We start from the raw sequence: 54,511 nt of genomic DNA, 5'->3' as shown, positions 1-54,511 counted from the left end.
CCGGACGACCTGAAGTCCGAGGACTTCCAGGACATCGTCGCCTGGCTCGGCGAGATGGTCCGCCAGGTCGACTCCAGCCTGCTGGACGAGTGGGAGCAGCTGGCCAATCCCGAGAACGAGACGGCCGAGGAGGCCCAGGACCGCGCCGACCAGGTCAGGCCCGTCACCGCCAACCCCCGCGCCTTCCGCGTCCTGGTGCGCAACGCGATGTTCCGCAGGGTGGAGCTGGCCGCGCTGGACAAGGTCGGGGAGCTGGGCGAACTGGACGGCGACGCCGGCTGGGACGCCGACGCCTGGGCGTCCGCCCTGGACGCGTACTGGGAGGAGTACGACGAGCTGGGCACCGGCCCGGACGCCCGCGGGCCCAGGCTTCTGCAGATCGAGGAGCGTCCCGAGGACGGTCTGTGGAAGGTCCGGCAGACCTTCCACGATCCGGCCGGCGACCGGGACTGGGGTATCTCCGCCGAGGTCGACCTCACGGCCTCCGACGAGGAGGGCCGCGCGGTGATCAAGGTCATCGATGTCGGACGGCTGTGACGGCCGCGCCGGAACACACGAAGGAGCACGGACGATGACCGAGTCCACCCGGCCGGCACCCCCGGCCACCCCGGGCAGTCCGGGCAGTCCGGGCAGTCCGGGCAGTCCGGGCAGTCCGGCCGAGCGTCTGGTGGATCTGCTCGACCTGGAACGGATCGAGGAGAACATCTTCCGCGGGCACAGCCCCCACGAACCGCTGCAGCGCGTCTTCGGCGGCCAGGTCGCCGGACAGGCTCTGGTCGCGGCGGGGCGCACCACCGACGGTGGGCGCCCGGTGCACTCGCTGCACGCGTACTTCCTGCGCCCGGGAGTGCCCGGGGTGCCGATCGTGTACCAGGTCGAGCGGGTGCGCGACGGACGGTCCTTCACCACCCGGCGGGTGGTGGCCGTACAACAGGGTCGGACGATCTTCAATCTGACCGCCTCCTTCCACCGGGACGAACCGGGTTTCGAACATCAGCTGCCGATGCCCCGGGTGCCGGATCCCGAGTCACTGCCGAGGCTGGCCGACGAGATCCGGGAGCACCTCGGGGCGCTGCCCGAGCCGCTGGAGCACATGGCGCACCGCCAGCCGTTCGACATCCGCTATGTGGACCGGCTGCGGTGGACGTCCCGGGAACTGGCGGGTGTGGAGCCGCGCACTGCGGTGTGGATGCGGGCGGTGGGGCCGCTAGGCGACGATCCGCTCGTGCACACCTGCGCGATCACCTATGCCAGCGACATGACGCTGCTCGACGCGGTGCGCCTGCCGATCGAGCCGCTGTGGGGACCGAGGGGCTTCGACATGGCCTCCCTGGACCACGCGATGTGGTTCCACCGCCCGTTCCGCGCCGACGAGTGGTTCCTCTACCAGCAGGAGTCACCCGTCGCGACCGGTGCCCGCGGGCTCGCCCGCGGGCAGCTCTACGACCGCCGGGGCCGGCTGATCGTCTCCGTGATGCAGGAGGGCCTGTTCCGGAAGACGGACGGCTGAGGCCGCTCCGTCCGGCGGCCTGGGCAGAGCCGCGGGGCACACCGACCGTGCCGCGTCCAGGGCCAGTTCCAGCACCAGCCGGTGCCAGAGCGTCTCCTCCTCGTCGCGGGTGGTGAGCAGGCCCCGGACGACCTCGCGGGCGGCGGGCGAGTCCGGCCGGGTGGGCGCCAGATCGGGGCGCAGCCGTGCCAGCCGGAGCCGCTCGGCCGGATCCGGCACGGCCTCCGCCAACACCTCCGGGGGGAGGACCGCGGCGTGGGCGGCGGCGGCCTCCCACGGGCCGTCCGCCGTCCGCAGCACCTGGGCGACACGGCGACTGCGCCAGTGCCTCGGACGCCAGTCCGCTCCTTCGGCCAGCAGGAGCCGCAGCCCTTCCGGCAGGGAGCCGCCGAGCAGCTCCGGCTGCTGCGCGGCTACGTCCCGCAGCTCGTCGGCCCGGTAGAACCAGACCACCCGCCGGTAGCGGTTGAGCGAGAAGCGCACCGGGCCGAAGCACCCCGCGCGGGCCAGCCGGGTGAAGCGTGCCGGGCAGACGCCCAGCAGCCCGGCGCCCTCCCGGGCGCCGACCAGCCGCAGCCGGGCCCGCAGGGTGGCCGGAAATCCCTCCTCGGCCCGCAACCGGGCCAGCTCCGCCACCGGCACCCGGCGGCCGGGCCGCTCCCGCCCCGGCACCGCGGCGGGCACCGTCGCCACCTCCCCGAGCCGGACGGCCAGCTCCAGCTCACGCGGCCGCAGCTCCAGCCCGCGACGCGCCTCCACCAGGGACACGGAGTCCCCCGTGGGCGCGGCGCCCACCGCCGCTCTCACCGACTCCACCGTGTCCGCCCCTGCCGGTCCCATCGACATGGCCGATCCTCTCCGCGGTAATCCGATCACTGTGTGCGACGACCGTAGCCCGCAGTCGACCCGCCGCGCGGAGCCTGTGGAAAACCCGGAGAAACGCCAGGTCGTGCTGTGTCCGGGCGGTGGCCGGCGAGGCCGGCCGGGCACACTCGGCCGGAGACCGGGCAGCGCCCGGAGGCCTCCCGGGGGCGCCCTGCGGCCCGTCGGAAGTCTCCGGAAGGGGGCCTGCGGACGACCGTTCAGCCGCCGTTGCGCATGGCCACGCCCAGATGCTCACCGACCCGGTTCACCAGCAGGGTCATCTCGTACGCGACCAGGCCCATGTCGGCGTCCGCGGCGGCGAGCACGCACAGACAGCTGCCCTCCCCCGCCGCCGTCACGAAAAGCATCCCCTCATCGAACTCGATCATCGTCTGGCACGCCCGGCCCATCCGGAAGCGCTCTCCCGTCCCCCGGGCCAGGCTGTGCAGGCCCGAGGACACGGCGGCGAGATGTTCCGCCTCGCTTCTCTCCAGTCCCTGGCTGGCCCCCGTGACCAGCCCGTCGTTCGAGAGCACCATCGCGTGCCGCACCGCCGACACCCGCTGTGTCAGATCGTCCAGCAGCCAGTCCAGCTCACTGTTCAGCGCCATCCCCGGTTCCCCCTGTCTCATGGTCAATGCCGTGCCAGCCTTACCCACGACGGTCGCCCGGGCAACCACCGATCCGGCCGCGGGAGACAGATCCGGAAAGCCGTGCGACGGCCCCCGGGACGGAAGCGGGCGGAGCGGAGAGGGAGAAGGGCCGTGTCCCGGTGTGTTCCCGGTCTCTCGACGGCGCGCCCACCACCTGGTTAGGGTTCGCGGACAATTGGTCGAAAGGAGGGCGGCGTGGCGGAGAAGGAGAGCGGAAGCGGGAACGGCGTGGACGGCGGGTACGACGACGCGCTGTACGTGCTGACCGCCGTACTGCTCACACCCGCGCAGTTCCCGAGCGTCCTCGGCGACGACTATCCCGAGGCGTGCGCCGCGCTCGGGCTGGAGCCGTACGCCGAGGGCTACGGGCTCGTCCTCGGCCAGGACGGGCAGGGCGCGCGCTGGACGGTGGCCACCGAGGACGTCTCCCTCGTGGCGTGCGCGATCGCCGCCTGGGACTGCGGCATGGAGTACGACCTCTCCCCGGGCGAGCGTACGGTCGCCGCCGTGCTCCCCGGGTGGCCGCTGGCCGTGGCGGTGGCCGCACCGGGTGTCCCCGCCCCCCACGACCCCGGGCCGGAACCGGAGCTGGACGGCGGTCGCGCGCCGCTGTCGCCGCCGGACACCACGGACTGGGGGCCGGCACAGCGGCGGCTGGGCGCGGACGAGGTCGCCCTGCAGTGGGCCCACTGGCGTGCTCGGGTCGACGCGGACGTGACGTTCGTCGAGCCCGGCGAGCAGCCGGACGGCCGGGTGCGTCATGTCCTGGCGGAGGCCCGCGCCTATCTGGACTCGCCGCCGCCCCCCGGCCGCGTCCGCTCGGCCTTCGCCACCGAGCAGGCCCGGACGGTGCGCGCGGACGGGCCCGGCTGGAGCCTGGTGGCACGGACCGACGACATCGCGTTCGTCCTGCTGGACGAGGAACCGGGCGAGATCCTTCCGGTCGGCCGCGGTCCGGAGCTGCCCGGCCTGCTCAAGGCGCTGGACGAGCTGGCCGTCCGCCCGGACGCGGCCGTCTGAGGCGGCCGGGCCGACACGGGCCCGGGCGGGCCGGAAGCCGCACGGCACGGCGCGCCCTCCGCCCGTCCGCCCGGGAGCGCCCGGCACTGCTCAGCGGCCGAGCTCCTTGCGGCTGATCCGGCGCACCCGGCGCCGCTGTGAAGGATCGAGTGTCAGGTAGGCGATCGCCGGAACACCGACCACCACCGCCATCGCGATCAGGAAGCTGCCGGTCAGCCACCACAGAAGCAGACCTGCGGCCACGCCGCCGACCGCGGCCTTTCCCCGGTTGGTCATCTTCCACGCCTCCCTCGTACGGCGGTACGGCCGCCGTGCACTACGGGAACGCTCCGGCGGGCCACCGGGTTCCCTCCGGCCGTAAGCGGCGGGAACTCCGGGCGGGCCCGAGAGGCTGGAGGAGCGGCGCCCGCCACGCCCCGGGGAAGCGGCGGGCGCCCGGGAGACGGCCGTCGCGTCCCGGCCCGGCGCCCCAGGAGGGCGGGGCGGGCGGTACCCGGGCCGCCGGTTCCGTCCCGGGCGCGGCGACACCGGAGGCGCACCCGGGAGGAGAGGGCCGGTGGCGGCCCGTGGGCCGCCACCGGCCGCCGTCCCGGCCGGGCCGTGTCAGGCCGTGTCAGGCGAGCCGCTCCAGCACGGGATAGTAGCCCCCGGACTGGCCTGCCGCCTTCGGGTGGTACGAGTTGGTGATGTTGAGCCAGTCGACGCTGTGCAGCCAGGAGTCACCGGAGCAGATCTCGTGCCCGGTGAACGGTCCGCGCACATCGCCGAAAATGAAGCCGTGATCCGCGGCGCGCTTGGCGATGACATCGCTGAGGTGGTCGGCGGCGGCATTGATGGCGGCGCGCGACCTCTCGCTCAGTCCCACCAGGCAGCTGCCGTCGAGTTCGTAGAAGCGCGGGTAGTTGAGTACGGCGACCTCGGCGTTGGGCGCCTTGGCACGAATGGCGTCGTAGACCGCGTCGAGGCGCCCGGGCAGGGTGTTGGCGATGTACTCGCGGGCCTGGGCGACTCGTGACACGCAGGTGCTCTCGCCACCCAGTACGCAGGCGATCATGGTGTCGGCGAATCCGGCGTCGTTGCCTCCGACGGTGACGCTGACCAGGGAGGTGCCCGAGTTCAGCGGGCCGAGCTGGTTGTTGACGACATCGGTGGTCTTCGCACCGGAGCAGGCGGTGAAGTGGAAGGAGGCGGGCGAGTTGGCGTTCTTCCACAGCACCGGATAGGCGTTGAGGCTGCGCTTGCAGGAGCCGCTGGCACTGTCGTAGCTCCCGGCACCGACCCCCGAGGAGTACGAGTCACCGAGTGCGACGTAGGAGGTGGCGGCTGCCTCCTGGGCGGCGGCGACGCCCGCGCCGCCGAGACCGAGTCCGGCGAGGGCGGCCGCCACCGTGGCAAGGCGGGACAACTTCATGAAACCTCCTGGAGCGGGGAGGACGGGTGGGGGGATCTGCGCCTACTAGGTAGTAGCAGCGCGGAACACTTTGCGGAAGTGTTCATGCCAAAAATGACGCGCCTTCTGGCACGCGTCCCGGCGAGCGCCGTCCCGAGCGACGCCGCTTTTCCTGACGAATGATCACATGGCAGGCCATCCGGGTACAGCGGTCCCACCCGGATGGCCGCCGCCTCTGCTTCGCCCCTCACATTCCCGGCCGACGCCCCGTCAGGTCTGCACCACCGGCTCGTAGCCGTCGGCCTCCAGACCGAACGTCCAGGCGACCCCCTCCCGGGCCGTCCGGACCGACGGCGGCACCCGCAGCCAGTACGTACGGTGGCTGCCGTCCGGCTCCGGAGTGGAGTTGACGACCTCCACGGTCAGCACGGGTTCGTCGTTCTCCAGGTCGATCCGCCACAGCACCCCGGTGGAGTCCCGGTGGACCGGCCGCGCCCCGGACTCGGCGAGATAGCGGTCGTATCCGTAGTGCTCCAGCATCACCCGGCGCAGCTCGGCGTTCTCCTCCGCGCGTATCCGCTCGGGGGTGAGGGTGCCCAGGGAGGTGAGGAAGTCGGCCGGAACGGGCATGCCCTTCCAGGCGTGCAGGGCGAAGCCGTCGGGAAAGACCAGTGCCGGACCGTCACCCCTGTCCAGCCGCCCGGCCTCGTCGCGGTGAAGCTCCAGGGGGCGCTCGGTGACGACGACCACCCGCTCGTAGGGCCACCACCAGCCGGCCGCGCGGGCAACCGCCGCGAGTCCGCCGAGCGGTCCGGCCTCCGCTCCGCCACCGGCGCCGAGGGCGGCCAGCCAGGGTGCGTCGTGCTGGCCGAGCACCGCGTCCAACAGGACCAGCCGTACCGCGGGCTCCTCCGCCGGCGAGCCGGCCGACTCCTCGACGACCCCGGTGCGTATGCGCTCCACGAGGGCCCGCGTGGTCCCCCACAGTGGAGCACCGGTGCGCGCCCAGTGCTCCGCCCAGCCCGCCGGGCCCAGCCGCGCGTGCAGCCGCTCCCGCTCCGCCGCCCACGGCAGGGTGCGCACCTCCCGCCGTACGCTGCGGCCCGCTCCCTCCAACTCCCGTACGGCGGCCACGGCCGCCCGCGGCGAGCCGGCCCACACGATCCGCTCCGGCTCGGCGAGCCCGGCCGCGCGGTACGCCAGCCGCACCCCCTTCTCCGCGGCGGCCCGGTCGGCCCGTCCCGTCTCCGCGGCCGTCCGGCGCCAGCGCTCGGCCCCCGCCGCCACCGGGTCCGCCACCGGGTCCGCCACCATGTGCACAGTCACTGCCTCCGTCACTGCCCTTCCGTCCCTTCCGCGCTCAGTCCGCGACGACCCGGACGGCGCCCGGGACGTACTCCCGCTGCCGCACCACCCGATACCAGCCCCTGGGCAGCGGTATCGCGGCATGCTCCTCGTGCACCACCCGTCCTCCGTCCGGGAGATGGAGCAGTGTCGCCGTGGACGGCCCCGGCTCCCGCACGAGCTTCCCCGGTCCCACCACGGCGTGCGCGTGCCCGGTGACCTCGCCCAGAGCCAGCACCAACCGCCCCCGCGCGTCCCGGGGCAGACCGGGCTGCCCGGCCGCCCGCTCCGACACCGCCTCCTCGGCCACCGGCATGATCAACACATCTCCCTGCCGATACACGGCACTCTCCCTCCGTCTCCCGCGCCGGTCCGTCCGGCGGCGGTGATCGAAGACGCTAGGGCGGGGGTCTGACAGGCGGCGGTCCGACGGCTCGTCAGCAGGGGCCCGGCCGCCCCCGCACAAGCCGTGTCAGTGGGAGTTGATAGAACGTTCCGCACCATCCCCCGAGATCAGGAGAGAGCGCCATGGTCGGTCATCTGAGTGAGTTGCACGGGCTGCCCGTCCACGACTTCGCGCCGGACGCCCCTGCCGGTGACCTGCCCCCAGCCGGCTCCGTGGCCTGGCGCCTGTCCTTCAACCCCTACGTCGACGACGGCCCGAAGGGCGGCTTCGAGGGTCTCTGGCGGATGTTCACGGAGACCGTGGACACCGCGGCGGTCCGCGCTCTGGTCATAGGCCAGTGGGGCGAGGTGTCCGAGTACGGCCCCGACTTCGTCGTCGAAATGCTCACCTCGGACACCGAGCGCTTTCCGTCCCTGGAGGCCGTCTTCATCGGGGACGTGACGTTCGAGGAGGCGGAGATCTCCTGGATCGAGCAGTCCGACGTCACCCCGGTGCTGGAGGCCTACCCGCGACTGCGCGAGTTCGGGGTGCGCGGCGGCACCGGCCTGGTGTTCCGCCCCGTCCGCCACGAGCACCTGCGCACCCTGAGGTTCGAGTCCGGCGGCCTGCCCGGCGGCGTGGTGCGCGGGGTCGCCGCCAGTGACCTGCCCGCCCTGGAGGAACTGGAGCTGTGGCTGGGCGTCACCGACTACGGCGGCGACGCCACGGTGGCGGACCTGGCGCCGATCCTGACCGGCGAGCGCCTGCCCGCACTGCGCAGCCTGGGCCTGACGGACAGCGAGCTCCAGGACGAGATCGCCGCCGCGGTCGCGAGCGCCCCGGTGGTGGCCCGGCTGCACACCCTGGACCTGTCCATGGGCACCCTCACCGACACCGGCGCCGAAGCCCTGCTCAGCGGCCAGCCGCTGACCCACCTGACGAAGCTCGACCTGAGCCACCACTTCCTCAGCGACGCCATGATGGCGCGGATCCGCGAGGAACTGGAAGGCGCCGGAGTGGACGTGGACCTCTCCGACCAGGAGAAGCCCGAGGAGCACAACGGCGAGACCTGGCGCTATGTCGCGGTCTCCGAATAGCCCCCGCCCCCGGAACGGCACGGTGTCCCCCGTGTCCCCGCCTCCGCGGTTCGCCCTCGTCGGCAACCCCGGCAACCGCCGCACGACCCTGTTCACGGCGGCCGTCGCCGACGCCGGGCTGCCCGCGCCCCGGGTGCTGCCCTGGACGGAACTCCTCACCCGTGGTGCGTCGTTCGCCCCGGACGAGACCGTGCGGATCGACTCCCCCGGTGAGGACCCGGCCGTCGAACACCTGCTGCGCGGCGTGGCCGATCCCACCCGGGTGGAGGGCACCGGCCGCTGGTACGCACGGTTCACCGCGGCCGTACGGCAGGTTGCCGGTGCCGCCCGGTCCGCCGGCGCCGCCCTGCTGGACGACCCGGAGGAGCTGGCGGTCCTCTTCGACAAGCGGCTGTGCCACGGGGTGCTGCGCGAGGCCGGTGTGCCGGTGCCGCCCTCCCCCACCTCCGGTCCCGGCGCCGCGCCGGTGACGGGCTGGGCGGACGTGCGCGCGGTGCTGCACGAGCCGGGCATGCACCGGATCTTCGTCAAGCCCGCCCACGCCTCCTCCGCCTCCGGGGTACTGGCCGTGGAGCGGGGCGGCCGCGACCGGTGGCGCGCGGTGACCTCCGTGGAGCGGACCGCGGACGGCCGGCTGTTCAACTCCCTGCGGGTGCGGCGCCACACCGACGAGCGGGAGATCGCGGCCGTGGTGGACGCCCTGGCGCCGGACGGTCTGCACATCGAGCGCTGGCTGCCCAAGGCCTCCCAGGACGGCCGGGCGGCCGACCTGCGAGTGGTCGTGGTGGCCGGGGAGGCCACCCACGCCCTGGTGCGCACCAGCCGCTCCCCCATGACGAACCTCCATCTCGGCGGCGTCCGCGGCGATCTGGAGCGGGTCCGCGCCGCGGTACGGGCGGCGGGGGCGTCCTGGACGGAGGCGCTGGAGATCTGCGAGCGGGCCGCGGCCCACTTCCCGGGCACCCTGTGCGTGGGGGTGGACCTGCTCCCGGCGACCGGCTGGCGGCGGTTCGCCGTCGGCGAGGTGAACGCCTTCGGTGACCTGCTGCCGCGGCTGACGGGCCTGCCCGGCAGCAGCGCCGAGGGGCGGGACACCTACGCCGCCCAGGTGGCGGCCGTCGCGCGCGGTGCGGTGCCGGGCGGGCCGGTGCGGCGGAGGGAGCATCGGCATGCCGCGGTCTGACGCCGCCCGGACGGGTCCCGTCCCGCCGGACATGAACCGGATCGTGGGCAGCCACGACCTGCTGCTGGTCACCCTGGACACCCTGCGGTACGACGTGGCCCGGGAACTGGCCGACGAGGGCGCCCTGCCCAACCTGGCGCGGCACCTGCCGGGCGGGTGGTGGGAGATGCGGCACTCTCCCGGCAGCTTCACCTACGCCGCCCACCAGGCGTTCTTCGCCGGATTCCTGCCCACCCCCGCCTCCCCGGGGCCGCATCCGCGGCTGTTCGCGGCGCGCTTCGAGGGCAGTGAGAGCACCGCGGAGGGCACCTGGGTCTTCGACGCGCCGGATCTGGTGACCGGACTGGCCGGCGCCGGGTACCACACCGTGTGCATAGGTGGCGTGGGTTTCTTCAACAAGCGCGGCGCCCTGGGATCGGTACTGCCCGGCCTGTTCACCGAGAGCCACTGGGAGCCGGAGTTCGGGGTGACCTCCCCCGTCTCCTTCGAGGCGCAGGTCGCCCGGGCCGAGGAGGTGGTGGCCGCGCTGCCCGCCGGGCGACGCCTGTTCCTGTTCGTCAACGTCTCGGCGCTGCACCAGCCCAACTGGTTCCATCTGCCGGGTGCCACGGCCGGGTCCGGCGACTCGCGCGCCACCCACGCCGCGGCGCTCCGCTACGTCGACCGGCACATCGGGCGGCTGTTCGCCGCCGCGAGCAGCCGCCGGCCGTGCTTCGCCGTCGTCTGCTCCGACCACGGCACGGCCTACGGCGAGGACGGCCACACCGGTCACCGGATCGGCCACGAGACCGTCTGGACGGTGCCGTACGCCCACTTCATCCTCGACCACTGCGAGAAAACATGAGCACAGCACCGGCGGCCGTGCCCGCCACCACCGGCCCGGACCCGTACCGGAGCCCCTATCAGAGCTATGTGTACGCCTATCCGCACAAGACGGCCTACCGGCCGCTGCCGGAGCGGCCGGCGCTGCGCGAGCTGTGGGCCGAGGAGAGGACCGACGCGCTCTCGCTCTATCTGCACATCCCCTTCTGCGAGGTGCGCTGCGGCTTCTGCAACCTGTTCACCCGCATCGGCGCGCCCGGCGGGCTGACCGGCGCGTATCTGGACGCGCTGGAGCGCCAGTCCGGGCCGGTGCGCGAGGCGCTGGGCGAGGACGCCCGGTTCGCCACCGCGGCCTTCGGCGGTGGCACCCCCACCTTCCTGACCGCCGCCGAGCTGGAGCGGTTGTGCGACATCGCCGAGGAGCGCATGGGCGCGGACCTGCGCGCGGTGCCGCTGTCGGTGGAGGCCTCTCCCGCGACCGCCACCGCCGACCGGCTGGCGGTCCTCGCCGGGCGCGGCACCACCCGGCTGAGTCTGGGCGTGCAGAGCTTCGTCGACGACGAGGCGCGCGCCGCGGTGCGTCCCCAGCGGCGCTCGGACGTCGAGGCCGCCCTCGCCCGTATCCGCGAGGCGGGTTTCCCGGTGCTCAACATCGACCTGATCTACGGCATCGCGGGGCAGACCGCCACCACCTGGCGGCAGTCGCTGGACGCCGCTCTCGCCTGGGAGCCGGAGGAGCTGTACCTCTACCCGCTGTACGTCCGGCCGCTGACGGGTCTGGGCCGCGGCGGCACCCCGCCGGAGTCCGGTCCGGCCCCCGATCCGGAGTGGGACACGCAGCGGCTGACCCTCTACCGCCTGGGCCGCGACCATCTGCTCGCCCACGGCTACGAGCAGGTGTCGATGCGGATGTTCCGCCGCGCCGGGGGGCCCGCCACCGCCTGCGACCACGCCTGCCAGACCGACGGCATGGTGGGCCTGGGCTGCGGCGCCCGCTCCTACACCGCGCGCCTGCACTACTCCTTCGACTACGCCGTGGACATGCGCCGGATACGCGGGATCATCGACGACTACGTCTCCCGGCCCGCACGGGACTTCGCCCACGCGGAGCACGGCCGGTGGATGGACACCGACGGCCCCGACGGCGCCGACGAGGCCCGGCGCAGGCACCTGCTGCAGTCCCTGCTCCAGGCCGAGGGGCTGGAGACGGCCGCCTACACGGCCCGGTTCGGCGCCCCGCCCGGTGAGCACTTCCCCGCCGAGCTGGCCGCGTTCGCCGGGCGGGGCTGGCTGGACACCGGCGCCGCGCCGGAGCGGCTGCGGCTGTCCGCGGAGGGCCTGGCCCACTCCGACGCGGTCGGCCCCGCGCTGTTCTCCCCGGCGGTGCGCGCCGCCATGGCCGGGTACGACCTCAGATGACGGGGGCGGGAGTGGAGCTGACCCTGCTGTACCGCGGGCCGCTGGCCTCGTGCGACTACGACTGCCCGTACTGCCCGTTCGCCAAGCGGCGCGACCCCCCGGAGCGGCTGCGCGCCGACCGGGCGGCGCTGGAGCGCTTCACCGGCTGGGTCGCCGAGCGGCGCGACGACCGGCTGTCGGTGCTGTTCACACCGTGGGGCGAGGGCCTGGTGCGGTCCTGGTACCGGCGCGCGCTGGTCGAGCTGAGCCGGCTGCCGCAGGTGCGCCGGGTGGCCATCCAGACGAACCTGAGCTGCCGCACCGACTGGCTGGCCGGGGCCGACCTGTCCACCCTGGCGCTGTGGTGCACCCACCACCCCGGCCAGACCTCCTACGACCGCTTCCTGGGCAGGTGCCGGGAGCTGGCGGAGCGGGGCGTGCGGTACAGCGTCGGGATCGTCGGCCTGCCCGAGCACCTCGACCGCGCCCGGCGGCTCCGCGCCGACCTGCCCGAGCACGTGTACCTGTGGGTGAACGCCGCCGAGGGGCGCGCCTACCCGGACGAGGAGGCCGACCGCTGGACGGCGGTCGACCCCCTCTTCCCGTACAGCCGGTATCCGCACCGCAGTGCCGGGCTGCCCTGCCGCACCGGCGAGTCGGTGGTCTCCGTGGACGGCGAGGGAACGGTACGGCGCTGCCACTTCGTCCCCGAGCCGCTGGGCAACCTCTACGACGGCTCCTGGCGGGCGGCGCTGCGGCCCAGGACCTGTCCGCTGGCGGTCTGCGACTGCCACATCGGCTATGTGCACCTGGAGTCGCTGCCGCTGTACGACGTCTTCGCGGGCGGTGTGCTGGAGCGGATACCCGCGGCACCGGTACCGGTCCACATCCCGCTGCCGGGCCGGGGCCCGTCCCCGTCCGGAGCCTGACACCGGCCCGGGCCCGGAGCCTGGCGCCGACCCGGGCCCTGGCGCCGGTCCAGGGTTCGGCGTCGGCTCAGGGCTTGACGCCGACCCCGCCGTAGAGCGCGACCCGGCCCGGCTCGGCATCGCGCGGCGGGTCGTCCGGCCGCCACCGCGACAACTGCACCAGCCCGGGGTCGACCAGGTCGAAGCCGTCGAAGAACGGCAGTATCCCGTCCCGGCCGCGCAGGCTCAGCTGGGCGGTGGCGTTCTTGTAGACGTCGGCGCGCCCGTCCACCTCCCACTCGTCGTGGAAGTCGAGGGTGGCATGGGTGAGGACGAGGCAACTGCCGGACGGCAGGGCACCGCTCAGGGCCGCCACCACGCCCGCCGGGTCCTCCGCGTCGCCGACGAAGTGCAGGACCGCGATCAGCAGCAGGGCCACCGGCTGGTCGAAGTCGATCAGTTCGCGGACCGCCGGTGCCTCGAGGATCTCCTCGGGCCTGCGGATGTCGGCCAGAACGAACTCGGCGTTGCCCGAGTTGAGGAGCTTGGCGTCCGCGTGGGCGGCCACGATGGGGTCGTTGTCCACGTACACCACCCGGACGTCCGGGGACACGGACCGGGCCAGCTCATGGGTGTTGGGAGAGGTGGGGATGCCGGTGCCGACGTCGATGATCTGGCGGATGCCGTGCTCCCGCACCACCGTCCGCACCGCCCGTCCGAGGAAGTCACGGTTGGCGCGGGCGCTTATCCGTACGTCCGGGGTCATCGACATCAGCCGCTCGGCGGCCTCGCGGTCGACCTCGTAGTTGTCGCTTCCCCCCAGGTAGTAGTCGTACATGCGGGCGGGGTGCGGTCTGCTGGTGTCGATCTGCTCGGGCGTGAAGCCCCGGTGGAACTGATGGGACTGGTCGGTCATACCGTCCTCCGTCGTGGTTTTCCGGCCCTCTGCACGCGGGCTACGCCGTCTCCCGGGTGAGCAGGAAGTCGGCCTTCCCCGCCTTGGCGCCCTGGATGAACTTCACGATCGCCTGATGGGCGTAGACGAGGGCGGGCCCGTCGGGGTCGGTGGACTGGCGCAGCGCGATCCTGCCGTCCGCCAGTCTCATGACCTCCACACAGCTTCCCCCGTTGCCGCCGCTCCACGGCTTGTGCCAGCCCTCGCTCCCCAGGAGCCCGGCCGGCATGCCGTTGTAGATACGTTTCATCAGCCCTTTCTCTCACAGCTCCTTGCGGAGGCCGTCGAGAACGGCCTCGGTCCGCCGTACCGGCGCGGCTTGCGCGCACATCCGGTCCAGTGCCTCCTGAAAGGCCGACACGTCGTCGCGCTGGTCGAAGTACACGGCACCCACCAGGCTCTCGCTGTAGGCGACATCGGGCAGTTCCGGCAGGGGGAAGCGGAAGATGTGGAAGGGCCCGTACATGGCGGAGTGCGGGCCGGCGGAGAAGGGCATGACCTGCAGCCGCACGTTCGGCATCGAGCACGCCTCGATCAGCCGGGAGACCTGTGCCTGCATGATCTCCCGGCTGCCGATGGGCCTGCGCAGCACGGTCTCGTCCATCACCACCCACAGCAGCGGCGGCTCCGCACGGGTCAGCAGCCGCTGGCGCTCCAGCCGCAGGCCGACACCGCGCTCCACCTCCTCCTCGGCGGCGTGCGGCATGCCCGCCCGCAGCACCGCCCGTACGTAGTCCTCGGTCTGGAGCAGGCCGGGCACGTAGTGCGGCTCGTAGGCGCGGATGACCTGGGACTCGCTCTCCAGGGCGACGAAGGCGCTGAACCACTCGGGCAGCACGTCACGGTAGCGGTGCCACCAGCCGGGCCGGTTCGCCTCCCGGGTGAGGGCGAGGAAGCTGTCGATCTCCGACTGCTCGGTGATCCCGTAGGTGCGCAGCAGCTTCTCGACATAGGGAACCTTCAGGCCGACCTCGGCCCGTTCCATCCGGCGGACGGTGGCATGGGTGACATCGAGCGCCGCAGCGGCCTTCTCGTAGGTGAGCCCCGCCCTGAGACGCAGTTCCCGCAGCCGCTTGCCGAGGACCACCCGCAGCACCGTCGGGGCGCCTCCCGCCCGGGAGTCCACCACTGCCGTCCCCTTCCCGACCGCCCGATCCTCCGAACCACCGCTGTGCCGCCGCAGTCTGTCACGCCGTCGGCTTGCTCCGACAGGGTGGGATGCGCGTTTCTGCAAACAACAGATTGATCCTTGCCAGATGTTGCCGACGCACCCCACACTATGGGCGTGGCTTCCTTTCCCGATGTTCGCCCGTTAGAGGACCGCCGCGGCCCCGTCACCGGGAACCTCGACGGGAGCCTGCGGGACGCGTTCCACCTCCCCGCCATCGGCGCCTCCGTGGCCGAGGCCCGCAGAAGGGTGCGCGCCCGGCTCACCGAGTGGGGCATCGGGGCCATGGTCCGCGACAACGCGCAACTGGTCGTCTCCGAGCTCTTCACCAACGCCGTCCGGCACACCGACAGCGACAAGGTCGACTGCGAGCTGCGGTTCACGGGTCGTCGGCTGCGGCTGGAGGTCACCGACCGGGGCGCCGGGCCCGCCCGGCCCCGGGCCCGGTGCGCGGCCGGCACCGTCGACGCCGAGGGGGAGAGCGGTCGCGGGCTGCTGCTGGTCGGCGCGCTGGTCGAGGAGTGGGGTGTACGGCCGGGCATCGGCAGGGGGCACATGGTCTGGGCGGAGCTGCGCTGCGCGCGGCCCGTCGTGTAGACGCGGGACGGACCGGCCCTGGGCGGGGGAGGCCGGGGGTCCCGCCGCGCGCCCACGGGGGGTGGGCGCGCACCGGGGGCGGTGTTTCCGGCGCCACGGCGCCGGAAACACCGCCCCCCTTGTACTTCTCCCCGTCCTCCGGACCGGGCCACGGAGCCGGGCCACAGATACGCGGTGAGCGCTTCCCCCTGTTCGCGGTCCCGCCCGTGGCGCCCCGGATCCTGTGAGCCGCGGGTGAGCGCGGACGCCCCCCGGCTCGGCCCCGGCGGTTCGCTGTGCGCGGGGCCCACCACGGACAAGCAGGTCCCGCGCGACCTGTTCGACGCCGCGGCCGCCCGGCCCGGACCGCGTCCCCGGCACTCTCCCGGAAATTCCCGGAACTCACCGCCCGCATCGCTCGTTTGCCGCACCAGGAGGTACCCCATGGGCACTGAACCGGTACGCCAGGGGGACGGCGAGGAAGCCCGGGATCCCTGGGACGAGCTCGTCCTCGATGAGGAGTTCATACGCGACGCCCGGGTGAACGAACCCGCGGCGCGCACCCGGATGCTGCGGGCCCGCTGGCAGGGCGAGCCCCCCGAGCCGCAGCCGTGGCGGGCGGACGGGCCCCCGGCCGGCGGGCTCGGGCCCGAGCCCGGAAGGCGCCGCAGGGGGCGGTGGTGGCGGCGCCGCAAGGGGTGAGCCCGCGGAACAGCCCCCGGACACGGCCGTGCGCGCCGTCCCGCACGCGCCGCGCGGGGGCACGGGCGTGTTGCCCGTACCCCCGCGCGCACCGGCCGGGCCGGCGGCACCGGCCGCCGGCCGTACCGGCCGCGTCAGCCGCGGACGCCCAGCAGGTGGTCCATCGCCAGCTGGTCCAGCTTCTCGAAGGCCATGCCGCGCTTCGCCGCCGCGTCCGCGTCGAACGACTCGAACGCGCCGGTGTCGGCCAGCAGGTCGGCGGGGGTCTCCCCCTCGTTCAGGGTGGGCCTGGCCAGCTCGTCCAGCCGCGAGGCGCGCAGCGCCTCCTGGACCTCCGGGTCGGCGCGGAAGGCGAGCGCCTTCTCCTTGAGGATCAGGTAGTTGCGCATGCAGCCGGCGGCCGAGGCCCACACGCCGTCGAAGTCCTCGGTGCGCGGCGGCTTGAAGTCGAAGTGCCGCGAGCCGTCGTAGCCGGCCGACTCCAGCAGGTCCACCAGCCAGAACGCCTGGCGCAGGTCGCCGGCGCCGAAGCGGAAGTCCTGGTCGTACTTGATCCCGGACTGGCCGTTGAGGTCGATGTGGAACAGCTTGCCGTGCCACAGCGCCTGGGCGATGCCGTGCGGGAAGTTCAGCCCGGCCATCTGCTCGTGGCCGACCTCGGGGTTGAGGCCCACCCGGTCGGCGTGCTCCAGCTCGTTGATGAACGCCAGGGCGTGTCCGACAGTCGGCAGCAGGATGTCGCCGCGCGGCTCGTTGGGCTTGGGCTCGATGGCGAAGCGCAGGTCGTAGCCCTGCGAGACGACGTAGTCGCCGAGGAAGTCGAAGGCCTCCTTGAGGCGGTCCAGCGCGACCCGCACGTCCTTGGCGGCACCCGACTCGGCGCCCTCGCGGCCGCCCCAGGCGACGTAGGTGGTGGCGCCCAGCTCCACGGCCAGGTCGATGTTGCGCATGGTCTTGCGCAGCGCGTAGCGGCGCACGTCCCGGTCGTTGGCGGTGAAGGCGCCGTCCTTGAAGACCGGGTGGGTGAAGAGGTTGGTGGTCGCCATCGGCACCTTCATGCCGGTGGCGTCCAGCGCCTGGCGGAAGCGCTTGACGATGCCCTCGCGCTCGGTGTCGGAGGAGCCGAAGGGGATCAGGTCGTCGTCGTGGAAGGTGACGCCGTAGGCGCCCAGCTCGGAGAGCTTCTGGACGGACTCGACCGGGTCGAGGGCGGGGCGGGTGGCGTCGCCGAAGGGGTCGCGCCCCTGCCAGCCGACGGTCCACAGACCGAAGGTGAACTTGTGCTCCGGTGCCGGCTCGTAACTCATGGCATGCCTCTCGGGTATTTCGTCAGGGCCGTTTACAAATTAGTATGCGCCCAGAAGCCGCAGAGAGGAAGAGGCGACATGGCCGCACCCGAAGGTCCGCTCGTTGTCGGTGTGGACAGCTCGACGCAGTCCACGAAAGCGCTGGTCGTCGACGCGGCCACCGGTGAGGTGATCGCGCGCGGCCAGGCACCGCACACCGTGACGCCCGACCACGAGAGCGATCCCGAGCAGTGGTGGGAGGCGCTGTGCGCCGCGCTGGAGCAGTGCGGCCCGGTCGTCCACCAGGCCGCCGCGGTCTCCGTCGGCGGGCAGCAGCACGGCCTGGTGACCCTGGACGGGCAGGGCCGTCCGGTCCGCCCCGCCCTGCTGTGGAACGACGTGCGCTCCGCCCCGCAGCGCGACCGCCTGGTGGCGGAGCTGGGCGGCCCCGAGGTGTGGGCCGAGCGCTTCGGCAGCGTCCCGGCGGCGTCCTTCACCGTCACCAAGTGGGCCTGGCTGCGCGAGATGGAGCCGGAGAACGCCGCGGCCGTCCGCGCGGTACGGCTGCCGCACGACTACCTGACCGGGCGGCTGACCGGCCAGGGCACCACCGACCGCGGCGACGCCTCGGGCACCGGCTGGTGGTCGACGGCCACCGAGTCCTACGACCAGGGGATTCTGGAGCATGTCGGCCTCTCCTCCGACGCCCTGCCCAGGGTACTGGGCCACGGCGAGGCGGCCGGCACCGTACGGCCGCTGGACGGCCTGCCGCTGCCGCAGGGCGCGCTGGTCGCCGCCGGCACCGGCGACAACATGGCCGCCGCGCTGGGGCTGGGTCTGCGCCCGGGCCAGCCGGTGCTGAGCCTGGGCACCTCCGGCACGGTCTACGCCGTGACCACCCGCCGCCCCGCCGACCCCACCGGCACCGTCGCCGGCTTCGCCGACGCCCGTACCGACTGGCTGCCGCTGGCCTGCACCCTGAACTGCACTCTGGCCGTGGACCGCCTCGCGGCCCTGTTCGGCCTGGACCGCGAGGCGGTCGAGCCGGGCGGCGGCGTCACCGTGCTGCCCTTCCTGGACGGCGAGCGCACCCCCAACCTGCCCTACGCCTCCGGCACCCTGACCGGGCTGCGGCACGACACCACCCCCGGCCAGATCCTCCAGGCCACCTACGACGGCGCGGTCTACGCGCTGCTGGCCGCCCTGGACCTGGTGCTGGACGCCGACGCCGCCCCCGACACCCCGATCCTGCTGATCGGCGGCGGCGCCAGGGGCACGGCCTGGCGCGAGACCGTCCGGCGGCTGTCCGGCCGCCCGGTGCAGGTGCCGCGGGCCCAGGAGCTGGTCGCGCTCGGCGCCGCGGCGCAGGCCGCCGCCCTGCTGCTGGGCGAGGACGCGGCCGCGGTGGCCCGGCGCTGGTCCACCGCCGACGGTCCGGCCCACGAGGCGGTGGAGCGCGACGAGGAGGCGCTGGCCCGGCTCGCCGCCGTTCTGGAGGGCGCGGGCCCGCTGCTGCACCGGCACTGACGGCGCCCGTCGCCAACCCGACCCGGCACGGCACGGCACGACCCGGCACGGCACGGCACCGGAGAACTCAAGAAGGAGCAAAGGACCGATGGCAGCCCCCGCGCCCACCACCCAGCAGGAGATGCGGCAGCGGAACCTGGCACGCGTGCTGCACGCGGTGGCCGACGGGGGCCGGCTGTCGCGGGCCGGGGTGGCGGCGCGGATAGGGCTCACCCGCGCCGCCGTCTCCACCCTGGTGGACGAGCTCCTCGGGGCCGGGCTGCTCACGGAACTGGGACCGGGCCGGTCCGGCGCGGTGGGCCGGCCCGGCACCGTGCTGGCCCTCAGCGACCGCGGTCCCTGCGGCGTCGGCGCCGAGATCGGCGTCGACCACCTCGCCGTGTGCGCCGTCGACCTGCGCGGCAGGGTCCGCGTCAAAACGGCGGTGGACGCGGCGAACCGCGACAGCGATCCGGTCCCGGTGCTGCGGCAGCTCGCCGGCCTGGTGCGGGAGACGGCGGAGGAGGTCCGCGGGCTGGGGCTGCGGCCGGCCGGGCTCACCGTGGCCGTGCCGGGCCTGGTCGCCCGCGGCACCACCACCGTCGTACGCGCCCCCAACCTGGGCTGGACGGATCTCGACCTCGCTCCCCTGCTCGGCCCGGCGGTGCCGGGGGCCGGCGCGGTGTGCGCCGTCGACAACGAGGCCAACCTCGGCGCCCTGGCCGAGCTGTGGCTGGGCGGCCACACCCCGGCGCCCGGCGACTTCGTGCATGTCTCGGCGGAGATCGGCATCGGCGCCGCGGTCGTGGTGGACGGCGAGCTGCTGCGCGGTACGCGCGGGTTCGCCGGCGAGCTGGGCCACGTTCCGGTACGCCCGGAGGGCCGCCCGTGCGCCTGCGGCGGGATCGGCTGTCTGGAGCAGTACGCGGGCGAGGAGGCGGTCCTGCGGGCCGCCGGTTTCGACCCGGCGGCCATCGCCGCCCGCCACCCGGGCCCCGGTGCCCGCATCGATCTGCTGCTGGCCCGCGCGGGGGACGGCGACCGGGCGGTGCGCCGGGCACTGCGCGAGGCCGGGACGGCCCTGGGCACCGCGCTGACCGGCGCGGTCAACCTGCTGGACCCCAGCACCGTGGTCCTCGGCGGCGCCCTCGCCCGGCTGGCGCCCTGGCTGCTGCCCGCCCTGGAGAGGGAGCTGGGCCGGCGGCTGGCCGGCCCGCCGCCGGTGACGGTCTCCCGGCTCGGCCCGGAGGGCCCGCTGCGGGGCGCGGCCCACTCGGTGGTGCGGGCGGTCCTGGACGATCCGCTGGCCCACCGCGTCTGACGGGCCGGGGCGCCGGGCCCCGGCGGATCGCGCGGGGCCGGTGTGGGAAAGTCCCCCCATGGCTGAACTGGCGGCGTTCGAGGAGCAGCGCGGACGGCTGTGGGGCATCGCGTACCGGCTGACCGGTTCGGTGATGGACGCCGACGACGCCGTCCAGGAGGCGTGGCTGCGCTGGCAGGCGCTGCCGGACGGGGCGGCGGAGGACCCCCGGGCGTATCTCACGACCGTCGTCAGCCGCATCTGCTACGACCGGCTCGGCTCCGCGCGGGCCCGCCGGGAGACGTATCCGGGGCCCTGGCTCCCCGAGCCGGTCGTCACCGACCCCGGCCCCGAGGAGCGGGCCGCCCTGGACGAGTCGGTGGGGCTCGCCCTGCTCGCGGTCCTGGAGCGGCTCACTCCCGCCGAACGCACGGCGTTCGTCCTGCACGACGTCTTCGCCGTCCCGTTCCCGCAGATCGCCGAGGTGGTGGGGAGAAGTCCGCAGGCGGTACGGCAACTGGCCTCCCGGGCGCGCGGACGGGTCCGGGACCGGGCCCCGCACCGGTCCGCGGACCGCGCCGAGCACCGCCGGGTCGTCGACGCCTTCCTGACGGCCGCGGCCGGCGGTGACCTCGCGGCCCTGGCACGTATTCTCGACCCGGACGTGGTGTGGCACTCCGACGGCGGCGGCCGGGTGACCGCGGCCCGCGTCCCGGTGGTCGGCGCGGAGCGGGTCCTGCTCCTCCTGACAGGGATCGCCAGGCAGTACGACCCGAAGACCGCGAGCCTGCTGCCGCGGGACGTCAACGGCGCACCGGGGCTGGTCTTCGCCGACCGGTCCCGGGGGCTGGTCGGCGTCTTCGCCCTCACCGTGCACGAGGGCCGGATCACCCGTGTCGACCTCGTCGTCAACCCCGACAAGCTGCGGCATGTCGCGCCCCGCTTCCTGCCTTGAACCGGTGTGAGGCACCTCACTGTCACACTCGCCGGGGCCGTGCCGTCCCCCTTGCATGACAGCTACCGACATCAGCAGAAGGAACGGCAGCCGGTACGGCGGGCAGCGGATCGTGGTGCTCGGCGCGGGGTACGCCGGCCTCTCGGCGGCCCTGCGGCTGGCACCGCACCACCGGGTGGTCCTCGTGGCGCCGGGGGGTGACTTCACCGAGCGGGTGCGGCTCCACGAGCTCGCCGCCGGAGGACGCGAGTCCGTCGGCCACCCCCTGTCCCGGCTCCTGGCCGGCACCGGGGTCCGGCATGTCCCCGCCCGTGCCACGGCACTCGACACGGCCACCCGCGAGGTCACCACGGACGGCGGGGACGTCCTCGGCTACGACCGGCTCGTCTACGCGCTCGGCAGCCGCACCCGGACGCCCGGCGGCGCGTCCGGCGACGAGCGGTTCCACACCCCCGAGACGGCCGCCGCGCTCCGCGAGCGGCTGCGCGGCGGACCCGGCGCGCTCACCGTGGTGGGCGGTGGTCTCACCGGCATCGAGACGGCCGCCGAGATCGCGCAGCGCCATCCGGACTGGCGGGTGCGCCTGGTCACCGCCGGGGAGCTGGGCGGCGGGCTCTCCGGCCCCGGGCGCGCCCATGTCCGCGCGGTCCTGACGGCGCTGGGGGTGTCCGTGGCGGAGGGACGGCACCTGTCGTCCGCCGCCGAGGTGGACGCCGACGCCGTCGTCTGGGCGGCCTCGATGGTGCCGAACACACAGCTCGCGGCGGACGCCGGGCTCGCCGTCGAGGAGGACACCGGGCGGCTGAGCGTCGACGCGGCCCTCCGCTCGGTGACGCACCCGGAGATCCTGGTCGCCGGGGACGCCGCCGCCGGGCTGCGCATGTCCTGCGCCACCGCGATGCCCACCGGTGTACGGGCGGCGGAGACCGTCCTCGCGGAGGCCCGCGGCGCACAGCCGCGGCCGCTGCGCTTCCGCTACCTGCTGCAGTGCGTGAGCCTGGGGCGCGAGGACGGGCTGATCCAGTTCGTCCGCCGCGACGACTCCCCCCGCGAGAGGATCGTCACCGGCCGCCGGGCCGCCTGGATCAAGGAGCAGGTGGTGCGCTCCACCGTCGGCCAACTGCGCTTCGCCGCCCGCCGTCCGGGCCTGGCCCGGCGCGTTCTCACGTTCGGCTGAGCCGGGACACCGCACGGCGCGTACCGCCCGGGGAGGGATCGTTCCGGACGGTACGCGCCACCGCGCGGCGGCGGAGATCACCCCGGGCTGCGCGCCACCCGGTGCGTGGGCCACCCTGGAGACCAGCGGCCGGCAGGACGGACCCGAGACGGACCACGGACGGACCCAGGAAAGAGGAGCCACCAGGTGCCCACACTCTTCCCCCAGCTGTACAAGGCGCCGGCCAGGCCCGCGCTCCGCTTCGGCGGCCGCGGTGACTCCGGCGACTCCGGCGGCGAGGCGGACGAGGTGATCGACTACGGCCGGCTGGCCGGTGCCGCCCACTCGCTCGCCCTGCGGATCGCCGGTGCCGGGCGGGTCGCGGTGTGGGCGACGCCCTCCCCGCACACCTGTGTCGGCGTCCTGGCCGCGCTGCTGGCCGGGGTGCCCGCCGTCCCCGTCAACCCGCGGATCGGCGACGGCGAACTGGCCCACATCATCTCCGACAGCACACCCTCGACGGTGCTGGCCGCCCCCGGCGACGACCTGCCCGGGGCACTGGCCGCGCTCCCCCGCGCCGATGTCCCGCTGGAGGCCGGAGAAGCGGGGGAGCCCGGTACGGGGATCCGGTATCCCGCGGACGCCACGGAGCCCGACGAGAACAGCCCCGCCCTGATCGTCTACACCTCCGGCACCACCGGCCCGCCCAAGGGCGTGGTCCTGCCGCGCCGGGCCGTCGCGGTCACCCTGGACGACCTGGCCGACGCCTGGGGGTGGACCGGGGACGACGTACTGGTGCACGCCCTGCCGCTGTTCCACGTGCACGGACTGATCCTGGGCGTGCTGGGGCCGCTGCGGCACGGCGGGACCCTCCACCACCTGGGCCGGTTCTCGCCCGGGGGCGTCACCGCCGCGCTGGAGGCGGGCGGCAGCATGCTGTTCGGGGTGCCGACGATGTACCACCGGCTGGCCGAGTCCCTGGACGGCGGGGACGCCCGGCTGGCCTCGGCCCTGCGCGGCGCCCGGCTGCTGGTCTCCGGCTCGGCCGCGCTGCCCCGGCACGACCACGAACGGATCGGGGCCGCCACCGGGCGGCGCGTCGTCGAGCGCTACGGGATGACCGAGACGCTGATGATCACCAGTGTCCGGCCGGACGGCGCGAGCCGCCCCGGCACGGTGGGCACCCCGCTGCGCAGCGTGGACGTACGGCTGGTCGACGAGCAGGGGGAACGGATCGAGGAGAGCGACGGGGAGACCGTCGGCGAGGTCCAGGTACGCGGGCCGAACCTGTTCACCGAGTACCTGGGCCGTCCGGACGCCACCGCGGACGCCTTCGCGGGCGGCTGGTTCCGCACCGGCGACATGGCGGTCCGGGACGCCGACGGCCACTACCGGATCGTGGGCCGCAAATCGACCGACCTGATCAAGAGCGGCGGCTACAAGATCGGCGCCGGGGAGATCGAGGACTGCCTGCTGGCACACCCCGCGGTGGCCGAGGCCGCCGTCACCGGCGAGCCCGATCCGGACCTGGGCGAGCGGATCGTGGCCTGGGTCGTCCCGGCGGCGGACGGGTCGCGGCCCACCGCCGAGGAGCTGGCCGGGTACGTCGCCGAGCGGCTCGCCCCGCACAAGCGGCCCCGGACCGTGCGGTTCCTGGCGGCCCTGCCCCGCAACGACATGGGCAAGGTGATGAAGCGGGAGCTGTCCCATGGCTGACCGGCTCCCAGTCCGCGCGGTGCTCGACGCGCTGGCCGGCGACTTCACCGAACTTCCCGCCGGCGGCGGTGCGGACGGCGCGGACGGCACCGCCGACGGTCCGCTCGACTGGCCGGGCTACGGCGCGGCCCGCGCCCGGGCCCGCGCGCTGACCGGCGAGGGAGAGTCGGTGCTGTGCGGCACCGGCACGGTGGACGGCACCCCGGCGGTGCTGATCGCCTTCGAGTTCGCCTTCCTCGGCGGCTCCCTCGGGCGGCGCGCCGGCGACCGGATCGAGACCGCCCACCGGTGCGCCCGCGAGCGGCGGCTGCCGGTGGTGTCGCTGATCGCCACCGGCGGCAGCCGGATGCAGGAGGGCATGGTGGCCCTGACCCAGCTCCAGCGCGTGGCCCGGCAGTCCGCCCTGACCCGTGCGGCGGGCCTGCCGCAGCTCGCCGTGGCCCGCGATCCGACGACCGGCGGCGGCTGGGCGACACTGGGCGCGGGCTCGGACGTGGTGCTGGCGCTGCCGGGAGCGCAGCTCGCCTTCGCGGGCTCCCGGGTGCGGCCCCCGGACGCCGACCCGGCCGCGTACGGCGCCGGGGAGAAGCTGGCGGCCGGACAGGTGGACCGGATCGTGCCGCCCGGCGAGCTGCGGGGCGTTCTGGGCCGCTGGCTGTCCCTGCTCGCCCCGCCGGGAGCCCCGCCGGGCACCTCCCCGGCCACCGGTCCGCAGACCGCACCGGCCGAGCCGCCGCGCGCGCTCGGTACCCCGGGGGGCACGGCGGAGCCGCCTCAGTCCGGCTGGGCGGCGGTGGAGCGGGCCCGCTCGCCGTACCGGCCGCGCGCCGACGCCTATCTGGAGGCGTACTTCGAGTTCCGCGAGGAGCTCTCCGGCGACCGCTGCGGCGGCACCGACCCGGGGACGCGCTGCGGTTTCGGACGGCGGCGGGACGGCCGTACGGTCGCCTACGCCGCCCAGTGCGGCACGCCGACGACGCCCGCGGGCTTCCGCACCGCCGCCCGGCTGATCCGGCTGGCCGACCGGCTCGGCATCCCGGTGCTCACCCTGGTGGACACCCCGGGCGCGGCCAACGACGCGGCGGCCGAACGCTCCGGCGCGGGCCCGGCCGTCGCGGAGGCCTTCGCGGCCCTCGCCGAGGCCCGGGTACCGGTGACGACCCTGGTGATCGGGGAGGGCGGTTCGGGCGGCGCCCTGGCGCTGGCGGCACCGGGGAACACCTGGATCACCCCGGACGGCTACTTCTCCGTCATCGCGCCGGAGTCGGCGGCTGCCATCCTCAAACGCGGCCCGGACCAGGTGCGCGCCACCGCCGACGCGCTGCGGCTGCGCCCGCAGGACCTGGTGGAGCTGGGCGTCGTCCGCGGCGTCGTGGGGCCGTGACGGACCGGCCCGCGGGCCCGGACCGGTCAGCGGCCGGGTCGTGACGGCCCGGTCCCGGCGCCGGGGGCCGGGACCGCCAGCCGGGCCAGCCGGGCCAGCCGGCGGTAGGAGTCCAGCCGCCGGCCGTGGTCGTGGGCGCTGAGGGTGAGCAGCAGCTCGTCGGCACCGGTGCGTTCCACCAGACCGGTGAGCGCCGCCGCCACCTCCTCCTCCGTCCCGTGGACCTGCGCGGAACGGGCCTCGGTCAGCAGGGTGCGCTCGCGTCCGGTCATCTCCCGGGCCGCCACCTCCCCGGGCGGTTCGAGCGGCGGGAAGACACCCCGGATCCGGGAGACCACCGTCGCCCACGCCTCGGACAACTGGGTCAGCGCCGCCTCCTCGGCGGTGGCGCCGACCGCCGCGTTCACCGAGACGATCACCCGGGGTTCCGGGGACGTTCCCGGGAGGGCGGAGGGCCGGAAGGCCGCGCGGTAGCCGTCGATCGCGCGCAGCATCCGCTCCTCGCCGCGGACCTGGGCGATCACCAGCGGCAGCCCGTGCTCGGCGGCGAGCGCCGCGCCCGCTCCGGTGGCCAGCAGGAACACCGGCACCCGCAGCCCCTCGGCGGGCACCGCGGTCACCCCCCGGGAGTGACCGCCGGAGAACCACCCCAGCAGTTCGGCCAGATCGGCGCCGAACCGCTCGGCGGCGTCCTTCTCCGCTCCCAGAGCCCGGCGGACGGCACCGGTGAAGCCGACCGAGCGGCCCAGACCCATGTCGATCCGGCCCGGGAAGAGCGAGGCCAGCACCCCGAACTGCTCGGCGACCACCAGCGGCCGGTGGTTGGGCAGCATCACCCCGCCGGTGCCGACCCGGATACGGGTGGTGGCCGAGGCGACGGCCGCGGCCAGCACCGTCGGCGCGGAACCGGCCACCCCGGGCACCCCGTGGTGCTCGGCGACCCAGAAGCGGTGGTAGCCCAGCGCCTCGATCTCCCGGGCGAAGCGCACGGTGGCGCGCAGCGCCCCGTCCGCCCCCTCGCCCCGCCGGATCAGGGAGCGGTCGAGGACGGAGAGCCGGACGGTGCTCAGGGGATCGGCGACCATGCACCGTTCAACACCGCGGGACGTACGGGATTCCCGGGGTCCCGTACGGGGCCGTCAGCGCCGCCCGGATACCGCCGCCCGGCCCCCCGGGGCCTCCCGGCTCCTCCGGCTCCCCCGACCCCCTGGCCCCCGGCCCCCGGCCCCCAGCGGTCCGGCGTCGTGGACCAGCAAAGTGATCCGGACCCGGCTGTTCGGACCGAGCCCGGTGAGGATCCGCGAGACGTGCGTCTTCACCGTGGGGGCGGCCAGACGGAGCACGGCGGCGATCTCGGCGTTGGAGCGGCCCCGCCCGCGCCCGGCGCCGTCCGGCCGGATACCGAAGTCGCCCGGCCGCACACTCCGGTCGGTCGTCCGCGGCCGGGCGGCGTCCCTGGTCTGCGGGCATGCGGAAGCTCCTGGATCTCCCGGCCTTCCCACTGACCGCCCAGGGCATCGGCGGGATCGCGGTGGTCGGGGTCGCGGAGCGGCTCGAGGTCCGAAGCCCGGGGCCCGGGTCCCGCCTGCGGCTCCCCCGCCCCGGACCTCCGCGGGCGTCCGGTCAGGGGGCCGGCGTCCCGGCGTCGAGGACGGGGATCAACTGCTCCTCCTCGTACGCCAGATGGCCCTCCAGCTCGGCCGTGAGCCGCTCGACCTCGGCGAGCGTACGGGCGCGGTCCGCGCCGTCGGCGGAGACGGCCTCGCGCAGCTCCGCCACCAGGGCCGCGATGTTCCGGTGCTCCTCGTGCAGCCGCTCCACGACCGGGGCGAGTTCGGGGCGCTGCCCGGCGAGGGCCGGGAACATCCCGGTGTCCTCCATGGTGTGGTGGTGCTGCAGTCCTCCGCAGAAGGTCAGGCAGTTGACCTTCAGCTGGGCGCCCAGCCCGGGGCCCGACGCGGCGACCTCCGCACGGATCAGGGCGAGTTCGCGCCGGAACGCGTCGTGTACGAGCTTCAGCGCCTCCCCCATCGACGCCGTGCCCAGGTCCGGGGGCCCCGGGATCTCCCGGAGGGCGACCACCGGGAGGACTCGCTCCGTCCGGGCCTGGTACTCGGCCCAGCCGGGGTCGGCCTCGGCGGCCCGGGCGAAGAGGCGGTCGCGTTCGGCACCGGTCAGGACGGTGGCCTCCGCCGCGTAGGTGAAGACGCCGTCCTCGACGGTGACCCGCGGTTCGGCCACCAGGTTGCGGTACCAGTCCGGATGGCGGGGTGCTCCCCCGGCCGAGCCGATGACCAGGATGCGGTCGCCGTCCGGGAGACAACCGACCGGGGTGGTGTGGGGGGTGCCGGAGCGGACCCCGGTGGTCGTCAGGAGGATCAGCCGGGCGCCTTCGAAAGGTCCTCCGACCCGTCCGTTGTTGGCACGGAATTCCTCGATGACCTGCTGGTTGAAATCGTTCGGCATTCTCTGCTCTCTGCTCGGGAAAAAGCCCGTGAAATGTCCGCGGGCATGGCGGACCCACGCCTCGGCGCTTTCGCCCGGGCGTGTCGGTGGCGGGAGGCGTGCCGGAATTCACCCGGTCCGCGGCTCACTCGCCGGACCGGCGCTCGTACGGCCGGCGGCAGGGAACGGCGAGGGCCGCGGCGGATCGCCGGGCACGCGGGAACAGCGCGCGAACGCGCTGTGGAAGAAAGGGGATCGAGGTGTGCGGGGGCGGGCCTCTCGCCCGCCTCGGCCTCATGTCGAGGCCGGGCGCCCCGCTCGTGTGTGGCCCATGGCCGACCCGGCAGTCACGACGTGCAGCCTAGCGGCGGGGATTTCCCACCGCAATGCCGTTCGCCGTCGCCGCGGAGAACCTCCGGAGGCGCCTCTTGGTCCTTTCCGGTGAAAGGACGGAGAGGCGCGGGAAAGGACGCGGAGAGCTGGAGGCCCGGGCACCGGATGCGCGCGTCACACCGGGCGAGGAGATGTGCCCGCCTCCCTCGGTGGACGAGCCCGGCGGGCAGCCGTGAGCGGCCGGGGCGGCGCGTACGGCGGGCCCGGGGAACGCCGTTCACATCGCTCTCCGGTCACCGGGTGATCACGGATCGGCTCGGAGGGGCGCTCCCTCCATCATCGCAACGGTCTGGACCTTGACAGATGCTTGGTATACACCAAGCCTGTGGACGTCTCACCCCGTCGTATCCGCACCACCCCCCGGGGGCCCGCCATGCCCGTCCGCCAGCGCCTTGCCACGCTCCTCACCGCCCTGGCCGTCCTGCTGCCCGTCGGCGGCTGCGGCACCCTGCCGGGCTCCGGCGACCCGAACCGGACCCTGCGGGTCTGGCTGATGCGGGGCAGCCTCTCCGAGGGCCTCACCGCGGCCGTCGTGCGGGACTACGAGCGGAGCAACCCCGAAGTGGAGGTGGAGGTCGCCGTCCAGGACTGGTCCGGCATCGGTGACAAGGTCGCCGACGCCCTGGCCTCGGACGACCCGCCGGACGTGATCGAGGTGGGGAACACCCAGGTGGCCCGGTACGTGGCCGCGGGCGGCGTCCGGAACCTCACCAACTGGGTGTACGACCTCGGCGGCGACTACTGGATCCCCGGTCTGAAGGAGCCGGGGAAGATCGGCGGCTTCCAGTACGGCGTCCCCTTCTACGCCGCCAACCGCGTCGTCATCTACCGCAGGGACCTCTTCGAGCAGGCCGGGATCACCGAGCCGCCCGCCGACCGCGAGGAGTGGATCGAGGCCACCGACCGGCTCGACCGGCCCGGGCAGCAGGGCATCTACCTCCCCGGCCGGAACTGGTACGTCCTGGCGGGCTTCGTCTGGGACGAGGGCGGCGATCTCGCCGTCGAGCGCAGCGGCCGGTGGTCGGGCACCCTCCACACCCCCGAGGCGCTGCGCGGCATGGAGTTCTACCGCGAACTCCACTCCCACGGCGCCGGCCCCGCCGACGCCGACGAGGCCGAGCCCGACCAGCGCGAGGTCTTCGCGGCGGGCGAGGTGGCCCAGATCATCGACGTGCCCGGCGCCGCGGAGCTGATCACCGAGACCAACCCTGGGCTGACGGGCAGGCTCGGCTTCTTCCCCGTACCCGGCAAGCGCGAGGGCGAGCCGGGGGCGGTGTTCACCGGCGGCTCGGTGCTGATCGTCCCCGAGCGGACGGACGACTGGGACCCGGCCTACGCCTTCGTCAAACTGCTGACCGGCGAGAAGTGGCAGCGGAAGCTGGCCCGGACGATGAGCGTGGTGCCCAACAGCACCGAACTGGTCGGCGAACTGCGCGGCGACCCCGGTACGGCGGCGATGGCCGAGGGCTCGCGGAACGGCCACGCCACCCCCAACTCGCCCCGGTGGGGCGAGCTGGAGGCGGACAACCCGGTCAAGGACTACCAGACGGCCGTGCTGCGCGGCGCCGATCCGGCCACCGCGGCGCGCGAGACCTCCGAGGAGATCACCGAGATCCTCGCCGGCCGCCGCGGCCGCGGCGACTGACACCACGCCCGGGGAGGAGCGCCCCGCCGGCCGGAGCGCCCGGCGGACCGGCTCATCCGTCCGCCGCCAGACCGCGTCCGCGCAGCCACAGCAACTGCTCGTACGGCTGCGAGGCACGGCCCCCGCCGTGGTCGGCGAAGTGCCACACCCGGATGTCCTTCTGCGCGCCCGCGTAGCGGTGGTAGGCCGCGAAGACCGTCGAGGGCGGGCAGATCGGGTCCATCAGACCGACGCTGAACAGCGCGGGAGCGGTGGCGCGGGGCGCGAAGTGCAGTCCGTCGAAGTAGTTCAGGACGGCGAAGACGGCGTCGGGGTCGGTGCGCCGGTGGACCCCCAGGTAGTGGGCGATCTCCGGGTACGGACCGGTCGTGGCCAGTTCCGCGCCGCGCCGGAAGTGGCACAGGAACGGCACGTCCACCAGGGCCGCCGCCACCTTCTCCGGGGCCAGCGCGGCCACCGCCAGGGCCAGTCCGCCGCCCTGGCTGGCACCGGCGGCCACCACCCGGTCCGGATCCACCGCCGGGTGCCCGCGCATCGCGTCCACCGCGCGCACGCAGTCGGTCATCAGCCGCCGGTAGTAGTGGTTCGCGGGGTCGTCCAGACCGCGGGTCATGAAGCCGCCCACGTACTGCGGGCTGGTCTCCTGGTGCGGATCGGGGGTGTCGTGGCCCTGGCCCCGGCTGTCGACGACGAGGGTGGCGTATCCGGCCGCGCTCCACAGCAGGTGCTCGATGTACAGGCCGCGGCCGCCGCTGTAGCCGATGTAGTTGACCACCACGGGCAGCGGGCCGCGGGCGCCGCGCGGCAGGATCAGCCAGGCCGCGACGGGCTGGCCGGCCCAGCCGGGGAAGCGCGCGTCGTACACCTCCACACCGGTCAGCGGGGCGTCGGCGATCCGCCGGTACTCCGCCGGGCCGGACTCCGCCGCCCGGGCCGCCGCCAGGGTCTTGGCCCAGAAGTCGTCGAAGTCCTCCGGCTCGGCCACCTCGGGCCGGTAGGCGCGCAGTTGGTCCAGCGGCAGGTCGGTCAGCGGCATGTGTGCGTCCCCTCGTCGCGGCAAGCGCTTCCCGGAAAGCTACGGTCCGCTTCCCGCCCCGGTCAACGACGCCCCGGCGGAGGCGGGGCGGGACGGATCTGACGGCCCGGTGACGTCCGGCCGCTCCGGGGCACCGGCGGCCGCGTACCGGCCTAGCGTGAGGCGGGTGAGCACTCCGCCACTACGCCCGCCCCGGCCTCCCCGTACGGCTCCCCGCCCGAAGACCCGCGGGCGGCCCCGCCGCGCACCGCGCCCGGAGCCACGCCCGGAGCCGCGCCGGGAGTCCCGCCGGGTCCGGTACGACCTGTACGCCGCGGGCGCCGCCTGCGCGCTGTTCGCCCTGGCCGCGCTCGTCGGCTGGTCCGCGTACGACCCCCGCGAGACGCTGCGGGTGCCCTGGCCACCGCTGCTCGCGCGGTGGCTGCCGCACGCCGGTCCGGGCACCCCCGCCGCCCTCGTCCTGGCCGCCCTGACCGTCGCGTACGGCCCCGTCCTGGCCCGGCGGCTGCGCTGGCGGCCGCTGCTGGCGGCGTCCTGGGCGGCCGCGCTGGCCTGGACGTGGTCGCTGGCGCTGGTCGACGGCTGGCGGCGGGGGGCCGCCGGGCAACTGACCTCGAAGCACGAGTACCTGCGGTCGGTCGGCGAGGTCCACGGCCTCGGGGAGTTCCTGAGCACCTTCACCGACCGCATCCTGCTCCAGTCCCCCGGCAACTGGCCGGCCCATGTCGCCGGGCATCCGCCGGGCGCGGTGCTGACCTTCGCCGGGCTGGACCGGATCGGGCTGGCGGGCGGCGGCTGGGCGGCGGCCTGGTGCGTGACCACCGGCACCTCCGCGGTGGTGGCGGTGCTGGTGGCGCTGCGGGCGCTGGGCGCCGAGCGGGCCGCGCGGCGGGCGGCGCCCTTCCTCGTCCTGTCCCCGGCCGCGGTGTGGGTCGGCGTCTCGGCGGACGGCTACTTCGCCGCCGTCGCCGCCTGGGGTCTGGCCCTGCTGGCCCTGTCCGCCACCGGCGCGGTGCGCGCGCCGCGCGCCGCCGCGCTGGGCGCGGGCCTCCTCCTGGGCTGGGCGCTGTACCTGTCCTACGGGCTGGTGCTGCTGGCGCCGCTCGCGGCGGCGGTGCTGGTGGCGGCCCGTACCGCGCGGCCGGTGCCGTACGTGCTGCTGGGGATCGCGCCGTGGGCGGTGGCGTTCACCGCGGGCGGCTTCTGGTGGTACGCGGGCTACACCACGCTGGTCGAGCGCTACCACCAGGGCGCGGGCGGGGTGCGGCCGTACGCGTACTATGTGTGGGCCAACCTCGCCGCGCAGGTCGCCGTGGTGGGACCGGCCACGGCCGCCGGGCTGCGGCGGGCGGCGGCACTCGGGCGCGGTGGCGCCGCCCGGGTCGCCGGGGCCGGTGTGCCGGTGGCGCCGGCGGTGCTGCTGGCGGGCGCGCTGTGCGCCGTGCTGGCGGCGGACCTGTCGGGGATGAGCAAGGCCGAGACCGAGCGCATCTGGCTGCCGTTCACGCTGTGGCTGCTCCCGGCCGCCGCGCTGCTGCCGGCCCGGCACCACCGCCGGTGGCTGGCCGCGCAGGCGGCCGTGGCGCTGGCCGTCAACCATCTGCTGATCACCGGGTGGTGAGGAACGTGCCCGCCGGATCCCCCCGCGTCCCGTCGTGGTGGCCGCGCTTCCGCGGCGCCCTGCACGATCCGCGCACCGCGACCGTCCTGGGCCGGTGGCTGGGCGCGGCGGTCCTGGTGTGCTTCGGCACCGGCCTGGTCAGCCATGTGCTCCAGGAGCCGCCCACCTGGGCGGCCCCGCGGCTGCCGTCCCGCCCGGTGTGGGGCTACCGCCTCACCCAGGGACTGCACGTGGCGACGGGCCTCGCCGCGGTCCCGCTGCTGCTGGCCAAGCTGTGGGCGGTCTATCCGCGGCTGTTCGCCCGGCCCGTGGCCCGCTCGCCGCTGCACGCCCTGGAGCGGCTGTCGGTGGGGCTGCTGGTGGGCGCGGCGCTGCTGGAGGTGTTCCTCGGGCTGCTGAACACCGTGCAGTGGTACGTCTGGCCGTTCTCGTTCCGGCGGGTGCACTGGGCGCTGGCCTGGGTGCTGGCGGGCTCCCTGCTGCTGCATCTGGCCGTCAGGGCGCCGGTGATCGCCGCGCACTGGCGGCGCCGCTCGGCGGGCACCCGGGCGCTGCCCGCCGCCGACGCCCCCGACCGCCGGTCGCTGCTGCTGGGCGTGGGCGCGGCGGCCGGCGCGGTGACGGCGGTGACGGCGGGCCAGACCCTCGCCCCGCTGCGGCCGCTGCTGCTGCTCGCCCCGCGCCATCCCGGGCACGGCCCGCAGGGCCTGCCGGTCAACCGTACGGCCGCCGCCGCGGGCGTCACCGGCGAGGCGCTGCGCGACTGGCGGCTGGTCGTCGACGGGCCCCGGCCGTACGCGCTGACCCTGGACGGGCTCGCGGAGCTGGAGCAGCACGAGGAGCGGCTGCCGATCGCCTGCGTGGAGGGCTGGAGCGCGTCGGCCCGCTGGGGCGGGGTGCGGGTCCGTGACCTGCTGCGGCGGGCCGGGGCGCCGGACGGCAGCCGGGTGCGGGTGGTCTCGCTCCAGCGCCGGGGCGCCTTCGCCGTGACGGAGCTGGGCCCCTCCTACGCCCGTGACCCGCTGACGCTGCTGGCGCTGCGGATCGACGGCGAGGCGCTGCACCCCGACCACGGCCATCCGGCGCGGATCATCGCCCCCAACCGGCCGGGAGTGCTCCAGACCAAGTGGGTCACCCGGCTGGAGGTGCTGTGATGTGGACGGTACGGACGCTGCTGGGCATCGCGGGCGGAGGGCTGCTGGCGGCCGGCGTCTGGCTGCTGCTGACCGGCACCCGCGCGGGCACCCCGGCGGCGGTGGTGGTGTGGCTGGCGGGTGCGGTCGCGGTGCACGACCTGCTGCTGGTCCCGCTGGTGCTGGCGGCCGGACGGGTGCTGCGGCGGGCGCCCGCCCGGCCGGTGTGGCGGGGCGGGCTGGTGGTGGCCGGGTGCCTGACACTGGTGGCGCTGCCGGTACTGCTGCGGCCCGGCCCCCGCCACCCGTCGCTGCTGCCGCTGGACTATCCGCGTTCCTGGCTGCTGGCGGTGTCGGTGACGGCGCTGGTGACGGCCGCGGTGGCGGCCGGTGCCCCCGTGGTGCGCGGGGTGTCGGCACGGCTGTCGGCGCGTTCGGCCCGGCCGGCGCGTTCGGCCGGGCCGCGCAGGGCGAGGAAGGAACGCCCGTAGGCGCTCCACTGGGCCACCACCGTCCAGCCGCCCGCCCTGGCCCGCCGCCGCAGGGCCGTCCGGCCCAGCCGGGCCCACGGGAACCAGGGCTGCGTACCACCACCGTCGCCGCCGCCGTCGTCCAGCCGGACCTCCACTCGTTCCTCGACCTCCTCCGGCGCCGCCTCGGCCAGCAGCAGCCCGCCGGGGGCCAGCAGACCGCGCACCCGCTCCAGCAGGACGGCCGGGTCGCCGCCTATCCCGATGTTGCCGTCGAGCAGCAGGGCGCTGCCCCAGCGCCCCTCGCCCGGCAGCGGGCCGAACACCGAACGGCACAGCGCCGCTCCGCCCAGGGCACGGGTGCGGGCGACGGCTTCCGGCGCGGTGTCGATGCCCAGCACCGGACGGCCCAGCGCGGCCAGGGCGGCGACCAGCCGGCCCGGCCCGCAGCCGATGTCGAGCACCGGGCCGGTACAGCGCCGCAGCACCGTGCGGTCGGCCTCGTCCGCCCCGGCGCACCACCGCTCGACCTCCAGCGGCAGCAGCCGACCGTCGTCGGAGCGCCGCAGGTACAGGGGGCCGCGCCCGGTGCGCAGCGCGCGGGCGTACGGACCGGCGCGCCAGGGGAGGCCGTCCGGCGCCGGGGACGGTGCCGGGTGCCGCCGCGGATACGGGGGTGGGTACGGCGGCGGGTGCGGCAGCGGGTACGGCGGGGCGGTCACCGGACCACCGCCCGCCCCACCCGGGCCCCGTCCCGTACCCGCCGGGCGCACCGCGCGTACTCGGCGGCGAAGCGGCCGCCCGGCCGCGCGGCGCACTCGGCGGCGACGTGGGCCGCGTCGGCGGCGGTGTCCACGTCCCGCAGCACCGGCAGGTCCCGTACGGTCAGTCCGGCGTCCAGCAGCCGCCTCCGCTGGACGGCGCCGGTGCGCGTGGTGGACATCGGCACACCGCGCACCAGGTCCGGGGCGGGTTCGGCCAGGCCCAGCGCCCAGAACCCGCCGTCGGCCGCCGGGCCGAACCAGGCGGTGCGCCCGGCCCAGGCGCCCGGGGCGAGTACCGGGGCCGGCAGGGCGCCGGTGAGCTGCGGGGTGTCCATGCCCACCAGCAGGGCGGGACCGTCGCACCGGGCGAAGGCGTGGGCGATCCGCTCGTCCAGACCCCCGGGGCACTGGGGCAGCACCTCCCAGCCGTCCGGCAGCCAGGGGCCGGGCCGTCCGTCGAGGACCAGCACCCGGCGGCGGGCGGGCAGCGCCGAGACGGCGGCCAGGGTGTCGGCGAGCGCCGCCGCGGCCAGCGCGGCCGCCTCGGCGGGGGTGAAGGGCGGGGTGAGCCGGGTCTTGACCCGGCCCGGCACCGGCTCCTTGGCGATCACCAGCAGCGTGAGCCCGTCCCGGGGGCCCGGGGCGCTCACCGCAGCACCCCGCGCATGTCGTGGACGGCCTGCCAGGTGCCGCGCCAGGTGCCGGTCACCTTGGAGCGGCCGGTGCGCGGCCGGTAGAGCACCTCGGTCTCGGCCACCCGCCAGCCGGCGTCGGCGGCGCGCACCACCATCTGCAGCGGGTAGCCGCTGCGCCGGTCGGTCAGCCCCAGCTCCAGCAGCGCCCGGCGCCGGGCCGCCCGCAGCGGCCCCAGATCGTGCAGGCGCAGTCCGGTGCGGCGGCGCACCATGCGGGTCAGGGCCAGGTTCCCGGCCCGGGCGTGCAGCGGCCAGGCCCCGCGCCCGGTGGGCCGGCGGCGGGCCAGGACGAGGTCGGCGGTGCCGGCCCGGACGGGGGCGGCGACCCGTTCCACCGCGCCGGGATCGAGCGAGGCGTCGCAGTCGCAGAAGGCGACGAGCTCCGCCTCGGCGGCCAGCAGTCCGGCATGGCAGGCCGCGCCGAAGCCGCGGCGCGGTTCGGACACCACCCGGGCGCCGAGTTCGCGGGCGAGACCGGCCGAGCCGTCCGTCGAGCCGTTGTCGACGACGACAGCCCGCCAGCCGTCCGGGATCCTGGACAGCACCCAGGGCAGCGCCCGGGCCTCGTTCAGACAGGGCAGCACTATCTCCCCGCGGGGGGTCATGGGGTCGGTCATTCCCCTCACCCTACGGACACATAAAGGGCGTAACGGACTTGGCGGTCTTACGAAACGCGGACGCCTCCCCGCCCCCCGTCCCGGCCCGGGGACACCGGCCGGGGCGGGTGTCAGACTCCTTTTCATGACCGTCCCCCCGCCGCCCCCCGCCCCGTCCCGCCGGGTGCTCGTCGTCGACGACGACCCGACCGTCACCGAGGTCGTGGCCGGCTATCTGGACCGGGCGGGCTTCGTCGTGGACCGGGCCGCCGACGGTCCCGAGGCGCTCGCCCGCGCCCGGCAGGCGCCGCCCGACCTGGTGGTGCTGGACCTGATGCTGCCCGGTCTGGACGGCCTGGAGGTGTGCCGCCGGCTGCGCGAGAGCGGCCCGGTGCCGGTGGTGATGCTCACCGCCCGCGGTGACGAGGAGGACCGGGTCCTGGGCCTGGAGGTCGGCGCGGACGACTACGTCACCAAACCGTTCAGCCCGCGCGAGCTGGTGCTGCGGGTGGCGTCGGTGCTGCGCCGGGCCGCCGCCGTGCGGCAGGGGCCCGCCGCCGGACCACTGCTGCACGGCGGCGGCATCACCCTGGACCCGGTGGCGCGGTCCGTGCGCGACGCGCGCGGACCGCTCTCCCTGACACTGCGCGAGTTCGACCTGCTGGCGCACTTCCTGCGCCACCCGGGCCGGGCCTTCGGCCGCGCGGAGCTGATGTCGGCGGTGTGGGGCTGGGACTTCGGCGATCTGTCGACCGTGACCGTGCACGTGCGGCGGCTGCGCCACAAGGTGGAGGCCGACCCGGCCCGTCCCCGGCTGATCGTCACCGTGTGGGGGGTGGGCTACCGCTTCGACGGCATCCCGGACGGCGCCGCGGACGGCACCCCGGCGGGCGCGCCCCGCGGCGCCCGGGAGGAGGAGGACTGATGCCGCCCGTCTCCGATCTGCTGCTCATCGCCCTGTACGCCGGGGCCGGGGCCGCCGCCGTGGGCGCGGCGGGCGCGCTGGCGCTGCGCGCGCTGCGCCGCCGCTCGGTGGCCGTCTCGCTGGCCGTCCTGACCGCCGTCACGGTCGGTGCGATGCTGGCCGGGACGCTCTCGGTGGCCTGGGCGATGTTCCTCAACCGGCACGACCTGACGGTGGTGACGGTGGTGTGCGCGGTGGCCGCCGCCGCGTCCGCCCTGACCGCGCTGCTGCTGGGCAGCCGGCTCATCGCCGGGCACCGCGCGCTGGAGCGGGCCGCCCGCACCCTCGGCCGGGAGGGCGGCTTCATCCCGCCGGACTCCCCCGCCCCCGCCGAACTGGCCTCCCTGGCCCGGCGGCTGGCCGAGGCCAGTGCCTCACTGGCCGACGCCCGGGAGCGGGAACGCGCCCTGGAGTCCTCCCGGCGCGAGCTGGTCGCCTGGATCAGTCACGATCTGCGCTCCCCGCTGGCCGGGCTGCGCGCCATGGCCGAGGCGCTGGAGGACGGCATCGCCGAGGACCCCGACCGCTACCACCGGCAGATCCGCTCCGAGGTCGAGCGGCTCAGCGCCATGGTCGGCGACCTGTTCGAGCTCTCCCGCATCCAGGCCGGTTCGCTGGCCCTGTCCCCCACCCGGATGTCGGTGTACGACCTGGTCAGCGACGCCATCGCGGGCGCCGGACCGCTGGCCGCCGAGCGCGGCGTGCGGCTGGCCGACGACGGTGTGGACACCGTGCCCGTGGAGGTGGACGGCCGGGAGATGACCCGGGTCCTGGCGAACCTGCTGGTCAACGCCATCCACCGGACCCCGGCCGACGGCACGGTGGCCGTCGCCGCCCGCCGCGCGGAGGGCGTGGGAAGCGCTGGGGGACCGGGGGACGCGGTGGTGCTGTCGGTGACCGACGGCTGCGGCGGCATCCCCGCCGAGGACCTGCCGCGCGTCTTCGACACCGGCTGGCGCGGCAGCGACGCCCGTACGCCCCCGGCCGGTGCCGGGCTGGGACTGGCCATCGTGCGCGGCATCGTCGAGGCGCACGCCGGGCGGGCCTCGGTGCGGAACGTGCCCGGCGGCTGCCGCTTCGAGGTCATCCTGCCCGCGGCGGCCCCCACTCCCCCGCCGGAGACGGGGACGGGGACGGGGGCGGGGACGGGGGCGGGGACGGGGACGGCTCCGGTGCCCGCTCCCGCAGGGGCTCCTTCGCGAAGCGCGCCATCCCCTCACTGAAGCCGACCGCCGGCCGCCAGCCCAGCTCCCGGCGCAGCCGCGCCGAGGAGGCGGTGATGTGCCGTACGTCCCCCAGCCGGTACTCCCCCGTCACCACCGGCCCGGGCCCGCCGAAGGCCGCCGCCAGCGCACGGGCCGTCTCGCCGACGGTGTGCGGCTCGCCGCTGCCGGTGTTGTACGCCCGCAGGGTGCCCTCCGGCAGTCCGCCGACCGCGTCCAGGGCCGCGAGGTTGGCCGCGGCGACGTCCGCCACATGGACGAAGTCGCGGCGCTGCGCCCCGTCCTCGTACACCCGGGGCGGCTCGCCGCGTTCCAGCGCTGAGCGGAAGAAGGAGGCCACCCCGGCGTAGGGGGTGTCGCGCGGCATCCCGGGCCCGTACACGTTGTGGTAGCGCAGACTGACGGCCCGTCCGCCGGTGGCCCGGGCCCAGGCCGCGCTCAGGTGCTCCTGCGCCAGCTTGGTGGCGGCGTAGACGTTGCGCGGGTCGGCCGGGGCGTCCTCGCCGACCGCGCAGGGGGCCAGTTCGGCGCCGCAGTGCGGGCAGGGCGGCTCGAAGCGGCCCGCCGCCAGGTCCGCCGGGCGGCGGGGGCCGGGCCGCACCGTGCCGTGGCGGGGACAGTCGTACCGGCCCTCGCCGTACACGACCATCGACCCGGCGAGCACCAGGCGCCGTACCCCCGCGTCCGCCATCGCGGCCAGCAGCACGGCGGTGCCCAGGTCGTTGGCGCCCACATAGGCGGGGGCGTCGGCGAAGTCCCGGCCGAGGCCGACCATCGCGGCCTGGTGGCAGACCGCGTCCACCCCGCGCAGGGCGCGGGCCACCGCCTGCCCGTCGCGGACGTCGGCCCGCACCCCGGTGCCCCCGGCGGCGGGGGCGGGGGCGGTGTCCAGGACGAAGGGCTCGTGGCCCGCCGTCCGCAGGGCGTCGACGATGTGCGAGCCGATGAAGCCCGCCCCTCCGGTGACCAGTACGCGCATGCCGCCACGCTAGGGACCCGGCGGGCGCCACGGGCGCCGGGAGGACGGCACGTCAGCGATCCGTAAGGACCGCCGCCCGGCTTCCGCGGTACCCGCCCGTCACCCGTACGGCCCCGCTCCCGCCCGGGGCTGCCGCATGGCGGCGGCCACCGGTGGTACCCATGGGCGCCATGGAGTGGTTCGAGGCACCCGAGTACTGGCTGAGCCGCCTGGTCCTGCAGCGGGCCGTGGCCGCCCTCTATCTGGTCGCGTTCGTCTCGGCGGCCCTGCAGTTCCGGGCGCTGCTCGGCGAGCGCGGGCTGACCCCGGTGCCGGACTTCCTGCGCCGGGTGCCCTTCCGCGCCTCGCCGTCGCTGTTCCACCGGCACTACTCCGACCGCTTCTTCGCGGCCGTGGCCTGGTCGGGCGCGGCGCTGTCGGCCGCGGTCCTGCTGGGCGCCGCCGACCGGGTGCCGCTGGCGGTGGCCATGCTGATGTGGGCCCTGCTGTGGGTGCTGTACCTGTCGATCGTCAACGTCGGGCAGACCTGGTACGCCTTCGGCTGGGAGTCGCTGCTGCTGGAGGCCGGTTTCCTGGTGGTCTTCCTCGGCAACGCGGACGTGGCCCCGCCGATGCTGGTGCTCCTGCTGCTGCGGTGGCTGCTGTTCCGGCTGGAGTTCGGCGCGGGCCTGATCAAGTGGCGCGGCGACCCCTGCTGGCGGAACCTGACCTGTCTGGACTACCACCACGAGACGCAGCCGATGCCGGGGCCGCTGAGCTGGTTCTTCCACCACCTCCCGAAGCCGGTGCACCGGGTGGAGGTGGCGGCCAACCACCTCACCCAGCTCGTCGTCCCCTTCCTGCTGTTCTTCCCGCAGCCGGTGGCGAGCGCGGCCGGGCTGGCCGTGATCGCCACCCAGCTGTGGCTGGTGGCCTCCGGCAACTTCGCCTGGCTCAACTGGCTGACGGTCGTGCTCGCCCTGGCGGCCGTGGACAGCTCCCCCGTCGCCGGGACGCGGGAGTACGGCCAGGTGCCGCCGTGGTACGTGGCCGCCGTCATCGGGGTGACGGTACTGGTGCTGGTGCTCAGCTGGTGGCCGGTGCGCAACCTGCTCACCCGCCGTCAGCAGATGAACCGCTCCTTCAACCCCCTGCACCTGGTGAACACCTACGGCGCCTTCGGCAGCGTCACCCGGCTGCGCCACGAGGTGGTGATCGAGGGCACCGACGAGGAGCGGACCACCGAGAGCACCCGGTGGCGGGAGTACGGGTTCCGGGGCAAGCCGGGCGACCTGCGGCGGCTGCCCCGGCAGTACGCGCCGTACCACCTGCGGCTGGACTGGCTGCTGTGGTTCGCCGCGCTCTCGCCCTCCTACGCCGCGCCCTGGTTCACCCGGCTGCTGCACCGGCTGCTGGAGAACGACCCGGACACGCTGCGCCTGTTGCGCACCAACCCCTTCCCCGACCACCCGCCCGCCCAGGTGCGCGCCCTGCTGTACCGCTACCGCTTCACCACCTGGCGGGAGTTGCGTTCCACGGGCGCCTGGTGGGACCGGGAGCTGGTCGGCCCGTACGGGCAGCCGGTCTCCCGGCCGCCCGCGGACGCCTCCGGCACTCCCGGCACTCCTGACACGCCGTGACGCCCCTTACAGCGGGCACGCCCTCACGGCACCACCACGATCTTCCGTCCCACCCCCGCCGCGAACCGCTCCAGCGCGTCCGGGTAGCTGTCCAGCGGAAGCCGGTCGCTGATGAAGACCTTCGGGTCGATGATCCCCGTCGCGAAGAGGTCGGCGGCGCGCTCGTAGCTGTGGAGCACCGCCATGGAGCCGGTGATGGTGATCTCCTGGTTGTAGATGCGGTACGGCTCGATGGTCACCTTCGTGGCGTAGTCGGAGACACCGAACTGCAGAAACGTTCCGGCCTTGGCCACCCGGCCCAGCCCGTCCTGGATCGCCTTGGCGTTGCCGGTGGCGTCGATGACCACGTCCCAGCCCTGCGGGCGGTCGAGTTCGTCGGCCGCGGCGGCCGCGGCGGTGCAGCCCAGTTCCTTGGCGGTGGCCAGGCGCCCGGCATTGATGTCGACCACGTCGACCCGCGCCGCGCCCGTGCGCTTGGCCAGTTCCAGCATCATCAGGCCCATCGTCCCCGAGCCGTAGACCAGGACGTTGGCGCCCATCCGCGCGGCGAGCACGTCGTAGCCCCGCACCGCGCAGGACAGCGGCTCGATCAGCGCCGCGTCCTGGACATCGACGTGCTCGGGCAGCTTCACGCAGTTGGCCACCGGGGCGACGGCGTACTCGGCGGCGCCGCCCGCCACGGTGACGCCGATGGCCGCCCAGCGCTCGCACATGTTGTTGTGGCCGACGCGGCAGTAGCGGCACTCGTGGCAGTACAGCGAGGGATCCACCGCCACCCGGTCACCGGCGGCCAGCTCGGTGACCCCGCCCCCGACGGCGACGACCTCGCCGGCGAACTCGTGCCCGGGCACGATGGGGAGCGTGGGCGCGAACTCCCCCTGCATGATGTGCAGGTCCGTACCGCACAGCCCGCAGGCGGCGACCTTCACGACCACCTCGCGCGGCCCGGGCGTGGGATCGGGCACGGTGGTCAGGACGGCCTTGCCGACGGACTCGATGACGGCGGCTCTCACTTCACGGCTCCTAGCGACAGGCCCTGGACCAGTTTGTCCTGGGCGGCGAACCCCGCGGCGAGCACCGGCAGGGAGATGACGACCGAGGCGGCGCACACCTGGGCCAGGAACAGCCCCTGGCTGGTGATGAACCCGGTCAGGAACACGGGCGCGGTCTGCGCGGTCACCGAGGTCAGCACCCGGGCGAACAGCATCTCGTTCCAGCTGAAGATGAAGCAGATCAGCGCGGTGGCGGCGATACCGGGCCCCACCACCGGCGCGATGACCCTGGCCAGGACGGTGGGCAGCCGCGCCCCGTCGAGCTGGGCGGCCTCGATGAGCGCGGTGGGCACCTCGGCGAGGAAGGACTGCATCATCCACACGGCGATCGGCAGGTTCATCGAGGTGTAGAGGATGACCAGCAGCCAGATGTTGTCGAGCATGCCGGTGTTCTTCGCGAACAGGTAGATCGGCAGCAGTCCGGCCACGATCGGCAGCATCTTGGTGGACAGGAAGAAGAACAGCACGTCCCGCCACTTGCGCACCGGCCGGATGGACAGGGCGTACGCCGCCGGGAACGCCAGCAGCAGCACGAAGACCGTGGAGAAGACCGACGCCATGGCCGAGTTGATCAGCGGCGGCCAGGGGCTCGCCCCGCCCCCGGCGCCGAAGAACTCCCGGTAGCTCTCCAGGGTGAGGGGCGCGGCGAGCGAGGGCGGGTTGGTGGCGGCGTCGGCCTCGGAGTGCAGCGAGGTGAGCACCATCCAGGCGACCGGCAGGAAGAAGGCGAGCCCCATCACCCAGGCCAGCAGGCTCAGGGCGGCGTTGCGGCGCCGGGTGCGGCGCAGGTCCGGGTGCTCCGCCGGACGCGGCGCCGGGCGGGCCGGCGCGGTGCCCGGTACGGCCGGGGAGGGCGCGGTGGACGTCATCGGGACACCTCCTCACTGAACAGGGACGAGACCACCCGCAGGGCGAAGGTGGCGATGACGATCGAGCCGATGACGACGAGGACACCCGCGGCGGAGGCCAGCCCGTACTCGTGCGCCCGGTAGAAGGTGTGGTAGATCGTGTACGGCAGGTTGGCGGTGCCCAGCGAACCGGCGGTGATCGTGAACACCGCGTCGAAGTGCTGCACGATGTAGATCGAGCCCAGCAGCCCGCCCAGCTCCAGATAGCGCCGCAGGTGCGGCAGCGTCAGATGGCGGAAGATCTGCCAGCCGCCGGCGCCGTCCAGCCGGGCGGCCTCCAGCGTCTCCGTCGGGAAACTCTGCAGCCCGGCCAGCACGATGAGCATCATGAACGGCGTCCACTGCCACACCAGCGAGGCCTCCACCGCGAGCAGCGGCATCTCGGAGATCCAGTCGGGCTGGATGACCTCCTCCATCCCCACCAGTGAGCCCAGCCAGTTCAGGGCGCCGTTGAAGAGCCCGTACTCCGGGTTGAACAGGGCGTGCTTCCACAGCAGCGCGGCGGCCACGGGGACGATCAGGAAGGGCGCGATGAGCATGGTGCGCACCAGGCCCCGTCCCCGGAAGGAGCGGTTCAGCAGCAGCGCCAGGACGAGCCCGAGGACGAGGCTGGCCAGGACCACGGTGGCGGTCAGCACCGCCGTGGTGACCACCGAGGACCGCATGGCCGGATCGGAGAGCACCGAACCGTAGTTGGACAGCCCCGTGAACTCACGGGCGTCGGGGTTCAGGGCGTACCAGTCGAAGAGGGAGATCACCAGTGTCGCCGCGAACGGCAGCTGGGTGACGGCGATCAGGAAGACCAGCGCGGGCAGCAGAGGGGCGCGGGTGGCCCAGGCCCGCAGCCGGCCGGGTGGCTGGGCGGCTGCGGGCCGCGCGGGGGCCCGGGAGGGAGGCGCGGTGGGCGGCGGGGACTCCGCCGTGAGCTGTACGGTCATCGGTTCCGGTACTCCTCGCCGACCTTCTCGGCCAGCCGCTGCGACGCCTTGAGCGCCTCCTCGACGGACTTGCTTCCGGCGATGGCCGCGCTGATCTGCTGGGAGACCTTGGTGCCCAGGTCGGTGAACTCCGGGATGCCGACGAACTGGATGCCGGGCGCGGGCCGCTTCTGCGTGCCCGGGGACTTCGGGTCGGCCGAGGCGATGGCGTCCCGGGTGATGTCGGCGAAGGCGCCGGCCTCCTCGAGGTACTCGGGGATCTCGTAGGTGGAGGTGCGCTTGCCGGCCGGGACGCTGGCCCAGCCGATCTCCTCGCCGACGAGCTGCTCGTACTCCTTGCCGGAGGCCCAGGAGATGAACTTCCAGGCGTTGTCGGCGTTCTTGGAGGCCTTCTGCATGCCCCAGGCCCAGGTGTAGAGCCAGCCGGAGCTCTCGGTCTCCTCCACCGGGGCGGGGACGTAACCGATCTTCCCCTTCACCGGTGAGCCGCCGGCCTCCAGCGACCCGGCGCCGGCGGTGGCGTCGTACCACATGGCGGTCTTGCCCTGGGTCATGTTGTTCAGGCACTCGGCGTACCCGGCCTGGGCGGCGCCCGCCTCGCCGTGCTCGCGCACCAGGTCGACGTAGAACTTCACGGCCTCGGTGGTCTCGGGCGAGGTCAGCTTCGCGTTCCAGTCCTCGTCGAACCAGGTGCCGCCGAAGGTGTTGATGACCGTGGTCAGCGGGGCGATCACCTCGCCCCAGCCAGGCAGGCCGCGCAGGCAGATGCCCTTCATGTCCTTCTCGGCGGTGTCCACCTTCTCGGCGAGGTCGGCGACCTGCTGCCAGGTGGGCTTGTCGGGCATCTCCAGGCCGTGCTTGTCGAAGACGTCCTTGCGGTACATCAGGAAGGACGACTCGCCGTAGAACGGCTGGGCGTAGAGCTTGCCGTCCCCGCCGGTGAGCGACTGCCGCATCGAGGGCAGGATGTCGTCGTGGTCGTACTCCGCGTCGTCCTGGATGTACTCGTCGAGGGCGTGCAGCCAGCCGTTCTTGGCGTAGATGGGCGTCTCGTAGTTGCTGATGGTGGCGACGTCGTACTGCCCGGCCTGGTTGGAGAAGTCCTGGCTGATCTTGTCGCGGACGTCGTTCTCCGGCAGGACGGTGAAGTTGACCTCGATGCCGGTCTCCTTGGTGAAGTGCTCGGCGGTCAGCTTCTGCAGCTCGGCCATCGGCGGGTTGTTCACCATCAGGACGTTGATGGAGTCACCGTCGGAGGAGGCGGTGCCGCCGGCTCCGCTGCAGGACGCGAGGAGGGTTCCGGCCGCTGTCGCGGCGATCAGGGCACGTGCGGTGTGCCGGGTCCTTCTGTACATGTCGGGCTCCTTGCCTGGTGTTGCCTGTTGCCTGGTGTTGCCTGTTGTCGCCTGAAGTCGGGTGGGACGGCGTCCGCGGGCATGCGGTGCCGTGCCGTCGGCGGGCGGTGTTCGTTCACGGTGTGGAGGACCGGCCGGTGAGGCGGTGTGCCGGTGCGGTCCGGCCGCGGGGCCCTACACCCGGATGACGTGCGGCCCCCGGAGCGAGTAGCGGTGCGCCTCGGCGAAGGGCAGCGCGTTGCCGGTGACGATCGTCTCGAAGTCGGACACCTCCGCGAACCGGCAGAAGCTGACCGCCCCGAACTTGGTGTGCGTCCCCGCGAAGATCCTGCGGCGCGCGGCCCGTACGGCCGCGGCCTTCACCTCGCCGACCGCCGGGTCGGGTGTGGTGAGCCCGTGGTCGCGGGAGATGCCGTTGGCCCCCACGTACGCCAGGTCGATGACGAACCCGGAGAGCATGCGGGTGGCCCAGTGGTCGACCGTGGCCAGCGTCCCGCCCCGTACCCGGCCGCCGAGGAGAAGCACGGTGAAGTTGTCCGCCTTGGCCAGTATTCCGGCGGTGGCCAGCGAGGTGGTGACGACGGTCAGCGGCCGGTCGCGCGGCAGTCCCTCGGCGATGAGCTGGGGGGTGAAGCCCTCGTCGACGAAGAGCGTCTCGGCGTCACCGAGCAGGTCGACCGCGGCGGCGGCGATCCGCCGCTTCTCCGGAACGTGCCGGGTCGTGCGGACGGCGAGGGTCGTCTCGAAGCCGGCACTCTCCACCGGGTAGGCGCCTCCGTGCGTGCGCCGCACCAGGCCGTGGTCCTCCAGGACCCGCAGATCGCGGCGGACCGTCTCCTTGGCGACGGACAGTTTCTCGGCGAGCGCGACGACCTCGACCGAGCCCAGCCGGCGGGCCATGGCGAGGATCTCTCGCTGCCGCTCCTCGGCGTTCAATCGCCGCTCCTCCCTGTGCCGGTCGTTCCAGTTCCGGGCGCCCGAACATGCCCGTTCGGATGCGTGGGGAGATTTCTACCGTCCGGGGGGAGGTCTGGCCAGGTTCTTCCCGGCAGGGATCATGACCGCTTGGGCCCGCTTCCGGGGACTTCCGGGCGGGGGAAGGCGCTGCTCGAAGCCTTGTACGGCGCCCGGGCGTGCCCGGGCGTGCCCGAAGGGCCGTCGACGACTGCCCGTTGTCCACCCGAATCCGTGCCACAGCGGCACACACGGATGCCCGTGGCGGGCCGCTTTCGGCCCGCCACGGGCATCCGTTCGGCGGGGCGGAGCGCCCCGTACGCGCGCTACCCGCGCTGCCCGGCGGTCTCCTGCTCACCCCGCAGCCGTGCCGTCTCGGGCGAGGCGGTGTCCAGCGGCACCGACCAGGCGTCCAGCACCCCGAGCTGGACGGCCTGCCGCCGCAGCACGGCGTCCAGCGCCCAGTCGGCGGCCACCCGGATCCGGTTCCCGGGCATCGCGGCGAGGTGGTAGCCGCGGGTGACGAGGTTGGCGACCGGCCCGGACAGCGGGATGTTGAAGGGGTTGGCCGCGGCCTGCAGTCCGCCGAGGTCGACGACGAAGCCCAGGTCGCTGTGTTTGTAGGGGCGGCGGGTGCCGATGCCGTAGGAGGCCATGATGTTGTTGGCGGCCGTCCTGCCCTGCCGGTGGGCGTGCTGGGCGGTCATCGGCGTGTACTCCCCCGGCTTGGTCAGGTCCGGCACCGCCGCGGCGTCACCGCAGGCGAACACCTTCGGGTGACCGGGGACGTTGAGGTACTCGTCGACCACCAGCCGCCCCTTCTCGGTGGGCAGCCCGAGCTGCTCCACCAACGGGTCGGGCCGTACCCCGACGCACCAGATGAGTGAGCGGGTGGGAACGCACTCGCCGGTGTTCAGCAGCACCCCGTCCCGGGTGGCCTCCTTCACGGAGGTCCCGGTGCGGATCTCCACCCCGCGTTTGCGCAGCACCCGGTCCGCCGTCCGGGACAGCTTCTCGTCCAGCCCGGGCAGCACCCGGTCCGCGACGTCGATCAGCATCCAGCGGGGCCGGGCGTCGGCCCGCAGCCCGCCGGCGCTGCGGGCGTGCTGGCGGGCGAGCGAGTCGGTGAACATCTTGCCGTGCGCGGCCACCTCGGTCCCCGTGTAGCCGGCCCCGACCACCACGAAGGTGCAGCGCGCCCGGCACTCCTCGGGGTCCTCGGCGTTGGCGGCCAGGGCGATCTGCCGGCTGATGTGGTCGCGCAGGTACAGCGCCTCGGGCATGCCCCGGAACCCGACCGCGTGCTCGGCCACGCCCGGGATGGGCAGCAGCTTGTTCACGCTGCCGACGGTGAGGACCAGCCGGTCGTACCCCAGCCGCTTCTCACGCCCCTCGGGGTCGGTGTACGAGATCGCCTGCCCGTCCAGGTCCACCCCGTGCACCTCGCCGAGCACCAGCCGCACCCTCGGCAGCGTCCCGGCCAGCGACACCGAGACCCGGCGGGCCTCCAGCAGGCCCGCCGACACCTCGGGCAGCAGCGGCAGATACAGGAAGTAGTCGTTCGGGTTCACCAGGACGATCTCGGCCGCTCCCCGGAGCTTGCGCGACAGCGTCCTGGCGGTCTGGTATCCGGCGAACCCCGCACCGACGATCACTATCCGCGAACGGCTCACGTGCTACTCCAGTCCTCGGGACCAACGGCCAGGGAGACCGCGTTTCCCGCCAGGGCCCGGACAAACCAGGACCGGATATCCACCCTGCGCGACGCCGCCGCACTCACTCCCTCCGACCGGGATCACTCACGCGGGCACTCCGCCCCGGGGACGGGCTTGAACTCCTTCTGGTTCCGCTTCAGCCCGGTGACGGTCGCGCCGGTGTCACCGACCGCGTACCGGCCGGTGGCGAGGCGGTTCTCCGGATAGCTGCCGGCGCAGTTGATCCGGACGACGTAGCCCGCCTCGTCGGTCAGACGCGTGGCCACGTCGTCGAAGACGAGCCGCAGGCCCTCGGTGGTACTGACCTCGACGACGATGCTCCGCGACGGTCCGCTCTCCTCCTCCTCGATGACGGAGTAGAGGGGCATCTCGGTGGGGGAGGGTTCACTGGCCGCGCTGCCGTTGCTCTGCTGGCAGGCGGTGGCGGGGAGGAGGAAGAGACAGACGAGGGCTGCCAGGGCGCGAGGGGTGAGTCGTGCGTGCATGGCACCAGAGTGGCGGACCGGATTCCGCTTCACACGGTGAGTGACACTAATGTTACAGAAGGGTTTACCGGGGCGGTGCGCACCCCGCGCGGGACCGGTGGAGCCGGGTGGAGCACCGCCGGAAAGCCCTGCCCATCCGCCACTGTCCCGGCACCCGGCGTGCGCATCCACCCCTCGGAGTGCGGTATGGTTTCCGTGCGCGATCGGCGAGGGGCCAGCCCCGAGCCGGGAGGGCATCGGGACGTGGCGCAGCTTGGTAGCGCACTTGACTGGGGGTCAAGGGGTCGCAGGTTCAAATCCTGTCGTCCCGACACTGGTCAGAAGCCCCCTGGGATCTTCCCAGGGGGCTTCTGACATCAGCGGCTGACATCAACCGGGGTCACCCGGGCGGCTGAGCGGCTTCCTCGCCCTCTCCCCCGCCCTCCGGGCCCAACGCGTCCTCCATCCGCTCGGCGGCTGCTCTGAGCGTCGTGTCCATCACGTGCGCGTAGGTGTCCAGCGTCATGGTGATCGTGCTGTGCCCCAGCGTCTCCATGATGGTCCGGGCATCCACTCCCTGAGCCAGCAGGAGTGAGGCGCAGGTGTGCCGGAGGTCGTGCACCCGCACCCTGCGCACCTTCGCGTTGCGGCAGAGAACGGTGAGCATCCGGTTCAGGCTCCGCGGATCGGTCGGCCGGCCGGTGGGTGTGGTGAAGACCAGCCCGCTCGGCTGGTGCGGCAGCGGGTCCCACTTCAACCCGGCCGCGGCCCGCTCCGCGCGCTGCGCGCTCTGGTGCTCCCTGAGAGCAGCCGCACACCGCCGGGGCAGGGAGACGGTGCGCTGAGAACGGGCCGTCTTCGGGGTGCCGAAGACCAGCTCTTTCTTGATGCGCTGGAGATTCCGGCGCACCCGCAGTTGCCCCCGGCCGAGGTCGATGTCATCCCAGGTGAGCGCGAGCACTTCCCCGCGGCGCAGGCCCGTGGAGACCAGCAGCAGCCACAGCGCGTACAGCCGGTGCGAGCGAGCCGCTTTCAGCAGCATCCGCACTTCGGTCCGGTCCAGCGGCCGTACCTCCTGCCGGACGACGGTGGGCGTCTCCACGATGCGTGCCACGTTGCGCGCGATGAGTTCTTCCCGCATCGCTTGCTGCAGGGCGGACCGCAGTACGGCATGGACGTACTGCACGGTGCGCGCGGACGGATGGCGGTGGCAGCACCGTCCCTTGGCGCAGCACTTCCGCTCGTCCTCGGCGCGGTTCGCGTCCAGCCCTCGCAGGCAACACAGACAGCCGTCGCGGAACTCCGCGAGGAAGCGCCGTACGTCGGCGGGGCTGAGCCGGTTGAGCTTCTTCCGGCCGAGTGAGGGAGCAATGTACAGGCGTGCCATCACCTCGTAGCTCATGAAGGTGGAGGGCTTGAGCCGCGCGGCGGCCACGGTCGCGAGCCAGTAGGCGAGGTAGTCCCCGAAGGGCATCGCGGACGTGGCGGCCGGGATGCCCTGCCGGGTCTTCTCCTGCATCTCGGTGAGCTTCTGTGCCACCTCAGCACGGGTCTTGCCGTAGACGAACTTGCGGACGCGGGTGCCGTCCGGGCGGTAGACGTACGCGGCTGCCTGGTATCGGCCGTCCGTCCGTTTGGTGATGGTGCCTTCGCCATTGGCACGGCGCTTGGCCATCAGGCAGCCTCCTGGAGCTTGGCTTGGATGTACGTGCGGAGCGATTCGGCAGGGATGCGCCGGGAACGGCCCTCGGTGTAGCTGGGCAGGGCGCCGGACCGGATGAGGTCGTAGACCTTGGGGCGGCTCATCCGGAGCGCTGCCATGACTTCGGGGACCGTGAGCGCCTGGTGGGTCGGGGGCAGTGCTGGGCTCATGCGGGCATGCCTCCTCCGCAGAGGGCTGGTCTCGGCTTTCCGGGGTCCGCTACATCCGCCACGCCGCTACAGCGCAGGTCAGCGGCGGGTTTGGTGTAGCGGCAGGGCGGCGTGTAGCGGCTACGGCCGTCCTCGGGAGCGGTCCGGCCGCCCCGGGCGGGTGGGTCCGGGGCGGCCGGGTGTAGCCGCTACATCGGGCGGGGTCCGCTACGCGGGCAGGGGGTGTGAGCTGGGCTGTAGCGGCTGGAGCGGAGGTAGCGGAGTTTCCGGAGGGGGCGGGCAGTAGCGCTGCCAAGCGTCGTGCAGGTCCTCGGCGTGGTAGCCCTTGAGGACTCCTCCGGCGGTGCGGATGTTGCGGGAGGCGATCGGGTCACCGTCGGCGGTGACGTACTGGCCCAGCATCCGGGAGAGCCGCCGGGAGTCCAGCGGCCGGCCGTCCAGATCGGCCCAAGGGGCGTCGTCCAGGGCGTTGAGCCGGTCGAGGATGGCGACGGTGGGCAGCTTGTCCACCCCGATCAGCACGTGGTCGCGCAGGTCGGTCAGCAGCCGGATACCAATGCTGGCCTTGTCGTTCACCTGGGATGCCTTGACCAGCGTCAGGCAGGCTTCCCGGGCCCGGCGCGGCCAGTCGCCCCCGGCGGCGTCCGCCACCGCGATTAGCGGTTCCCACACGTCGGCGGGCCGGTCGGTGACCCCCTCGGGCATCTGCGGGTAGGCGTCGGCCACCTGCTCCTGGATGGCTTCGGCCCAGGCAGCGAGTTGGTCGCGCAGGGCGTTGCCCTCGGCGACGTGGATGCGGGTGCGGAAGGGCTCCACCTTCTCGTTCCGGGCGCGGCGGCGCATGCGGATGATGACCGAGCGGGTCAGGATCGTGTCCGGCAGCGAGCCGAGTCCGGCCACCGCCACCGCGCAGAACGAGGGGAAGCCCTGTACCTGCTGGTTGGAGCCGTCCCCCACGCACCGGTACATCACCCGCCCGCGGGTGTGCCCGGCGTTGAGGAACCCGCGAAGCTGCTCGTTCTCCCCGGCTTTCGGCCCGAAGACGGTGTCAATCTCGTCGAACAGGATCGTGGGACGCCCGCCGTCCAGCCCGGCCACCGACCGGAACAGGGCCGCGGCCGAAGCGTCCACGGCGGCCATGGAACGCGGCACGAGCGTTTCGACCACTTCCAGCGCCCGGGACTTCCCCGAACCGGGCTCCGGGGAGAGGAAGGCGAGCCGCGGGGTGGAGTCGAAGCAGTCGAGCAGGTGCGCGTGAGCATCCCACAGGGTCACGGCGACGTAAGCGGCCTCGGTGGGGAAGACGTTGAAGCGCCGGTGGAAGCGCTCCACCTCGTCCAGCAGCGCGGCCCCGTCGACGGCGGATGCGGTGGTGGTTGTCTGGGGTGTGGTCATGCGGCGGCCCTCCCTTCCTGGGGGGTGCGGAGCGGGCAGCGGTCCCGGTGCGCGGCGTGCGCGTCGATCAGGGCCAGCACGCGGGCGGTGCCGACGGCGCTGCGGTCGTGGCCGCACTCGCACCACGACCGGGCCGTGGGCACCGCGCCGCGACCGGGTGCGGTGATGTGCAGCCACGCGATCGGGTACCGGCCATTGCCACGGCGCGGGTTCGAACGAGGAACAGAGCGGACGCCCTGACGGGCGGCGTCCTTCGGGTCGCCTCCGGCCGCCGGGGGTGCGGGCGGCCGGGCGGTGCACAGGCCGGCCGGGGGTGCGGGGTGGCCTTCCAAGCGGGGGGTGATGGGGGCGGTCATGCCGCCTCCCGGGGGCGGGCGGTGCGCAGGGAGCTGTCCAGGGCACTGCGGATCGTGGCGCGGCACTCGACAGCGGTGAGTCCTGCCGCCTCTCCAGCCTCTTGGAAGGCCACCTCCACCATGTGACGGGGGATGTCGCCCCATGCGACGAACCGCCCCACCTTGAACGCGCTGCGGTTCAAGGCGACGTTCCGCCCGCCCTCGGGAGCCGCGGCCACCACGGCGCATTCGGCTTCCAGCGCGGCCACGGCGGCGCGGCTGCCGTCCACCGCAGGCAGCCGCAGCGGCCCCGCAGCGCGCGCGGGAGCCGGGCGGAGGATGCTGAGCAGCCATCCGGGCACCGCGGCCGTCTCAGCGGCGCACAGAGCCTCGTACCGCCCGCCCGGGGTGATGCTGCCGGTGGCGACCACGTATCCGCCCCACGCCCGGGTGTCGACCGAAGCGGCAATGGTTCCCGCGGTGTTGGGCAGCCGCACACCGGGCGGGGCGGTGAAGTACAGGTGGGTGCCGCCGCTCGCGGTCCGGGTGCGGTAGGTGGCCGGGACGGCGTGCCCGGCGCGCTCGCAGAGCGCCGCAAAGGTCGTCGCGCCGCAAGGCGCGTCCCTCTTGCCTTTGTGCTCCGGGGTGTCCAGGTCGATGACGACCAGCCCGGACGGGCCGGTGGCGATGCCGACGTTGTACGGCGCCTGTGCCCACGCGGCCCGGATGCGGCCGGGGTCGGTGGTGGCGCGCTGCTCCCACTTCACGTGCCCGCCCGCACAGGGCCCGGTACGGGAACACGCCTTCGCACCGTGCAGGGCGGGCACCTTGCTGCCGGGCCGCAAGGGGAAGACGTGCCAGCCGCGCCCGGCGGCGGCCAGGGCCGCGGCCAGCAGCGCGGAGCGTGCGTCATGGGTCATGCTGGGACCTCCAACGGGTCTGTAGTGGGCTGGTTGGCCGGGGCGGTCGCGGATCTTTGGCGAGATGAGGCGACCGCCCCGGGCGCTTGTCAGGCCGCGTGGGCGGTGTCGGTCTCCGCAGTGGCCAGTAGCCGCAGGGCGGTGGTGGCCTGGTGGGGAACGACGCCGTTGCCCAGGGCCTTGAGCTGGGCGGTGCGGGACAGCCCGGGCACGTCGGTGACGTGGCCGGCGGGCAGGCCCATCAGCCACTCCACCAGGAGCGGGTTCAGCCGTCCCAGAGCGTCAACTGGCCCCGGGGCGGGGCGGCCGAGGACGGCTTCCCAGCGCCGGACGGCCGGGGTGTAGGGGCCCCAATCCGGTGGGCTGCCGAGGGCAGGGTCAGATCCCCCTTGCTGCCGCGCTGGTTCGGACCGCCCTTGGTCCCGTCCGTCGCCCGCGGAGTGGGCAGCAGGGTGCCACTGTGGGTCAGGTCGGTCAGGGTCGGTGAGGTGCTGCGCGGGTTCGGCGCGGTGGCCTGCCGGGCTCCCCGGGCGTCCCCGGCCACCGGGGTGGGCAGCAGGGAGACGGCGTGCCGCAGGTTCATCCCGCCCTGTGCCGCGTGCCCGGTCCCGGTCGCCTCCGAGGTCGAGGGAGTGGGCAGCAGCGCGGCCACCGTCGGCAGGCCATCGCGGTAGCCGCGGCCCTTGGCGTCCCTCGCGCGGGGGGTGGGCAGGCCAGGCGAGGAGGAACAGGCGGTTGCGCCGGTGGGGAGCACCGACATCGGATGCGCGAAGAGTGCACCACCGCGCATCGAACCCGAGGGCGGCAAGGTCGGTGAGGACGGTGTCGAATCCGAGGGAAAGGTGCCCTGCGACGTTCTCAAAGACCGCGTACCGGGGTCGTAGTACGCCAAGGGCACGGGCGATGTGCGGCCAGATGTGGCGGTCATCGGTGACTCCCTTCCGTTTGCCGGCGGTGCTGAACGGCTGACAGGGGTAGCCGCCGCACACGATGTCCACCGGCTCCACCGCGCGCCAGTCCACGGCGGTGATGTCTGCGAGGTTGGGTACCTGCGGCCAGTGGTGGGCCAGGATCCGGGCGGCGCCGGGGTCGTTGTCGGCCACCCACGCCAGGGAGCCGCCGAACACGGCTTGGACGGCCATGTCCAGGCCGCCGTAGCCGGTGCACACCGAACCAATGCGCACCGGGTCGGGAGGATGGGTCATGCTGGGACCTCCTGAGTCTCTTGCTGAGGCTGGGAGTGCCGGAGCGGACCGCGCTTCTTTGGCGAGAGTGGGCGGTCCGCTCCGGGCGTCACTTGTGCTTGGGGCGGGCGAGTTGGAAGAAGGTGCCGATGCCGATCGGGCCGGCCAGGGTGCCGAGCAGGGCGGCGGTGCGGGCGGCGAACTCGAACAGCGCGATGCCCGCGGCGACCAGGCCGATGAAGCCGAATCCGGCGGCCAGTCCGATGGCGAGCGGCACCGCGTAGGCGGCGGCCGGGCGCCGCGGGGCGGGTGCGTGGATGATGACGACCGGGCGATCGCCTAACTGCCGGTAGACCTCGGCGGGCAGGTGCGGGAGGTGGCCCCCGGTGGGGGGCGGGTGCGGGGTGCGGCGGGTCATGACTGCCTCCTTGTACGGTGGGTGTCGGTCACGGTGTGTGCCGGTAGTGGGGTGGCTAGTGGGTACTGGGGTCCCCAGTGGGGAAGCACCGGTCAGACGGCCCGTGTGGGCCGTTGGGGCATGCGTAGTGGGTAGTGGGG

Annotated in this window: 54 protein-coding genes, 1 tRNA gene and 2 pseudogenes (1 of these 57 cut by a window edge); 23 read left to right on the top strand and 34 right to left on the bottom strand. The window is 74.3% G+C overall.

The window, feature by feature from the left end:
• Together CUT44_RS04275 and CUT44_RS04270 are read left to right on the top strand one after the other, a co-directional pair.
• Positions 1-537 carry the end of a DEAD/DEAH box helicase gene (locus CUT44_RS04275; protein WP_100200837.1) on the top strand. The gene continues 1,992 nt to the left of window position 1, outside the view, so 537 of the gene's 2,529 nt are visible here — the last part of the coding sequence; its start codon lies beyond the left edge, outside the window; it ends in the stop codon at positions 535-537.
• Positions 538-571: 34 nt separating this feature from the next.
• Positions 572-1,510, top strand: coding sequence for an acyl-CoA thioesterase (locus tag CUT44_RS04270; protein ID WP_100200756.1), 939 nt, complete (start codon positions 572-574; stop codon positions 1,508-1,510).
• Here CUT44_RS04270 and CUT44_RS04265 read toward each other — a convergent pair.
• Positions 1,397-2,356: a DUF6397 family protein gene (locus tag CUT44_RS04265; protein WP_233221208.1), complete on the bottom strand. Its 960-nt coding sequence runs from the start codon at positions 2,354-2,356 to the stop codon at positions 1,397-1,399. The genes CUT44_RS04270 and CUT44_RS04265 overlap by 114 nt on opposite strands.
• Positions 2,357-2,592: 236 nt before the next feature.
• Positions 2,593-2,985: a roadblock/LC7 domain-containing protein gene (locus tag CUT44_RS04260; RefSeq protein WP_100200755.1), complete on the bottom strand. Its 393-nt coding sequence runs from the start codon at positions 2,983-2,985 to the stop codon at positions 2,593-2,595.
• 237 nt (positions 2,986-3,222) lie between these two features.
• Here CUT44_RS04260 and CUT44_RS04255 point away from each other — a divergent pair, with 237 nt between their 5' ends.
• Complete coding sequence (locus CUT44_RS04255; RefSeq protein WP_233221207.1) at positions 3,223-4,047, top strand: hypothetical protein; 825 nt, start codon at positions 3,223-3,225, stop codon at positions 4,045-4,047.
• A gap of 90 nt (positions 4,048-4,137) precedes the next feature.
• On the opposite strand, the gene CUT44_RS04250 is transcribed toward CUT44_RS04255, so the two are convergent.
• The 4 genes from CUT44_RS04250 to CUT44_RS04235 all read right to left on the bottom strand — a co-directional run bounded on the left by CUT44_RS04250 (position 4,138) and on the right by CUT44_RS04235 (position 7,124).
• The gene (locus CUT44_RS04250; protein WP_100200754.1) at positions 4,138-4,323 is read right to left on the bottom strand and encodes a hypothetical protein; all 186 of its coding nucleotides are present in this window, start codon (positions 4,321-4,323) and stop codon (positions 4,138-4,140) included.
• A gap of 337 nt (positions 4,324-4,660) precedes the next feature.
• On the bottom strand, positions 4,661-5,458 hold the full coding sequence (locus tag CUT44_RS04245; RefSeq protein WP_100200753.1) for an SGNH/GDSL hydrolase family protein: 798 nt from the start codon (positions 5,456-5,458) through the stop codon (positions 4,661-4,663).
• 249 nt (positions 5,459-5,707) lie between these two features.
• Positions 5,708-6,751: a DUF6745 domain-containing protein gene (locus tag CUT44_RS04240; protein ID WP_100200752.1), complete on the bottom strand. Its 1,044-nt coding sequence runs from the start codon at positions 6,749-6,751 to the stop codon at positions 5,708-5,710.
• 46 nt (positions 6,752-6,797) lie between these two features.
• Positions 6,798-7,124, bottom strand: coding sequence for a hypothetical protein (locus CUT44_RS04235; protein WP_100200751.1), 327 nt, complete (start codon positions 7,122-7,124; stop codon positions 6,798-6,800).
• Positions 7,125-7,309: 185 nt separating this feature from the next.
• Between CUT44_RS04235 and CUT44_RS04230 the strand changes: the two genes are divergently transcribed.
• The 5 genes from CUT44_RS04230 to CUT44_RS04210 are packed head-to-tail and all read left to right on the top strand — an operon-like array spanning position 7,310 to position 12,595.
• Positions 7,310-8,263, top strand: a complete 954-nt coding sequence (locus tag CUT44_RS04230; protein ID WP_100200750.1) for an STM4015 family protein — start codon at positions 7,310-7,312, stop codon at positions 8,261-8,263.
• On the top strand, positions 8,244-9,446 hold the full coding sequence (locus CUT44_RS04225; protein WP_199185594.1) for an STM4014 family protein: 1,203 nt from the start codon (positions 8,244-8,246) through the stop codon (positions 9,444-9,446). Before CUT44_RS04230 ends, CUT44_RS04225 begins: the two co-directional genes overlap by 20 nt.
• 31 nt (positions 9,447-9,477) lie before the next feature.
• Positions 9,478-10,290 (top strand): STM4013/SEN3800 family hydrolase, encoded by an 813-nt coding sequence (locus tag CUT44_RS04220; RefSeq protein ID WP_199185604.1) that lies wholly within the window; start codon positions 9,478-9,480, stop codon positions 10,288-10,290.
• Positions 10,287-11,687 (top strand): STM4012 family radical SAM protein, encoded by a 1,401-nt coding sequence (locus tag CUT44_RS04215; RefSeq protein WP_100200748.1) that lies wholly within the window; start codon positions 10,287-10,289, stop codon positions 11,685-11,687. The genes CUT44_RS04220 and CUT44_RS04215 overlap by 4 nt, the downstream gene beginning before the upstream one ends.
• A gap of 11 nt (positions 11,688-11,698) precedes the next feature.
• The gene (locus CUT44_RS04210) at positions 11,699-12,595 is read left to right on the top strand and encodes an STM4011 family radical SAM protein (protein WP_100200747.1); all 897 of its coding nucleotides are present in this window, start codon (positions 11,699-11,701) and stop codon (positions 12,593-12,595) included.
• 67 nt (positions 12,596-12,662) lie between these two features.
• On the opposite strand, the gene CUT44_RS04205 is transcribed toward CUT44_RS04210, so the two are convergent.
• The 3 genes from CUT44_RS04205 to CUT44_RS04195 are packed head-to-tail and all read right to left on the bottom strand — an operon-like array spanning position 12,663 to position 14,658.
• Positions 12,663-13,490, bottom strand: a complete 828-nt coding sequence (locus CUT44_RS04205) for an SAM-dependent methyltransferase (RefSeq protein ID WP_100200746.1) — start codon at positions 13,488-13,490, stop codon at positions 12,663-12,665.
• A 40-nt stretch (positions 13,491-13,530) separates the two neighbouring features.
• Positions 13,531-13,779 (bottom strand): DUF397 domain-containing protein, encoded by a 249-nt coding sequence (locus CUT44_RS04200; protein ID WP_100200745.1) that lies wholly within the window; start codon positions 13,777-13,779, stop codon positions 13,531-13,533.
• Between the two features lie 12 nt (positions 13,780-13,791).
• Positions 13,792-14,658, bottom strand: a complete 867-nt coding sequence (locus CUT44_RS04195; RefSeq protein ID WP_100200744.1) for a helix-turn-helix domain-containing protein — start codon at positions 14,656-14,658, stop codon at positions 13,792-13,794.
• Positions 14,659-14,814: 156 nt separating this feature from the next.
• Here CUT44_RS04195 and CUT44_RS04190 point away from each other — a divergent pair, with 156 nt between their 5' ends.
• On the top strand, positions 14,815-15,294 hold the full coding sequence (locus CUT44_RS04190) for an ATP-binding protein (RefSeq protein ID WP_233221206.1): 480 nt from the start codon (positions 14,815-14,817) through the stop codon (positions 15,292-15,294).
• Positions 15,295-15,717: 423 nt separating this feature from the next.
• A complete protein-coding gene (locus CUT44_RS04185; protein ID WP_100200742.1) occupies positions 15,718-15,975 on the top strand; it encodes an SGM_3592 family protein in 258 nt (85 codons plus the stop codon).
• Positions 15,976-16,109: 134 nt separating this feature from the next.
• Here the strand turns inward: CUT44_RS04185 and xylA are convergent, their stop codons facing one another.
• Entirely contained in the window at positions 16,110-17,282 is a 1,173-nt protein-coding gene (gene xylA / locus CUT44_RS04180; protein WP_100200741.1) for a xylose isomerase, read from the bottom strand.
• A 78-nt stretch (positions 17,283-17,360) separates the two neighbouring features.
• Between xylA and xylB the strand changes: the two genes are divergently transcribed.
• The 6 genes from xylB to CUT44_RS04150 all read left to right on the top strand — a co-directional run bounded on the left by xylB (position 17,361) and on the right by CUT44_RS04150 (position 25,278).
• Positions 17,361-18,788: a xylulokinase gene (xylB, locus tag CUT44_RS04175; RefSeq protein WP_100200740.1), complete on the top strand. Its 1,428-nt coding sequence runs from the start codon at positions 17,361-17,363 to the stop codon at positions 18,786-18,788.
• 88 nt (positions 18,789-18,876) lie between these two features.
• Complete coding sequence (locus tag CUT44_RS04170; protein WP_100200739.1) at positions 18,877-20,088, top strand: ROK family transcriptional regulator; 1,212 nt, start codon at positions 18,877-18,879, stop codon at positions 20,086-20,088.
• Between the two features lie 58 nt (positions 20,089-20,146).
• The gene (gene sigJ, locus CUT44_RS04165) at positions 20,147-21,022 is read left to right on the top strand and encodes an RNA polymerase sigma factor SigJ (protein WP_100200738.1); all 876 of its coding nucleotides are present in this window, start codon (positions 20,147-20,149) and stop codon (positions 21,020-21,022) included.
• Between the two features lie 55 nt (positions 21,023-21,077).
• Complete coding sequence (locus CUT44_RS04160; protein WP_100200737.1) at positions 21,078-22,199, top strand: NAD(P)/FAD-dependent oxidoreductase; 1,122 nt, start codon at positions 21,078-21,080, stop codon at positions 22,197-22,199.
• Positions 22,200-22,385: 186 nt separating this feature from the next.
• Complete coding sequence (locus CUT44_RS04155) at positions 22,386-23,894, top strand: acyl-CoA synthetase (RefSeq protein ID WP_100200736.1); 1,509 nt, start codon at positions 22,386-22,388, stop codon at positions 23,892-23,894.
• The gene (locus CUT44_RS04150) at positions 23,887-25,278 is read left to right on the top strand and encodes a carboxyl transferase domain-containing protein (protein ID WP_100200735.1); all 1,392 of its coding nucleotides are present in this window, start codon (positions 23,887-23,889) and stop codon (positions 25,276-25,278) included. Before CUT44_RS04155 ends, CUT44_RS04150 begins: the two co-directional genes overlap by 8 nt.
• 26 nt (positions 25,279-25,304) lie before the next feature.
• On the opposite strand, the gene CUT44_RS04145 is transcribed toward CUT44_RS04150, so the two are convergent.
• The 3 genes from CUT44_RS04145 to CUT44_RS04135 all read right to left on the bottom strand — a co-directional run bounded on the left by CUT44_RS04145 (position 25,305) and on the right by CUT44_RS04135 (position 27,744).
• Positions 25,305-26,363 carry an MsnO8 family LLM class oxidoreductase gene (locus CUT44_RS04145; RefSeq protein WP_100200734.1) on the bottom strand — a complete coding sequence of 353 codons (1,059 nt, stop codon included), beginning with the start codon at positions 26,361-26,363 and terminating at the stop codon, positions 25,305-25,307.
• A 54-nt stretch (positions 26,364-26,417) separates the two neighbouring features.
• Positions 26,418-26,597, bottom strand: coding sequence for a hypothetical protein (locus tag CUT44_RS04140; protein ID WP_408646709.1), 180 nt, complete (start codon positions 26,595-26,597; stop codon positions 26,418-26,420).
• Between the two features lie 304 nt (positions 26,598-26,901).
• Positions 26,902-27,744: a nitroreductase/quinone reductase family protein gene (locus tag CUT44_RS04135; RefSeq protein ID WP_100200732.1), complete on the bottom strand. Its 843-nt coding sequence runs from the start codon at positions 27,742-27,744 to the stop codon at positions 26,902-26,904.
• Between the two features lie 745 nt (positions 27,745-28,489).
• On the opposite strand from CUT44_RS04135, the gene CUT44_RS04130 reads away from it, so the two are divergent.
• Positions 28,490-29,761, top strand: coding sequence for an extracellular solute-binding protein (locus tag CUT44_RS04130; protein WP_100200731.1), 1,272 nt, complete (start codon positions 28,490-28,492; stop codon positions 29,759-29,761).
• A gap of 52 nt (positions 29,762-29,813) precedes the next feature.
• Here the strand turns inward: CUT44_RS04130 and CUT44_RS04125 are convergent, their stop codons facing one another.
• Positions 29,814-30,797 carry an acetylxylan esterase gene (locus CUT44_RS04125; RefSeq protein WP_100200730.1) on the bottom strand — a complete coding sequence of 328 codons (984 nt, stop codon included), beginning with the start codon at positions 30,795-30,797 and terminating at the stop codon, positions 29,814-29,816.
• On the opposite strand from CUT44_RS04125, the gene CUT44_RS04120 reads away from it, so the two are divergent.
• Together CUT44_RS04120 and CUT44_RS04115 are read left to right on the top strand one after the other, a co-directional pair.
• Positions 30,796-32,418, top strand: a complete 1,623-nt coding sequence (locus CUT44_RS04120; RefSeq protein WP_408646706.1) for a hypothetical protein — start codon at positions 30,796-30,798, stop codon at positions 32,416-32,418. The genes CUT44_RS04125 and CUT44_RS04120 overlap by 2 nt on opposite strands.
• Before the next feature lie 5 nt (positions 32,419-32,423).
• Positions 32,424-33,572 carry a molybdopterin-dependent oxidoreductase gene (locus CUT44_RS04115; RefSeq protein WP_100200728.1) on the top strand — a complete coding sequence of 383 codons (1,149 nt, stop codon included), beginning with the start codon at positions 32,424-32,426 and terminating at the stop codon, positions 33,570-33,572.
• Between the two features lie 304 nt (positions 33,573-33,876).
• On the opposite strand, the gene CUT44_RS04105 is transcribed toward CUT44_RS04115, so the two are convergent.
• The 3 genes from CUT44_RS04105 to CUT44_RS04095 are packed head-to-tail and all read right to left on the bottom strand — an operon-like array spanning position 33,877 to position 36,097.
• A complete protein-coding gene (locus tag CUT44_RS04105) occupies positions 33,877-34,743 on the bottom strand; it encodes a class I SAM-dependent methyltransferase (protein WP_107488044.1) in 867 nt (288 codons plus the stop codon).
• The gene (locus CUT44_RS04100) at positions 34,740-35,435 is read right to left on the bottom strand and encodes a TIGR04282 family arsenosugar biosynthesis glycosyltransferase (protein WP_100200727.1); all 696 of its coding nucleotides are present in this window, start codon (positions 35,433-35,435) and stop codon (positions 34,740-34,742) included. Before CUT44_RS04100 ends, CUT44_RS04105 begins: the two co-directional genes overlap by 4 nt.
• Entirely contained in the window at positions 35,432-36,097 is a 666-nt protein-coding gene (locus CUT44_RS04095; protein WP_100200726.1) for a glycosyltransferase family 2 protein, read from the bottom strand. The genes CUT44_RS04100 and CUT44_RS04095 overlap by 4 nt, the downstream gene beginning before the upstream one ends.
• Before the next feature lie 124 nt (positions 36,098-36,221).
• Between CUT44_RS04095 and CUT44_RS04090 the strand changes: the two genes are divergently transcribed.
• Positions 36,222-37,001 carry a response regulator transcription factor gene (locus CUT44_RS04090; protein ID WP_100200725.1) on the top strand — a complete coding sequence of 260 codons (780 nt, stop codon included), beginning with the start codon at positions 36,222-36,224 and terminating at the stop codon, positions 36,999-37,001.
• Positions 37,001-38,140: pseudogene (locus CUT44_RS04085) on the top strand (sensor histidine kinase); the annotation flags it as partial. The gene CUT44_RS04090 and the pseudogene CUT44_RS04085, both read left to right, overlap by 1 nt.
• On the opposite strand, the gene CUT44_RS33800 reads toward CUT44_RS04085, so the two are convergent.
• Complete coding sequence (locus CUT44_RS33800; protein WP_100200723.1) at positions 38,124-39,242, bottom strand: NAD-dependent epimerase/dehydratase family protein; 1,119 nt, start codon at positions 39,240-39,242, stop codon at positions 38,124-38,126. The pseudogene CUT44_RS04085 and the gene CUT44_RS33800 sit on opposite strands and share 17 nt — an antisense overlap.
• Before the next feature lie 170 nt (positions 39,243-39,412).
• Between CUT44_RS33800 and CUT44_RS04075 the strand changes: the two genes are divergently transcribed.
• Complete coding sequence (locus tag CUT44_RS04075; RefSeq protein ID WP_100200833.1) at positions 39,413-40,861, top strand: lipase maturation factor family protein; 1,449 nt, start codon at positions 39,413-39,415, stop codon at positions 40,859-40,861.
• Positions 40,862-40,884: 23 nt separating this feature from the next.
• Here CUT44_RS04075 and CUT44_RS04070 read toward each other — a convergent pair whose 3' ends face one another.
• The 7 genes from CUT44_RS04070 to CUT44_RS04040 all read right to left on the bottom strand — a co-directional run bounded on the left by CUT44_RS04070 (position 40,885) and on the right by CUT44_RS04040 (position 48,268).
• Positions 40,885-41,874: a zinc-dependent alcohol dehydrogenase family protein gene (locus tag CUT44_RS04070; protein WP_100200722.1), complete on the bottom strand. Its 990-nt coding sequence runs from the start codon at positions 41,872-41,874 to the stop codon at positions 40,885-40,887.
• Entirely contained in the window at positions 41,871-42,782 is a 912-nt protein-coding gene (locus CUT44_RS04065) for a carbohydrate ABC transporter permease (protein WP_100200721.1), read from the bottom strand. Before CUT44_RS04065 ends, CUT44_RS04070 begins: the two co-directional genes overlap by 4 nt.
• Entirely contained in the window at positions 42,779-43,759 is a 981-nt protein-coding gene (locus tag CUT44_RS04060; RefSeq protein ID WP_100200720.1) for a carbohydrate ABC transporter permease, read from the bottom strand. The genes CUT44_RS04065 and CUT44_RS04060 overlap by 4 nt, the downstream gene beginning before the upstream one ends.
• Positions 43,756-45,114, bottom strand: a complete 1,359-nt coding sequence (locus CUT44_RS04055; RefSeq protein ID WP_100200719.1) for an ABC transporter substrate-binding protein — start codon at positions 45,112-45,114, stop codon at positions 43,756-43,758. Before CUT44_RS04055 ends, CUT44_RS04060 begins: the two co-directional genes overlap by 4 nt.
• 174 nt (positions 45,115-45,288) lie before the next feature.
• Entirely contained in the window at positions 45,289-46,014 is a 726-nt protein-coding gene (locus tag CUT44_RS04050; RefSeq protein WP_233221221.1) for a DeoR/GlpR family DNA-binding transcription regulator, read from the bottom strand.
• 380 nt (positions 46,015-46,394) lie between these two features.
• Positions 46,395-47,741 (bottom strand): NAD(P)/FAD-dependent oxidoreductase, encoded by a 1,347-nt coding sequence (locus CUT44_RS04045; RefSeq protein ID WP_100200717.1) that lies wholly within the window; start codon positions 47,739-47,741, stop codon positions 46,395-46,397.
• Positions 47,742-47,863: 122 nt separating this feature from the next.
• Positions 47,864-48,268 (bottom strand): hypothetical protein, encoded by a 405-nt coding sequence (locus CUT44_RS04040; RefSeq protein WP_100200716.1) that lies wholly within the window; start codon positions 48,266-48,268, stop codon positions 47,864-47,866.
• Between the two features lie 237 nt (positions 48,269-48,505).
• Here CUT44_RS04040 and CUT44_RS04035 point away from each other — a divergent pair.
• Positions 48,506-48,579: transfer RNA gene (locus CUT44_RS04035), tRNA-Pro, on the top strand.
• A 68-nt stretch (positions 48,580-48,647) separates the two neighbouring features.
• On the opposite strand, the gene CUT44_RS04030 is transcribed toward CUT44_RS04035, so the two are convergent.
• The 9 genes and pseudogenes from CUT44_RS04030 to CUT44_RS04000 form a co-directional block, all read right to left on the bottom strand.
• A complete protein-coding gene (locus tag CUT44_RS04030; RefSeq protein WP_100200715.1) occupies positions 48,648-49,922 on the bottom strand; it encodes a tyrosine-type recombinase/integrase in 1,275 nt (424 codons plus the stop codon).
• The gene (locus tag CUT44_RS04025) at positions 49,922-50,119 is read right to left on the bottom strand and encodes a helix-turn-helix domain-containing protein (RefSeq protein WP_100200714.1); all 198 of its coding nucleotides are present in this window, start codon (positions 50,117-50,119) and stop codon (positions 49,922-49,924) included. Before CUT44_RS04025 ends, CUT44_RS04030 begins: the two co-directional genes overlap by 1 nt.
• Positions 50,120-50,326: 207 nt before the next feature.
• On the bottom strand, positions 50,327-51,514 hold the full coding sequence (locus tag CUT44_RS04020) for a DUF3631 domain-containing protein (protein WP_100200713.1): 1,188 nt from the start codon (positions 51,512-51,514) through the stop codon (positions 50,327-50,329).
• The gene (locus tag CUT44_RS33795) at positions 51,511-51,870 is read right to left on the bottom strand and encodes a hypothetical protein (protein ID WP_233221205.1); all 360 of its coding nucleotides are present in this window, start codon (positions 51,868-51,870) and stop codon (positions 51,511-51,513) included. The genes CUT44_RS04020 and CUT44_RS33795 overlap by 4 nt, the downstream gene beginning before the upstream one ends.
• Positions 51,867-52,769, bottom strand: coding sequence for a bifunctional DNA primase/polymerase (locus CUT44_RS04010; protein WP_100200712.1), 903 nt, complete (start codon positions 52,767-52,769; stop codon positions 51,867-51,869). Before CUT44_RS04010 ends, CUT44_RS33795 begins: the two co-directional genes overlap by 4 nt.
• Before the next feature lie 89 nt (positions 52,770-52,858).
• On the bottom strand, positions 52,859-53,011 hold the full coding sequence (locus CUT44_RS33790; protein WP_233221225.1) for a hypothetical protein: 153 nt from the start codon (positions 53,009-53,011) through the stop codon (positions 52,859-52,861).
• 23 nt (positions 53,012-53,034) lie between these two features.
• Positions 53,035-53,559: a hypothetical protein gene (locus CUT44_RS33785; protein ID WP_233221224.1), complete on the bottom strand. Its 525-nt coding sequence runs from the start codon at positions 53,557-53,559 to the stop codon at positions 53,035-53,037.
• Positions 53,546-53,911: pseudogene (locus CUT44_RS33780) on the bottom strand (DNA cytosine methyltransferase); the annotation flags it as partial. The pseudogene CUT44_RS33780 and the gene CUT44_RS33785, both read right to left, overlap by 14 nt.
• 151 nt (positions 53,912-54,062) lie before the next feature.
• Positions 54,063-54,371 carry a hypothetical protein gene (locus CUT44_RS04000; RefSeq protein WP_100200710.1) on the bottom strand — a complete coding sequence of 103 codons (309 nt, stop codon included), beginning with the start codon at positions 54,369-54,371 and terminating at the stop codon, positions 54,063-54,065.
• Between the last annotated feature and the right edge of the window lie 140 nt (positions 54,372-54,511).

This window comes from Streptomyces carminius (genome assembly GCF_002794255.1).
GTDB classification, from domain to species: Bacteria; Actinomycetota; Actinomycetes; order Streptomycetales; family Streptomycetaceae; genus Streptomyces; species Streptomyces carminius.
The sequence above is the reverse complement of the archived record's forward strand: the minus strand, read 5'-3'. Positions and strand labels throughout refer to the sequence as shown.

What these genes read in the sequence shown, in the direction of transcription:
- xylB (WP_100200740.1), top strand. Translation starts at nt 17,361, where the DNA reads ATGGCCGCACCCGAAGGTCCGCTCGTTGTCGGTGTGGACAGCTCGACG.
- CUT44_RS04050 (WP_233221221.1), bottom strand. Translation starts at nt 46,014, where the DNA reads ATGGCCCGCCGGCTGGGCTCGGTCGAGGTCGTCGCGCTCGCCGAGAAA.
- CUT44_RS04200 (WP_100200745.1), bottom strand. Translation starts at nt 13,779, where the DNA reads ATGAAACGTATCTACAACGGCATGCCGGCCGGGCTCCTGGGGAGCGAG.
- CUT44_RS04010 (WP_100200712.1), bottom strand. Translation starts at nt 52,769, where the DNA reads ATGACCCATGACGCACGCTCCGCGCTGCTGGCCGCGGCCCTGGCCGCC.
- CUT44_RS04145 (WP_100200734.1), bottom strand. Translation starts at nt 26,363, where the DNA reads ATGGTCGCCGATCCCCTGAGCACCGTCCGGCTCTCCGTCCTCGACCGC.
- CUT44_RS04150 (WP_100200735.1), top strand. Translation starts at nt 23,887, where the DNA reads ATGGCTGACCGGCTCCCAGTCCGCGCGGTGCTCGACGCGCTGGCCGGC.
- CUT44_RS04240 (WP_100200752.1), bottom strand. Translation starts at nt 6,751, where the DNA reads ATGGTGGCGGACCCGGTGGCGGACCCGGTGGCGGCGGGGGCCGAGCGC.
- CUT44_RS04270 (WP_100200756.1), top strand. Translation starts at nt 572, where the DNA reads ATGACCGAGTCCACCCGGCCGGCACCCCCGGCCACCCCGGGCAGTCCG.
- CUT44_RS04185 (WP_100200742.1), top strand. Translation starts at nt 15,718, where the DNA reads ATGGGCACTGAACCGGTACGCCAGGGGGACGGCGAGGAAGCCCGGGAT.
- CUT44_RS04125 (WP_100200730.1), bottom strand. Translation starts at nt 30,797, where the DNA reads ATGCCGCTGACCGACCTGCCGCTGGACCAACTGCGCGCCTACCGGCCC.
- CUT44_RS04025 (WP_100200714.1), bottom strand. Translation starts at nt 50,119, where the DNA reads ATGAGCCCAGCACTGCCCCCGACCCACCAGGCGCTCACGGTCCCCGAA.
- CUT44_RS04265 (WP_233221208.1), bottom strand. Translation starts at nt 2,356, where the DNA reads ATGTCGATGGGACCGGCAGGGGCGGACACGGTGGAGTCGGTGAGAGCG.
- CUT44_RS04225 (WP_199185594.1), top strand. Translation starts at nt 8,244, where the DNA reads ATGTCGCGGTCTCCGAATAGCCCCCGCCCCCGGAACGGCACGGTGTCC.
- CUT44_RS33785 (WP_233221224.1), bottom strand. Translation starts at nt 53,559, where the DNA reads ATGCGCGGTGGTGCACTCTTCGCGCATCCGATGTCGGTGCTCCCCACC.
- CUT44_RS33795 (WP_233221205.1), bottom strand. Translation starts at nt 51,870, where the DNA reads ATGACCGCCCCCATCACCCCCCGCTTGGAAGGCCACCCCGCACCCCCG.
- CUT44_RS04220 (WP_199185604.1), top strand. Translation starts at nt 9,478, where the DNA reads ATGAACCGGATCGTGGGCAGCCACGACCTGCTGCTGGTCACCCTGGAC.
- CUT44_RS04205 (WP_100200746.1), bottom strand. Translation starts at nt 13,490, where the DNA reads ATGACCGACCAGTCCCATCAGTTCCACCGGGGCTTCACGCCCGAGCAG.
- CUT44_RS04060 (WP_100200720.1), bottom strand. Translation starts at nt 43,759, where the DNA reads ATGACCGTACAGCTCACGGCGGAGTCCCCGCCGCCCACCGCGCCTCCC.
- CUT44_RS04130 (WP_100200731.1), top strand. Translation starts at nt 28,490, where the DNA reads ATGCCCGTCCGCCAGCGCCTTGCCACGCTCCTCACCGCCCTGGCCGTC.
- CUT44_RS04215 (WP_100200748.1), top strand. Translation starts at nt 10,287, where the DNA reads ATGAGCACAGCACCGGCGGCCGTGCCCGCCACCACCGGCCCGGACCCG.
- CUT44_RS33790 (WP_233221225.1), bottom strand. Translation starts at nt 53,011, where the DNA reads ATGGGCCTGCCCGCCGGCCACGTCACCGACGTGCCCGGGCTGTCCCGC.
- CUT44_RS04095 (WP_100200726.1), bottom strand. Translation starts at nt 36,097, where the DNA reads ATGACCGACCCCATGACCCCCCGCGGGGAGATAGTGCTGCCCTGTCTG.
- CUT44_RS04260 (WP_100200755.1), bottom strand. Translation starts at nt 2,985, where the DNA reads ATGGCGCTGAACAGTGAGCTGGACTGGCTGCTGGACGATCTGACACAG.
- CUT44_RS04065 (WP_100200721.1), bottom strand. Translation starts at nt 42,782, where the DNA reads ATGACGTCCACCGCGCCCTCCCCGGCCGTACCGGGCACCGCGCCGGCC.
- CUT44_RS04030 (WP_100200715.1), bottom strand. Translation starts at nt 49,922, where the DNA reads ATGGCCAAGCGCCGTGCCAATGGCGAAGGCACCATCACCAAACGGACG.
- CUT44_RS04250 (WP_100200754.1), bottom strand. Translation starts at nt 4,323, where the DNA reads ATGACCAACCGGGGAAAGGCCGCGGTCGGCGGCGTGGCCGCAGGTCTG.
- CUT44_RS04000 (WP_100200710.1), bottom strand. Translation starts at nt 54,371, where the DNA reads ATGACCCGCCGCACCCCGCACCCGCCCCCCACCGGGGGCCACCTCCCG.
- CUT44_RS04090 (WP_100200725.1), top strand. Translation starts at nt 36,222, where the DNA reads ATGACCGTCCCCCCGCCGCCCCCCGCCCCGTCCCGCCGGGTGCTCGTC.
- CUT44_RS04245 (WP_100200753.1), bottom strand. Translation starts at nt 5,458, where the DNA reads ATGAAGTTGTCCCGCCTTGCCACGGTGGCGGCCGCCCTCGCCGGACTC.
- CUT44_RS04020 (WP_100200713.1), bottom strand. Translation starts at nt 51,514, where the DNA reads ATGACCACACCCCAGACAACCACCACCGCATCCGCCGTCGACGGGGCC.
- CUT44_RS04075 (WP_100200833.1), top strand. Translation starts at nt 39,413, where the DNA reads ATGGAGTGGTTCGAGGCACCCGAGTACTGGCTGAGCCGCCTGGTCCTG.
- CUT44_RS33800 (WP_100200723.1), bottom strand. Translation starts at nt 39,242, where the DNA reads ATGCGCGTACTGGTCACCGGAGGGGCGGGCTTCATCGGCTCGCACATC.
- CUT44_RS04040 (WP_100200716.1), bottom strand. Translation starts at nt 48,268, where the DNA reads ATGCACGCACGACTCACCCCTCGCGCCCTGGCAGCCCTCGTCTGTCTC.
- CUT44_RS04135 (WP_100200732.1), bottom strand. Translation starts at nt 27,744, where the DNA reads ATGCCGAACGATTTCAACCAGCAGGTCATCGAGGAATTCCGTGCCAAC.
- CUT44_RS04160 (WP_100200737.1), top strand. Translation starts at nt 21,078, where the DNA reads ATGACAGCTACCGACATCAGCAGAAGGAACGGCAGCCGGTACGGCGGG.
- sigJ (WP_100200738.1), top strand. Translation starts at nt 20,147, where the DNA reads ATGGCTGAACTGGCGGCGTTCGAGGAGCAGCGCGGACGGCTGTGGGGC.
- CUT44_RS04055 (WP_100200719.1), bottom strand. Translation starts at nt 45,114, where the DNA reads ATGTACAGAAGGACCCGGCACACCGCACGTGCCCTGATCGCCGCGACA.
- xylA (WP_100200741.1), bottom strand. Translation starts at nt 17,282, where the DNA reads ATGAGTTACGAGCCGGCACCGGAGCACAAGTTCACCTTCGGTCTGTGG.
- CUT44_RS04120 (WP_408646706.1), top strand. Translation starts at nt 30,796, where the DNA reads ATGTGTGCGTCCCCTCGTCGCGGCAAGCGCTTCCCGGAAAGCTACGGT.
- CUT44_RS04230 (WP_100200750.1), top strand. Translation starts at nt 7,310, where the DNA reads ATGGTCGGTCATCTGAGTGAGTTGCACGGGCTGCCCGTCCACGACTTC.
- CUT44_RS04170 (WP_100200739.1), top strand. Translation starts at nt 18,877, where the DNA reads ATGGCAGCCCCCGCGCCCACCACCCAGCAGGAGATGCGGCAGCGGAAC.